Genomic DNA, 57671 nt, shown 5'->3' with positions numbered 1-57671 from the left:
AAAAATTAAGGCATCTGTCCCAGAATTAACACCAACTGCATAACGAACGCCACACAATTGAGCAAACTGACGCTCAAACTCTGCAACTTGCTCGCCTAAAATAAAGTTGCCATCATCAAGGACTTCACCCATTGCTGCTAGTAACTCAGACTTTATGGCAGCGTGTTGACTTTTAAGATTAACGAAGGGTATTTGATTAATGGTTAATAGTTGTGACATTTTTAATATCCCAATATATTGATAACGACTTCACGGATGTAACCAGACTGACGATGTTCCCAGATATAAATATCTTGTAAACGTCCTAGCTGCAAAAGACCTTGAGCAATCGGAACTTGTTCAGAGGTATGGGTAAGGGCAGAGCGAATATGTGCCGGCATATCATCTAAACCTTGTCCGGCTAAAAGATATTGACCATTTTCGGGAACTAACTTCGCAAAAAAGGTTTCCACGTCGGGTTTGGCATCTTCTTCTTGAATCAATAAACTGGCGGAAGTATGACGGATAAAAAGGTTACAAATTCCTGCTGTAATTTCCGATTCTGTAATGACTGCTTGGACTTGGGGCGTAATTTGACATAGGGATTTACCAGTAGTTTGTACCTTGATTGATTGTTGATAAAGTCTTATAGATGAGTTGGTCATTTTTATTCCTTTCCTAAATGCTCAAACCACGATTTTGTCTCTTGCTGAATTGTTTCTGGTGTCCAAACTGGAGCATCTCGCCAAAGTTCAATATTGGCTAACATTTCACTTACACCTTCACTTAAAGGTACTTGAGGTTGCCATTTTAAAAGAGTCGTAGCTTTGGCAATATCAGCCCAAGTACAATCAGGTTCTCCTGGGCGTTTGGGAATGTGAGTAATTTCTCCTGCTAATAATTTCACCAGTGTTAAAACGCTTTCAGATTTACCAGAACCAATATTAATAATTTCCCCGGTAATATCCGATTCAGCAGCTTTGATAAAGGCTGCTACTACATCACTAACGAAGGTAAAATCTCTCGTTTGCATTCCATCTCCAACAACAGTAAAAGGGGTTTTCGCTAGTTTTTGAGCTAAAAATACGCCAAATACTGCACCATAAGCTCCTGTGGTTCTGGATCTTGGTCCATACACATTAAACAATCGTAAAGAAAGGGCTGGAAGTTGATAAACTTGCGCCCAGTGCATGACTAATTGTTCACCTAAATATTTTGTTAAGCCGTATGGATGTTTAGGATGACAAGGATAGGTTTCTGATGTGGGATATTGATTAGGAATACCATAGCAAGTGGAAGAAGCTGTGTAGATAAATTTTTGGATTTTAGCAGTACGACAAGCTTCTAAAAGGACGAATGTACTATGTAAATTGGCATGATAATATGCTCCTGGATTTTGGATTGAGGGAACTAAATCAGCTAATCCTGCTAAATGAAATACCCAGTCAATATCTGTTAATATGGATGGGGAAATATCAGCAACATCTTGCTCAATAAATGTAAATGTGGAATAGGTTTGAGCCACTTTTAAATTATCCGTTCTTCCTGTCACCAAATTATCTAAACCAACGACACTATGACCTGATTTCAGGAGGAGATCACACAAGTGGCTACCAATAAAACCAGCAGCACCAGTGACTAAGCAATGTTTAGGAGAATTTAATTTACTGTTCATACAAAATTAATAATCTGTTAGTCAAAATTTAAATTTTCATCAAGCTTTATGATCATCTAATTTACATTATCAAATTCTATTTTTTGTCATTTTATCAACCATTCTACTTAATTCTTCACAATTGACAATGATATCTTCATTCTTTACCTCACAAAACATACAAGCATAATCGAATCCTAATCCTTTAGCAACTGTATAATAGAAATGGCTAATTTTCTGACCAAAAAGTTCAATTAAATTTAAATTTTGGGAGAAAATAATATTTGTTACTCCACCACCATGAGGAGCAATAATAAATTTAGCTTGAGCAAACAATTTTACTTGGTCAGCAAAATCTAAATCTTCTAGAACATAAGGTACAAAATCCATTTTATCGAGAGTATTGCTTACTTCTTCTTCATTCAAAATGCGGCGAGCATTTGCTTTTTTACGAGAAATAAAAATATTGGGACTCAAAACCAGATTTGGATTTGCATAACTATCTACGTTACTGAGAATACGTTCTCTTACCCAATGACAAGCTTTGATAGAAATACGTCCTCCTTCACGTCTTTTAGAGCAAATAACTAATTCATTAACTTTAGCTCTATATCCATTCCATTGGATATAATTTTCTAGACCATAACCCATCAATTCTAAAGAGCGAATTTTCCAACTAGGAATATCTTTATCAATTATTAAGACTGGTTTTTTACCTGTTTTTTGAGAATAATATTCAAGGACTTCTAATCTAGTTAAAGCCTCATAAATCCAATGAGCGTATAAATGACTCCAATAATTAACAAATGAACAAGCTAAATCAAAATATTCTATTTTATCTATAGGGGCAATATATTGAGAATTGAAACCAGCCTTCATTGTAGAAATAGCAGTGTGTTCTAAAACATCTACTCTATCTAAAACTGTTTCTAAAATAATATTCTTATCCTCAGTAAAACCAATCCCATAAATTCCCAATAACTCCACGTTTTTAACAACCACAGCAAAAGGATTAGTAAATTCAAATTTACCTTCTTTTTCTCTAAATGCTGCGGGAATTTCTTGATAACTTATAGCTGGTTCAATTTGAATAATTTCATCATATTTTAACTGATAAAGATTATTCTCTGCTTGACATTGCTGGAGTAAATCTACTCTAGTAATTAAATTGCTGTGTAGATAGTTAAATAAAATTGAATAAATCAATTTGAGAATAGGTAATTGTTCATATTCCGCTTCTAACTTAGGAATATTATTCTCCATTTTATCTTTCTCCATCTCCTCAGTCATCGTGATGAGATTTTCGTCAATGTATCTCAATAAAATAGGATATATGAGTTTAAATATTAGCAATTCTTGAACATAACGCCCAACTTTATTCATCTGCTTGTAAATCTCTCTGTTTTGTATAGGACAGCAAAATAATTTGCTTGTTTTTTAGTAAAAGTTTAGTAAAATTTAATGAATATTTAATAAACATATTCTCAAATTCATTAAATAAAAAACTTTAGTGCTTCCAGATTATCCAACCGAGCAGAAACTTGTAATTCTTTAGGAATAAAAATTTCTGGACTGAGTAAATAAAATTTACCGATTCCTGCGGCTTTAGCAGCTTGCATATCCGATATTCTATCACCAATTAGGATTGAGCTTTGCAAGTCTATAGGATATTTCTGACAAGCTTGTTCAATCATTCCTGGTAACGGTTTACGACATCGGCAGTTTTGACGGTAATTAGATATAGTTGATTGGGGATGATGTGGGCAGTAAAACACATCCAGTATTGTTATATCTTGGTTATTAAATTGCTCATACATCCAGACAGTAAGACTTAAAAAATCTTGTTCAGAATAGTAACCACGAGCAATACCTGATTGATTTGTGATCACAATTAGCTTATAACCTAAATCTTGTAGTAGACGACAAGTAGCAAAAATGCCATCATTAAATTCAAACTGCTCACATCTAAAAACATAGTGATGATCAATATTAATTACTCCATCTCGATCAAGAAAAGCCACTTTAATCACTGGTAATTATTCTCCTTTAGATTCAGATCCCCGACTTCTGATATCATCTGATAATTTATGGTGATGATCACAGAAGAATTCGGGGATTTTTTTCTTATTTTAACATTTCCTCAACTTTGTTCATGATGCCAATAGTATCAATACCTTGATGGGGGAGTTGTTCCCAAATTCCGCTACAACCTTCTTGATGAGTTCCCATATAGGCATATTTGGGAGAAAACCCTCTTTCTAGTAACCATGAACCAAAACGGATACCTAAACCTGTACGCCGATTTAAGGATTCAACTACTAAAACAAAGGGTGTTGAACCAATTTTTGCCATGATTTCTTCATCTACTAGATTCAATGTGGATTTATTGATTAAACCGACATTAATTCCCTGTTTTTTCAGGCTTTCTACTACTTCTAAGGCGCGGTAAAGTACCTCTCCAAAGCTAACGATATAGCCGGCTGTTCCTTCTCGTATTACGTCATCTTTTCCAGGAATAAATGTATAACCATCTGCAAATAAAGGTTTACTATTTGTATCCAGAATATCGGGTACTGGGGAACGGCTAGAAAAGAGAAATCTTAACCCTGGTTGATCAAATACAGTTTCCACACAAGCTTTCATTTGATGTCCGTCGGCGGGATAATAGAGACGGGTTTGATAAGCGTCTTCTAAACCGTTATCGGCAAACATATTATTTAACCCAAAATGGCAGGTGTTATCTCCTAATTCATCTATCCCACTATGGGAAAATTGACAAAGAACGTTGGATTTATTAAGCCGTGCCATTGTAATTTCAGAAATACACATTTCTAAAAAGGCACTATAAGTGCTGAAAATGCCTTGTTTTCCTGCTTCCATGCCAAATCCTGCCGCCGCAGAGAAGTTTCCTCTTTCCATGATGCCGCCATGATAGAAAATCTCTGGATAGGCTTGACTAATTTTATTGATACCACAGGATTCTCCTAAATCACTGTCAATACACATTACCTTTTCTCGCCGTTCTGTGGGTGTCATTTGACTGAGAAGAGAGACAACGGTAGCATCAAAAATATGGCGTGTTTTGCTGCTAGAACCCGTAAAAGAGTAGGTATGTGTGAGGGGAATAACTTTTTTGAGGTAATTGACGGCTGATGTATGTCCGCGAGTTTCTAAATAGGCGATCGCTAACTCTGGTGATAGGGCATCATGTCCTAAAGGTGTGCCTTCTACTCCAACAATACCGGGAGTCATAGGACGTTTATTAATTACTGCTACTGGTCCATTAATAGTGACAGCTTGACAGAGACGAGTATATAAATCATCTAAATCTTCCCCTGCTCCAGTTAATACAGTTAATCCATGTCCAGCTAAAGTTTGACCGACGTTATAACCCTTGAGATAATCTGTTGGATATCCGCTACAGGTGGAATTGTTATCATCAATAATTAATTTGATATTGAGATTTTTAGCCACAGCTAAACGGGCGGCTTCGGCATTATTTCCTTCTTGCTGTGAACCATCTGAACCTAAACAGAATACTACTTGATGAGGATGTGCGATCGCTACTCCATTCACATAAGCCCAGAGGTGTCCTAATCTTCCCGAACTAAATTTTACACCAGGAGTGCGTCCTCGTTCTGGATGTGCAAGTAGTAATGAATAGGCTTCTCGATAATGCAGCAGATTTTCTGCATCAAGATCACCCTGTAAAGTTGCCATTAAATATTGTGTAGCAACGCGGTGTCCTGCTTCATCAAAGAAAATTGGCACAAATTTATCTGCTACTCCCCGAAAGAAAGCATCTAAAATCATCACTTCGGGAACTGTATCATAAGCTCCTCCTGTATGACCTCCCACACCTTTGGCTGCTGCTACAGCGGTAAAAAAAACAATAGTATCTCGACAAAATTGAATATTAGCTTTCAGAATTTCTCTTTGTTCATTAGTCAAAGTTGAATTAGTCGGGTCTAATTTTAACGGTTTGTAAGCATTGAGGTCAATAGGAAAACTAGAAGTTGTAACAGTCATTGATTTTTGTTCCTTATAGGATTTTAGATGCTGACTTTTGGATTTTAGATTATCCCAATCATTTTTCAAACATTGCTAAATTTTAATATTATTACTTCCTGCACCTCTGGGTAAAAAAAATGATATTTTTAATCGAATTTAACAGTTGAAAAAATCAAAAAAACGGCTCTCCTAGAGTAGTTACAGAAAATTAATACTTGATATCAGGTTAAGTCCTAACATGGTAGGGGATTCAAGAATCAGAAAGCATTTTTTTATTAAATCTTCGATTCTATTTGAGCGAAACCTAGTTATATCAGGTATTTTAGGTTTTTTAGTATTAACTTATCAAACTAAGTCTAGGATAGCCAAAAAAACTAGATAAATTTAATTATTTTTTAATCCTTGCCATAGACTTTAAGACCATCCCAAATACCCATTACTCCAGGATAAGGGCTATGATAAACATTCTCCATTATTTGAATTTTCTCAATTAATCTTGGTTCAGAGTTTCCGACAGCAATTCCCTTTAATCCTGTTTCAAATAAGGATAAATCATTGAGAGTATCTCCACAAGCAATTGTATTATTAGCATTAAAATTTATTTCGGACAAAAACTTAAGGAGAGTTGGCCCTTTAGAAACTCCTTTTGGCATGACATCAAAATAAAAATAGATATCATAAGATGAAATAATGCAATCAAATCCAGCATCAATTACTTTTTGAATGGTGCTAGGTTGTAATATTGCAGAATCATAATAGTACGATACGCGATAATCTGGATTAACAGACTGTAGTTTTAATCCTGGTTCATTTGCTAATAGGTTCTTAACTTGTTCGTTGGCATTATCCCATTGTTTAATTATCCAATCTTGCACAGCAGAAATTGGCTCGAAGGTTTTACCATTTACAATAGTTGTTCCTACATCACCAATGATGTAGTCAGGTTTAGGGATGTGGGGGTTTTCAACTAGGAAGTTGCTGATCCAGTCTAGTTCTCTGCCAGTGACATACACTAAAAGAATACGATCTCGCTGGTTGTGAATATATTGATAAAATTCAGAGCGTTCTTGATGAGTACCACCTAAAAAAGTACCATCTAGGTCAGTTGCTAACAGTAATGAGTGATTATAGTTCATCTTAAATAATTAACCTAAAATTAACCCACTGCGCGGTGTAAGTGTAAAATTGAGACTTGGTTGTGCTGCTTCATTATTCCAATTTACTGTACCAGAACCATAGGTCAATAATACTTGATGAGGTTGTGATCGCCATGATGTTTGAATACTAACTTCTGCTGTTTCATTACCCGCATTTACCGCAATTATCAATACTTCTTTTAGTAAGATTCGCGCAAAAATGTAAACTTGTCCTTGAGCAAATAAAGTTTGATACTCACCAATTTTTAATGCTGCATAATTATGACGCAGTTTAATTAATTGACGATGATACTCTAAAATGTCTTGATCCCACTGTTTTTTATCAGGAAAACCTTTACGACAGTCGGGATCATAACCACCAGTTAAACCGACTTCATCGCCGTAATATATGCAAGGTGCGCCAGGAAAAGTAAATAATAGTAACGTTGCTAAATATAAACTGGGGCGATCACCTCCAGCTACATCAATGAACCTAGCTGTATCATGATTATTAATACCATTAAGTTGAGTTAATTGAATTTCCCACGGATAAAGTTGCAGTAATTGATTAATTTCTTCCCCATATTTAGCCGCATCTGCTGGTGGTGGTGGTGCATATTCAGCAAAATGACCTTTTACCTGGCGATCGCCGACAATAAAGGCAGTGGTAGCATTAAGAAAGGGTAAACTTGACACGCCATCAAATTGTGTGCCATCTAACCACTCAGTTGCATTCATAGGAATTTCTCCCACAATATAGGCTTCAGGATTAATTGCTTTGATTCTTTCCCGAAATTCTTGCCAAAATCCAGGAGTTTTGATGTAATCTGCCGAATCTAAACGCCAACCATCTGCACCACGTTTAATCCAATATTCACCTATACGCATAATATATTCGCGCACTCCTGAATTATTAGTGTTAAATTCGGGTAAAGCACGAAGATCACACCATGAAGCATAATTAGCAGGACGAGAATTATCATAAGGTGAGATAGGCCAACCTGTAATTTTAAACCAATCTAACCAAGGAGAATTTTGTCCATTTTCGAGAATATCATTGAAAAAATAAAAGCCTCTACTAGCATGATTAAAAGTTCCATCTAAGATAAGTTTAATCTTACGATGATGAGCTTCTTTAAGGAGATTGGTAAATGCTTCTTCACCGCCTAATAAGGGATCAATTTGATAATAATCAAGAGTATGATAACGATGATTACTGGCAGATGTAAAAATAGGATTAAGGTAAATTGCATTAATACCTAAATCTTGTAAATAATCTAGTTTTTCAATTATTCCCCAAAGATTTCCGCCTTTATAACCATGAAATGTAGGAGTAGTATTCCAGTCTTCTAAGGGTATATTAAGTAACCACTTTTGTTCAGTGGGAATACTTCGAGAAAAGCGATCAGGAAATATTTGATAAAAAACGGCGTTTTTAACCCAATCAGGTGTATTAATCTTCGTATAGAAACTTGTCATGATCTCTGAAACATTAACCTCATCATTGTTGTTGATTATTCTTTACCGCGATACAACATCACCCAGATCTTCTGCCAACCTGAGCAGAACATTATAATACTTTTTAGAGTATGGTATGTGAATTATTGCAGGATATGTGCCAGTTAATTTGTTTAAGACAAATCCATTGTGTATCTCATACAGTTCTGGTAAAATTTCCCATTCCCCTGCTGTACACCAAAAAATATCACAGCAATAATCTAAGGTTACTGTTTCAGGATTTTCAAAACAGTATTTTCCATACAATCTTTGATCACTACCGTTTTCATGAAAATTCGGATAAGAAAGAATATTATCAATCATCTCACAGACATATTTTTTGTATCCCATGAAAGTCCCTGCGTTCAGATATTTATAATCATAGGGAACTTTAATGCTATCGTAAAAATCTTTGTATTCTTCGTACTGATGAGAGTACCATTTCTCTGCTGCAAATAATATCTTATAACCACCTTGAATAAATTTTTCATATATACTGTTAGCATTCTGTACATACAGAACATCAAAAGCATCAGTAACAAGAACTATTGTGTCATCTTTCACATCCTTTAGTTCATTCAAAATCAAAGGAAGTCTTAGAGAATTGGCTGACCATTCGAGACCTTCACCTAGCACCTTAACGTCTATATTTTGTTTTTTAGCAGATCTCAAAAAGAGTTGTACCTTAGAAAAAGACACAGAGTTACAACAAGTATAAAATGCGATATTTGGGCTTTTCTTCATTTTGTGACAACCTTACCTCTTACAAAAAAATATTGTGGTTTGCTGATTATAGCTTAGAGGGTGTTTGAAAAGTCTTAATTCATACTAATCCTGGCGACTAGAAGTCGCGGTTCATCTTGCACACAGACAAAACCCACGGAGGTGGGTTTGAAACCCTCGATTTTTCATTAGTCCACGCAGGTGGACTTTGCTTGTGTAGTAGTGAATTATATTCGCCCAAAACTTTTCAAACATCCTCTTACATTCCTCGTGTTTTACCAATGAAGAATGAGAATTTAATTATGGAGAAGAATATCGGTTAATCATTTCTCCTTTATTTTGTAACAATTTATCAATCAATTGTTCAAATAGTTTATCTGTCACCATGATGCCTTTATGAGATTGATTTCTAAAAGATAAACACAAGTTAGCCGCATAAATAGGAGATTTCAAGGCTTTTGTATATAACTCGATAATCTCAGTTTTATCTTCTACAATTGCGTGCATTAGAATAGGACTAAAAAGCCCCATATTTGGAAAAAGAGGTAATTCCATAATCTCATAAAGTCTGCTTAAAAATTTCGTACTAACTGCTAATCTGGATAACCTTCCGGTCTGATTTTTCAAGATTGATTTAGTCGCATATATATAAAAGTCCAAAAAACTATTTTTTTGAGTAAAATAAACTAAGGAATTAGTGACTTTTTCAGTACAAAATAAAGTTCCCTCACCCAAATTTTGATCATCTTCTGTATCCAACCAAACTTCACGACAAACTAAATATTCTTCTGTCGTTTCAATGTTTAAATTATCGGGATCAAAAACTACTACATCAGCATCCATCCAAATAGTTTGGTCATATCCTTGATTAAGAAACTTTTTAGCTATTTCTAGCCTAGCTAAATCAGCAATGATGTTAATTTTGCCTTGGGATTTATCTATATACCAATCGGGAACATAGTCAAAAAAGTTGTCTACTCTTTGGTAATCAAAGTCTTTTAATTCTGCCCAATTTTTGACTGTTTGCATACAAGTTTCCAGCCAATTTGGTGTTTCATTTCCCCGATAGGATTGATAAACAATGGTTTTCATATCAGTTATTCTCTGTAAAATCCAAAATATTTTAATCCTTCTAAAATGCCATTTGCAAAGTGACTTTTTGCCAGATAGCGATTCCCTGGTGGGGAATTTTCATGCCAATCTAATATTTTTGGTTCGGCATTACCAACGATAATAGCGGGACAAAGCATATTTTCAAACATAGATAGATCATTACCTGAATCTCCGCAAATAAGAGTTTGTTCATTAGTAAAACCTAACCGTTGTTGCAGAAAAAGAGCAGATGCAGCTTTATTTGCTAATGCTGGTAAGATATCTAAAAATGCACCCCCAAAGTTATCTATCATTTGTACTGCTAAACCATGATTTTGCCAAATAGCTTTTAATCGCGGAAGTGTTACTGATAATCCTTTAGTATTAGTATAATAACTTACCTTAAAGTCCGTTTGTTCTAAGGGAGGTTGGGGGACTAGGCAAGGAAATCGGCTGGTTATTTCTATTACTTGTTCTCTATCCCAACCCAGGGAGATTTTGTTTTTCCACTCAGAATCGGGGGTTTCACTGCCTGGGTAGTAAATTTCTGTACCCGTTGCCAGGACGAGTATATCAGGTTCTAAGAGTTCTTTTTGAGCGATCAGTTGTTGATAGAGCGGGAGAGATCGCCCTGTGGTGTAACAGATAACTGTACCGTCAATGCGGCGCTGTTTACTTAACCACTGATTTAATTTCTCTAAAGCTAGATCATCACCAACTAAAGTCTGATCTAAATCAGTCACAAATAAAAATTTTGCCACCTTTATTATTGTTAAGCTGTTGTGCATTTAGTTTGTATAATTCTAGCGGGCAAGATGCCCGCACTACAAAGTTCAAGTAAATTATGGTTATCAAATTTAGCTGCGTAACAGCTTATTAATATTTTAAACTGTACATTTAAGTAGGTGAACACAATAAAACCAAACTGTGTAAAGAGACGTAAAATCGCCCAAAACCTCTTTACTCTTGCGTTTTGCCTTGCTATAACGACAATTTTCAACGCCAACCTACTTATTTAAAATTTACTCGTTGATCATACAAAAATATTACTACTTTATTGCTTTCTTAATATTCTTTAAAGATTTTCTGAAAATAATGTTAATTGGCATTAATTGAGTAAGTCATAAAAATTTATTCTTTAGATATTCTTTATATTTTCTTTAGATTTCAAAAATAGAAAAAATAGTATACATGAACAATACCTTTTCCAAATTAGAAAAAGTCTTGATTCGTAGGTTGGGTTGTGGAGCGTTAGCATTGCGAAGCAATAGAATGAAACCCAACAAATCCGTTGAGTTGCGCTGTCGCTTAACCCAACCTTGTATCTTAGAGGTATGTTAGAAGAAGTGGTACACCGTCCCAACCTGGGTCAGAAAAGACCGCTTTGTAGCAAGGCTCAGGTATACATAAAACAATGACATTAATTACTTGATAGTGTTTATGAATAAAGTACAGCAGCGACTTCATCCATTTTCTAATGATTACTTCCAGCAACTATCTACCCTGGGTGAGAAATTTCAAGTCACAGATCATCAAGGTAAATCTTTTGCTAATTCAGAAGGAATTGATATGGCTGCGGCTTTAGTAGAAAAGCAAAATCAGCAGTGTCGAAAAGTGATATTTATCGGTAATGGAGGAAGTGCAGCCGTAGCTAGTCATCAGGCTATTGACTACTGGCGTAATGGTAATATTCCCGCGATTTGCTTTAACGATGGTGCTTTGGTGACCTGTATTAGTAATGACTTTGGCTACGAACAAGTTTTTAGCAAACCCATTTCTACATTTGCTCAGTCTGGAGATGTTTTGTTTGCAATTAGTAGTTCTGGACAATCACAAAATATTCTTGCTGGTGTTTACCAAGCACTAAAAATGAATTGTCATGTGATTACACTTTCAGCCTTTCAACCTAACAATCCCTTACGTCAACTTGGACATCTAAATTTTTATGTTCCCACGATGTCCTATGGTTTTGCAGAAATCATGCACTTATGTATTTGTCACTGCATTATTGATGGCTTGGTAGAAGGTGCTTTACCTAGTGCAAATGTGGATAACTATCTCAGTTTAAATGAACTAAAAGCATCCTAAAATATTCATCCCATTTATATATAGAAGAAATTCTATCTGTGGTAAACAACAAGATTTAATGATTGCATATTAAATATATGTGACAAGAACTAGAATTGTAGACCTCTTTCTTCAAAAATTGTCAGATATCTAAACCTAGAATCATCAAGTAAATAATGATGTTCTAGTTCTGAATTGTTCGATTTTTCTGTGAACTTTTGTACCAAGATTAGCAATGAAATAAAGATGCAATTAGAAATATATAGAGAAAAAATTATTGACTTTGAAACTTGTGCAGAAGTATTCACTGTCTACCATCAAAAAGGACGGAAAATCGTTCTCTGTAATGGGGTATTTGACTTACTACATCCCGGACACATTGCTCATTTACAAGCGGCTAAAGCAATGGGAGACTTATTAGTAATCTCCCTAACTGCTACTCCTTATATTAACCGAGGACCAGGAAGACCAATATTTTCTGATGAGTTGCGTGTTAATTCTATAGCTGCTTTAGCTTGTGTTGATTATGTAATTTTAACTCCCGCCGTCACAGCTTTGGAAGTAATTGAGAAAGTGCGTCCTCATATTTACTGCAAGGGAGATGAATATGCGGAAACAGAGAAAGATGTAACCCACAATATTGATAAAGAAATCGCTCAAGTAAGAGCTTACGGAGGTGACATTCGCTATACTCAAGAAATTACTTTTAGCTCTACACGACTGATTAATAATTATCTTGATGTTATCCCTCCAGAATTAAAACGTTATGCCAATGATTTTAGTCAACAATATGCTTTTGAGGATATTAGAAATGCGATAGAAGCAATGCAGGATCTCAATGTTTTGGTGTTGGGGGATATTATTATTGATGAGTTTGTTCACTGTACAGTTCAGGGATTAACCTCAAAAGGAAGAGCGCCATCAACCCGCTTTGTGAAAAAAGAACAACATTTGGGGGGAGTTTTTGCGATCGCTAACCATCTCAGTAGTTTTGCCAAATCTGTCACCCTAGCTAGTACCATTGGTGATGAACCAGATGTACATCATTTGATTGCTAATCATATTGATGGTACGCTGCATCTTAATTTACATTGTGTAGAAAACTATTCTACAGTAACAAAGTGTCGTTATATTGAACAACAAGGGAAAACCAAGGGTTATACCCAATTATTTGCGATTAATTCCATAGACGAAGAAGGACTAGGACCCCAAGAACGAGAAAAACTTTTAGATGCTTGGGAAAAACTGTTAAAAAACTGCGATTTAGTGGTTTTGGCGGATTATGGTCATGGATTAATTGATGCTGAGGCAATTGAATTAATTCAATCACAAGCACCATTTTTAGCCTTAAACTGTCAAACTAATAGTGCTAATTACGGTTATAACCTAATTAGTAAATATAAGCGAGCCGATACATTTTGTGTAGATGAACAGGAAATTCGTCTGGCATTTTCTAATCGTTATGTTAATCGAGAAGAGTTACTAAAACGGTTGCAATATCATTTAGGGGCGCAACAAGGTTGGTTAACTTTAGGATCTGCTGGTTCTTTGGGAATTAATACTCATGGAGAGATGGAAATTACTCCGGCTATGACACAACAAGTCAAAGATACCACCGGGGCTGGAGATGCCTTTTTTGCCCTAGCCAGTTTGAGTGCTAAGTTAGATTTGCCTGTGCAGTTAGGATCATTTTTAGGAAATTTGGCCGGAGCGATCGCTGCCAATGTTTTAGGAAATGAAAAGCCTGTAGACAAGGGACGCTTATTAAAGTTTGCTAAAACAATTTCCACATTTTAAAAGATAATTAAGGAGTAAATCAATGAATCCAATTCAACAAGTTTTAGTGACCGGCGGTGCTGGTTATGTAGGAGCTATTTTAGTTCCTAAACTTCTGCAAGCTGGATATGGAGTTAAGGTAATAGACTTGTATCTTTATGGCAAAGATGTATTAAATGCCGTTAAAGATCATCCTCATTTAGAAGAGATTGAAGGCGATATCCGCGATCGCCAACTTCTAGAAAAAATCATGCCAGGATGTGATGCTGTCATTCATTTAGCTTGTATTTCCAACGATCCCAGCTTTGAATTAGATCCAGACTTAGGCCGTTCGATTAATTACGATGCCTTTTTTGACTTAGTAGACGTTGCCAAAGATGCCGGAGTGAAGCGGTTTATTTATGCTTCTTCCTCCAGTGTTTACGGCATCAAAGAAATAGAAAATGTCACAGAAGACTTACCCTTAATGCCTTTAACAGACTATTCTCGTTATAAGGCTTTATGCGAAGAAGTCTTATTGAGTAAACGAGAACCAGGTTTTGTTACCTTAGTTTTGCGTCCTGCTACAGTCTGCGGTTATTCCCCCCGTCAGCGACTAGATTTAGTGGTGAATATTCTCACTAACCACGCAATTAATAATGGTAAAATTACAGTTTTTGGTGGTCAGCAAAAACGTCCCAATATCCATATTGAAGATATGACCGATCTGTATCTAAAATCTCTACAATGGTCAGATGAAGCGATTGACGGTAAAATATTTAACGCTGGCTATGAAAATCATACCTTGATGGAAATTGCCGAGATGACCCGTCAAGTAGTGGGAGAATCTGTAGAAATTATGACTACACCCACCGACGATCTGCGTTCATACCATATTTCTTCAGAAAAAATTAAGCAAGAACTGGGATTTGTCCCTGCACATACTATAAAGGAAGCGATCGAAGATTTAGCAGCAGCATTTAAAGCTAATCAAATTCCCGATTCTCTCACAGATACTCGTTACTATAACGTGAAAGTAATGAAAGAAATTAATTTCCGGTAAAACTTACCCCAAACAATCATCTGTAGGGAGGGTTTTAAACGGAACAGGCGAGCCTCATCAACTGCATTCCTAGTCAGAGACTAGGAACTAGATGTGGTAGGGATTTGAGCTTAAGTTGGCACCAATGAGCGCTGCTAAAACCCTACACATCTATATTTTTCGTAATCTTGTAAAAGTCCACCATCTTCTTTAGGGAACACCAAAAAATAAATTACCCAATTTTGTGGGATGGGCATCCTGCCCGTCCTTGATGATTAGCGGGCAATTCGTCCCGCACCACAAGAAATTTTTGGGTATTTTTTTAATTGGAAGTCCCTTAATCAGCTTCAGTAAACATCGCAATCAAGCGATTCGCTGGTTTAGCCATTGCCACATACAAACTTTTTGGTAAAGACCATTGATTACCGGGCTTATTGGGGTCAAGATAAAACTTGCATAAACCTTCAATAAATTGTTTCATTTTGGAGATTTCATAACCCCATGCTTTTAATGATGGTAAAACTTCCGTTTCTACTATTGTTAATAATTCATCTCGTTTGCTAGTTACTCTCATGGCATTAAAAATAGTCCATGCCATTTCTAATGCTTCCAGAGTACCATCATTACCTCCTTGATAAAACCATTCAATATCAAAATCAATCATTCGCACATTTCCCTGGGTATCAATCATTTCATTCCCAGTCCAGCGATCAGCATAAATAATTCCCTGTCTGTGAGCTAAATTCATTTCTTGTAGAACCTTCGGCAAAAACTTGACTTCTCCAGTTTCTAGAAATTCCAACAAAGTTTTCCCTGTTACATATTCAATCAGCATCCAATCTTGATCTGCATGGATTAATTTAGGAACTGGTAAGCCGACAGCTAATGCCCGTTTGATAAAATCAACTTCATCTCCAATATTTCTGAGTTTAAAAGAACCGCCATTTTGGATAAAGCCAGTGGCTTCATACATATACTGCATATAAGCATCACCAGCTTCAGTGGAAATATCCCGTCTGGCACGAAAAACGCAGCGATCTGTGGCTGTTGTAATCAATAAGATATGATTAAATAATCCTTCTGATTGGGGTTTTTCTATTGTTGCTGTTTTACCTCCAGGTAAATAAGCTAAAGCACTTTCCAATCCCTGAGCGATATTTGTTGGTAGTGTATTCTTTAAATTTTCTGCAATTGAATTTTTCATTAGCTTTAACCAATACTTAATTTTAAACTAATTGCTAAGAAATCAAAAAACTCAGCCAGAATTTGATCATAGTGAGAGGCAAATTCAAGCTGATTAATTTCCTCTCGACTAAAATAGGCTAATTTTTGTCCTTCGTGTAGGGTTATTTGAGAAATATCTAAATCCAGCCGAGTCCAAAAAATGTGTTCATCACACTCTTCCCAAAAATAAGACTTGAAAAAATTAACTTCATCGAGTTTTAGTTCCAATTCTTCAACTAATTCTCTACGAATAGCTGCTTCTGGAGATTCATTTTTCTCTATATATCCTCCCAGGAATGCCCAAGTATTAGGAAAAGGAATAGAGCTTTTATTATCTCGAAGTACAAGTAAAACCCACATTCCGCAGATACTAAAGCAAATTTAGGAATTAAAAATTTAGAGAAAGTAAAGCCTGAAAAGATTGCCGAGCAAAGATTTCAGGCTTTTATTTGTTAAAATAGTGTAATCAAATAGAGAGGGGGGAAACCATGAAAGAGTCAAAAAAAGCCATGGAAATCCTAAATATAGACCATTTAGGAATAGTAGCGGGAATAATAGACGAGATGGAATTAGTAGAAGAAGTGAATAAAATAGTTGGAATAAAAACAAAAGAAACCCTCAACCCAGGACAAGTAATAAAAGCAATGATCTTAAATGGATTGGGCTTTTTAAGCGCCCCATTATATCTATTTGAGGAATTTTTTGTAGGAAAACCAACAGAACATTTAATAGGAGAAGGAGTATTACCATCACATTTAAACGATGACAAACTAGGAAGAGAACTAGACAAATATCATCAAATAGGAACAACAAAAATATTTACAGCAGTAGCCATAAAAGCAGCCCATAAATTCAAAGTAGAAATGGATAGTATTCATTTAGATGGGACTTCAATGAGTGTAGAAGGAGAGTACAAAAAAGAAAGCGAAGAAAGAGATGAAACAAAGCAAGAAACAGGAGAGAATAAAATAGAAAGAGAACCAGAGATGAAAGGAATAGAAATAGTTCATGGATACTCAAGAGATAAAAGACCAGACCTCAAACAATTTATCATAGACATGATAGTAACAGGAGATGGAGATATCCCATTATATTTAAAAGTAGACTCAGGAAACGTAGATGATAAAAGTGTATTCGTAGAAAGATTAAAAGAATTTAAAAAACAATGGACATTTGAGGGCATAAGTGTAGCAGATAGTGCCTTATATACAGCAGAAAACTTAGCAGCAATGAGAGAATTGAAATGGATAACAAGAGTACCACTAAGTATCAAGGAAGCAAAAAATAAAATCGTAGATATAAAAGAATCAGAATGGAAAGATAGTCAAATATCAGGCTATAAAATAGCAGCCAAAGAATCAGAATATGCAGACATAAAACAAAGATGGATAATCGTCGAAAGTGAATTAAGAAAAAAATCAAGTATCCAACAGGTAGAAAAACAAGTCAAAAAACAAGAATCAAAAGCAAAAGCCGCACTCAGTCAACTATCCAGGCAAGAATTTGCTTGTCAAGCAGACGCAAAAGTAGCAATAGAAAAGCTATCAAAATCCTGGAAATATCACCAAATAAAAGAAATTGAGTATTTAAAAAAATCTGAATATAAAACAGCAGGTAGACCAAGTAAATTGACCGAACCAAGTCAAATAAAATATCAAGTTAAAAGTCAAATAGAAACGAGAGAAGAAGTAATAGAAACTGAAAAAATTAAAGCAGGGAGATTTATATTAGCAACAAATATCTTAGATAAAAATGAATTGAGTGATGAGCAAGTATTAGAAGAATATAAATCCCAACAATCTAACGAAAGAGGATTTAGATTTTTGAAAGACCCCTTGTTTTTTACATCCAGCGTATTTGTCAAAACTCCTGAAAGAGTAGAAGCAATAGCAATGATTATGGGATTGTGTTTGTTAGTCTATAATCTTGCACAAAGAAAGTTAAGGCAAGAATTAGCTAAATTCGATGACGGGATTAGAAATCAAGTCAATAAAATCACAAATAAACCGACAATGAGGTGGGTATTTCAGATGTTTCAAGCTGTACATTTGGTAGTCATAAATGGACAAAAACAAATGAGCAATTTTACAGAGGAACGTGAAAAGATTGTCAGGTATTTAGGAAAGAGTTGTAGTAAATATTATCTAATTATTTGATGTGGTTTATTTGAACAAAAAGATGTAGATAGTTCAAGGGTAAAATTAGTAAATAGAAATTTTTAGCGAGGATGTAAATATTCTTAGCTGTAATTGTCATGTTTATTTTACCCGAAATTACTAATTCAATATAGAGAGAGAATATATTTTAAAACCTCGTAAAATGAAGTTACTTAATATGTTCTATTTTTTGGCAAATAAAGTTAAACTCAACCAGAAAATTAGGTAGATAAAATTTTCCTGGCTGAAATTTTTCAAAAATCCCAATAATCTAGGTCACATCTGCGGAATGTGGGGTAAAACTTGCTGCTGACTGTTGAGAATAATTATGTCAGCCCCTGGTGCTTCTCTCATTTCAAATTTCATTTTTAATAGTTGTCAAAAAAATTGCATTAACCCCAGTATCACTACTCAAAGATTTTGGTAAATAAACTAACATTGTCACCATTTTGGCAAACATAAATAATATAATGGATAGCCATAAAAGATAGTTGTTGTGAAAATACCAAGCTGCTATAACTGATGGGATAAATCCCAAACTAGCAGAGATCAAACTGACATTACGAACAATTTTCCCTTCGGCTAATCCTAAGAAATATCCTTCCAGCATTGAGGCAACAGAATTGAATATAAGTATGAAGCATAAACACCAAATATAGGTATCAATATGTTCAGTAATTTCCCTATGGTTGGTTAATATGCCAAAGACAGCCTGGGGAAAGAAAACACAAATTGTAGCTACAGTGAGTCCTATCAACAAGCTGCTGGCAACTGAAACTTTCAGCAAGGGTAACAATTTCTCTTTTGAATCTTTACCTTTCAAGTTTCCGCTTAAGGTTTCGGTAGCAAATCCCATTCCGTTAGTTAAGTAAACATTTAGATGTGTTATCTGTCCTAATAAAGAATTTTGGGTAAAGAGTATCGTTCCCATCATGGCACTTAGATTACTAAAAATAGTAAAGACAGACATCTCAGTTATAGTTCTAATCAAGATATCTCTATTGAGAGCCAACATAGTTTTCAACTCTGAAAAATCCATGATTTGTGGGCTAACTGCGCGGATTTCTTGCCACTGAACTTTCCGACTAGCTAAAAGGATGCCGATAAACAACATTAAGTATTGGCTAGATGCTTGAGATACTCCAGCCCCTACACTATTCCAACCCCATTGAATAATAAATAAGTAGTCTAAAATTATCTTGGCTGCATTGCCAATAACTGAAAGTACCACAACCTTACTATTCTCCTCTCGTCCCAGTAACCAACCAATGAGAACGAAGTTCAGTAAAACAGCAGGCGCTCCCCAAATGCGAGCATTGAAATAGTCAATGCCGGCAGCTTTAACATCAATATCAGCACTCAAGAGCGAAAAACCTACCTCTCGCAAAGGATACTGCAAAATTAACAGTACGATACCTAATCCCAAGGCGATTAAGCCATTGCGTAGTCCCACTAGCAGTGCAGCCTCTTGGTCATCTGCCCCCACAGCTTGAGCGGTTAACCCAGTGGTTCCCATACGTAAGAACTCAAGAATCAAATAGACGAGGTTAAACAAGATATTAGCTATGCAAACCCCTGCTAAGGCATCAATTTCTTGCAGATGACCCAAAAAAGCTACACTGATTAAACCCGCTAGAGGAATCATCAGGTTTGAAAGAATATTGGCGATCGCAAGACGGTAGAAACGAGGGAGAAAGTCATACTGTTCTGTTCGTGTTAAGTTCATGAGTTAATTCAGTATTTAGCTTACTGGTTGGATTTTAGACCGAGTTGAGTCGAGATATAGACGAATTTGTTACCCGCTTGAGTTCCTCGATTCTTAAGTCCTCATCAGCAGTAGAATTGTCAACAAAGGTATTTTCTTGCCCATAATTAACACTTCGGAGTGCAGGTTCTGGTATTTCAGTATCCGGTATTAAATTATCAACAAAGCCACTTATCCACCCATTATTACTACCTTGAAGCAGTGGTTTTCCTGAAACTGGATCTATCTGTGTGCCATTCCCAACAAACGCGCTCTGTAACGCGTTGTTAACAACTTCCTCTGCTGGTTCTGGTGTTACCATAGCTGGGGTGCCATCCTCAACAGAATCTATTTGCCCCCCGTTATTGCCATTTGGGGTTGATGTTTTTGGTAAAACAGGGGATTGTTAATCGCCAAAAGCCTGAAACGACGGATTTTCGTTCATGCACATCATGGTTAATTTGTACAGTGCGTAAGTACTAGTAACAATCTTTTTCCGTTCTATAAAACTTACCCAAAATTACCAAAATCTAGACACATCTGGACAGCGATAATTTTGGTGTTTACTTTCTGCTTCATCGTGGTCTTAGAATGACTTCTAAGAGGTTTTTCCACTCGACAGACAATCTCGGTAGAACTTACCGTTTCTGACCGTAGTTCCTAAAAGGAACCGCTACGCTACAGGGATAAAAATATCCGCAAACCATCGGTCAATGTTCCGCGCTGCATTTAAGTCCCTATCGGCTTTATAGCCACAATCAGGACAAACATAAACGCGGTTTTTTAATGGCATTTTATGACGATGATTCCCACAGTTAGAGCATATTTGAGAACTGGGGAAGAACCTATCCACAAGGATTAATTCACTCCCGAACTTCTCGGTTTTATACTCTAACTGTCGTTTGAACTCATACATCCCACAATCGGCGATAGCACCCGCTAATTTGTGGTTCTTCAAAAATGCCTTAACGTGCAAATCCTCTAGGTAGAGTCGAGGAGGGATATTATTCCCTGCCCCTCTCTGTTAAATCTGGGCGTGCAACTTTCACTGCACCCAGCTTCCGATGTTCTTAGCTTTCGCTTTTGCTGATATGAATATAATCGTGGCAGCTTTCATGAATTGCTAGAAGGTTTTTAGGTTTACCATTCTTATGGTTTCCATCTATATGATGTAAATGTACCTTCTCATCACTGAGCATTTTTAAACCACAATGACCACATTTATGGCTTTGCCGTTTGAGGGCTTTAGAGGTATGGTTGTCATAGAGCTTGCTGTTACGCTCGCTCCAATAACTCAAATCTCCGTCATAGGGTGATTTCTCACCTTTAACGTTGATGTATTTGTTTTCGGAGTAAGGAACTGATGGAAACGCTTTATCTAGTAATTCCTTGCTAGTGTAGCGATTCTGTTTGGTTTCCTTGTTGAATACCCTGTAAGCTCTGTGTTGAATGTGGAATAACGAGTTGCGTGACCCTTTCATCTTACAAAAGCGGTGGTAGTTCCTCCAACCTCTAACTACAGGGGCTAATTTCTCAGCCTTAGTGATAGCACCATAATTCGAGTTGTTGACGATGTGTTTTACTTTCTTGCGAAAAGCTTTGAAGTTATCCACTGATGGAACGCATTTAAACTTCCCGTTTTTCTGGACTTTAAAGTGCCAGCCGAGGAAATCAAACCCACCTGTCGCGGCGGTTAGCTTGGTCTTTTTCTCACTGACTTTCATTCCCCGCTCTGCTAAGAACTGACTGATTTTGTCAAGTATAACGGTAGCATCGTCTTGAGGTCTAAGTATTATCACCATGTCATCCGCATATCGGACTGATGGTTCTATTACGTTGTTTCCGGCATCTTTATATCTGTGGATACTTTCGATGCCGTTTAAGGCGATGTTAGCTAATAGTGGACTTACTACCCCGCCTTGAGGTGTTCCCTGTTCTGGGAATTGAGGGTTAACTCCGGCTTTGAGACAGCGGAATATTCCCTGTCTTATGCTATAAGGAGCGATGAGTCTATCCATGATGGCGGTGTGGTTTATCCTGTCGAAGCATTTTTCGATATCGAGTTCTATAACTCGTTTATCTATTCCTTTTCGTGTAGAGCATAGGTTGTTGTACAGGTATTTCTGTGCGTCATGCGCTGAACGACCCGTCCTAAACCCATAGCTCCTGGCGTGGAAAGTTGCAACGCGCAAGCTGGTTCTAATGCGTATTTGACAAGGCATTGGTAAGCTCTGTCTGCAATAGTGGGGATTTTCAGCATCCTCATAGTACCGTCCTTTTTGGGGATTGGTATTTCTCTTAGTTCCTGGTGTTTCCAGTTGCTAACAGATGCTTTTAGCAGTTCATTAAGCTCGAAGCGTTCCTTAAAGGTAAGGGACTTTTTGCCATCAATTCCTGCGGTCTTTTTCCCAGCGTTTAGCTGTGATACTTGACGAATAGCCAGTAATCTTGCTGCGGTTGATTTCAGAATCAGCTTCTGTAGTGACTGCGCTTTCCGCTTATCTCCAACTTGAACCGCTTTATACACGCGTCTTTGTAGGCGGAATAGGTTACGGCGGAATTTCTTCCAGGGCAACGTCTTCCAAGATTCACTAGAGTTTTCTCTGTGTCCAATCATGCTCTGCTCCAATTTGTGTATTCTGAACACCTCAGACCAATTACGGTCTGTCCTACCCGAATTGAAGGGATTCCGCTGCTCGTCCAGCCTACTTATGGGGTTCGACCGCCCCTAGACCTTCAATCCGTTTTTATTCGTTCCCTCGGTTGATTAATAGTTCCGTTAGGTGTAGCCATTTCAACCACTGGATTCCCTGGACTCTGACCGCTATTTAAAAAAGATGCGGCGGGATTTCGCTCCAGTGAAGTCAGGTTTTTGAGTTGTGTCCTGCTTGCGTGTAGGTTGCTTTTCTAGGCTCTGTTTCACCGTGGGAACTCCCCATTAACGCCAAGTGTCACCCCACAACGGATGTCTGATTGCGTCCTGTTCCTAGCTTCGACCTCCCGAAATCGAGTCGGGTCATCGTAGGCAGATAGGGAGTCATACCTGAGTCTGGTAGATGGGACTTTCACCCATATCAGACCGAGAGTTCAACCTTTCTCCTTAATTGGGTTAGGTTGGTTAGTTTATGTACGGACTGATTACCGTGATTCAACTAACAACGAATCGCACTCTTTATCACGCTGTGGTTTTTAGCTAGATAGTAGGTTAATTTGTGTATGGAATCCTGGCGAATATTAGAAACTTTGGCGTGTAATTTAGCCAATTTTCTTACAGCTTTCTGGCGATTATTAGACCCCTTCACCTTTCGGCTAACGCTACGCTGTAAGCGTTTCATGCGTTTACTCATGCGGCGGTAGGCTTTAGGATTCTCGAATACTTCACCATTACTGCAAACGGCTAACTCTTTTATTCCAATGTCAACGCCGATGGTCGGTCTATCTGCAAGTATGGGAGGTTTTTCAATCTCGTACTTGACAGAAATAAACCATTTATCAGCTTGTCGGGAAATCACACAGTTATGAGTTGCGGTAATAGGTAAAGGTATGGCTAATCGCACCCAACCGATTGACGGTAATTTAATTTTTTTACCATCATTTTTAATTGCTGGTTTTGCCTTAGTTCCTGACTCCAAATAGAAAGAATCACGCTGTCCTTTTTTCTTGAATCGGGGTTGTTTCGATGTCTTTCTGAAGCATCGGTCCCATGCTTGGCGTAAGTCAGTTAACGCCTTTTGTGGGACATTTTTGTTAACTTCGTAATACCAAGCGTGTTCAGATTTGACCTCAACTATTAACTTTTTATGCAGGTCAATCGCTGATGGAAGTTTAAGTTTTTCGCCTTCTTTGCGAGTAGCTAAAATATCTATAACTTGAGCATTTGCCCAGTTATAGGCGTGTCTAGCTACTCCAGAAGCCTTGCGAAAAGCTGTAATCTGTCGGTTATTTGGAATTAGTGCAGTTTTGAATGATAAAAGCATTGATTCGACCTTTCAATGTTATATTATAGTAAGTATACCAACGATTAAGGTTAATGTCAATGAGATTTGAGAAAAATAATAAACTTGGTGCTAAAAAAATCCTCAAAGCTGAGTTAGACGCTCAACCAATTTGTTTTAAAGGTCGGAAAGGGCAAAGGGAGAAAATTAAAACCGTCCCTGACTGGCCGCAACGGTTAAGGGATTTTGTTGATCAACTTATTGAAGACTTAGACAAACAGTAAGATAAGGATAGTTATGGGTAGAAATTATCTAGCTGTTTCTACCCCCATAAATCTGGTTTTCCATAAATCTGGTTAGTTGGGTTTCTGGTTTCATATCTAGCATACTGGAAATTGGTGTAGGAAAATCTATTTGGTATAAAGCTAGTTCCCATTCAAACTAACTTTTTGAGCATTCAAACTAAATAGACTGTTGAGGAACTGTAAGATCCACCAATTTGATAAGTAATTGGACAAAAATATTTACAGTCATTGCGAGCGAAGGGAAGCAATCACAACCCTTGCGGTTGCTTCATTTCACTTCGTTCCATATGGCTAACGCCACGCAACGCTTACGCAATGACATCGTGTAATTAATTCTGTCTCACTACTTAGCCTCTACAATTTCCATAGGTAACAATTCCTCTACTGGTTTATTTTGGCTTGCTGCATAGCCAACAATCCCCTTGAGGGCATAAACCGATAAAATAGCAGTTCCCTTTAATTGCTCACTGTTCCATTGGTAAGTATTAATGGTATCAAGGGCATTTTGAATATCCATAAAATTCTGTTTAATTAATAATTTGAATAGGGGAATTATCCCTCTATATTCTAGCTTGCCTTGGGGTACAGTCGAGTTAAAACCATTGGTCATTAGTCATTAGTCATTAGTCATTAGTCATTAGTTATTAAATTATTTCCCCCTGACCTCTGCCTATTCCCTATTCCCTATTCCCTAACATTTGTTTGATTATAGAAGTTACGCATTGACAGAATAACAAAATAGTGAATTGATAAGTATAGGTCGTCTACTTACTAGGTATTGGACACTCAATCATTTTTGCTACACTCAACCATAATCCACTATAAATTCCAATCACGACGATAATTAAAGAAACTTAGTAGCAATTCTGAAAAAGTATGGTTCTGATTAATTCTCTGTCTATGCCATTCTCGCGCTATTTCCATAAGAATTTCGGAAAAGCTGGGATAAATAGGTGATAATTTAGCCAAATACTGAATTTTCATATTTTGTGAGATTGCTAAACTAATTAAATTAATTAATTCTTCTGCTGCTATTCCCAATATAGAACATCCCAAAATTTTTCCATTTTCCAAAACTACTAATTTACAAACACCTGTAATTTCTCCTTGTATTTGTGCCGCCGTGGCTGTTTTAAAATATTGCTTAAAAACTAAAACTTGCTTCTGAGAATATTGGTTTTTAGCTTGTTTTTCTGTTAAACCAACTTGTGCTACCCTGGGCTGAGAATATATTCCCCAAGGAACAAATTCATAATTAACTTTTAGTTTGGGAAAGAATAGGGCATTTTTTACAGCAATATTAGCTTCATAATTACCAATATTCTGAATATCATAACCACCTAGCACATCACCACAAGCATAAATCCGATGATTTGTAGTTTGTAATTTTTCATTGACAACCAAGCGGTATTGATGCCATTTTACTCCCACCGCTGGTAAATTCAAATACTCTAAATTTGGCTGTTGTCCAGCACAAATGAAAATTTCATCGGTTTCAATGGCTTGATTTCCAACTTGTACCCATTTCTTATGATCTATTTGTCGGACTTGGGTAACTTGAGTTTGTGTTAAAATCCGCACACCATCAATTTCTAATTGTGCTGTTAGTAATTTGGCTATTTCTGCATCAAGACTAGGCAAAATACTAGAATATTTGACTATTAATGTGACTTGACAACCAAATCTGGCTAAAACTTGGGCTATTTCTATACTTTGAGGAATACCACCAATTATCACCCAATTTTCGGGTAATGTGGTTTTTTCTAAAGATTGCCAAATATTAGCTAAAGTTAGATATTTAATAGTATCTAATCCTGAAATATCAGGAATTAATGGACGAGAATCATTAGCGAGTAAGTAGGTGCGACTATATAAGCGTCTTTCATTAACCGTAAAACTTAATTGAGGAGAAGATTGAAATTGACCATTACCAACAATAATATCAACTCCTTGGGCAGCTAAATTCGCCAAAGAATGTATTTGATTAATATTTTTGGCAACAGCATTTGCATAAAACAATCCTTTTTTCCAGTTCAGAAATTCCAGATTTAAGTGAATATTTTTTTCGTAAGTTCCTAGATTTACTAAATTATAATATTTCTGGGTAGTTTGACTAATTTCGCTAAGTATGTATTGATAATTTAAATTATAGTTATGAGTAAAATCTGCGCTGACAATCAAGGCAACTTTAGCGTGTAGCTGAGTAGCACTTAAAGCAGCTTGGTATCCAGCAATACTGCCACCAATAACAACGATGTCGTAATCAATATTTGTCATTTGTCATTAGGTAATTTTATTCTTCCTTCTCCCTTCTCCCTTCTCCCTTCTTCCTCCTGATAGCGCAGCGTTAGCCATACTCCTGAATGGGCGCAGGGACTGCGCCCCTACCGCCTGAACTCCTGCTATTGATTTTGAATTGTTTCAAGTGCTGTTAATAGGCATTGATTATCAGCTTTTGTACGGACTGCGACACGGAAAAAGCGATCGCCTAATTCTTTAAAACTTAAGCAATCACGAATTAAAATCTGGTGTTGCCGAAGCAAATGTTGTTGTAACTGGGAAGTAGATCGTTGAGATTCTACCAATAGGTAGTTAACAGAGCCTTCTATGGGTGTTAAACCAGGAATTGAGGCTAGACCTTGAAATAGTTGATTTCTCGCCCCTGGCAGCCATTTCCAGGTGAGATTTTGAAATTCTGTATCTTGGAGGGCGGCGATCGCTGCGGCGGCTGCTAAAGTATTCACAGGCCAAGGATCTCGCCATGATTTCCACTTAGCTAAACGTTGAGGGTGAGCGATCGCATATCCTAATCTTAGCCCTGGTAAACTGTAAAATTTGGTGAGCGATCGTAAAATCACCAAATTCTCGTATTCCTGCACCAACCCAATTAAACTTTGTTCCTCTTCCGGCGGCAAAAAATCCATAAACGCTTCATCTACCACCACCAAGGCAAACCTTTCCAAATACGGTAAAACAGATTCCCGTGAGAATAACTTTCCCGTTGGATTATGGGGATTATTCAGCAATAACCCAAAACCTGAAGTCTTCAGCCCGAAATCTGGCAATAGAGAAATATTCCCTTTCCCCGTTGCCAAATCCACAGGAAACTCCAGAACTTTAGCATTATCAACCGCAAGAGTGCGGTAATAGTCGCCAAAAGCTGGAGTTAGTACAACCGTTGCTGCTAATTGTGCTAATTCTCTACCCACCAAAGTTAATAGTTCTGCTGAACCATTACCCGGCAAAATCCACTCAGTAGGTAATTCATGAAAATGACTCAGAGCAAGTCGTAATTCACCATACTCTGGGTCAGGATAATTCCTCAAACTACCTAGTTGAGACACAATCGCCGTAATCACACTATTTGGTGGTCCCAACGGGCTGATACTGGCAGAGAAATCCACAATAGCATCAGGGGAACAGCCAGCCAGTGCTGCTGCCCAAGCCAAATTTCCCCCGTGTGCTTGTTGTGGCATCAAAAATGTTTTTCCTATAACTGAACTTACTCTTTTGGCTCTTTTGGGGGTGCTACTCTTTCTCTAAACAGTTTTCCAGCAGAGAAAGCGGGAACTCTGGTAGCGGGAATTTCCATTTTTTCATTCGTTTTGGGGTTACGTCCTTCACGGGCCTTGCGTTCCCGTGATTCAAACGAACCAAATCCCACCAATGTTACTTTATCACCGGAAGAAACCGCTTCCACAATAGTTTCGATGGCAGCACTCAAAACTTGGTCAGCCTGTTTCTTGGTAACGTTAGCCTTTTCAGCTACTGCATCAACTAATTCGCCTTTGTTCATGTTAAACTCCTAAAGTTTTATCAGAGATTATTTCTCAAGATGCACCATTAAAGCATCTTTACCTAAATCTCTGTTTGTAGAAATACAAAAATCGTTCCCTGAGAGTATTTACACTCAAAACCGCTGCAAATACGATTGACTTGACTTTTCAATGAATCATTCTAAGGTGTTGTAGCCCGAAGTGGATAGATGAAACTATTAATTTATATAGATTTCAGGATTTTTTTTCTTTTTTACCTCTTTCTTGTAATTAAAATACCCTATTTTTTAGAAATAAATACTTAGTTGTCATTGGTCATTGGTCATTTGTCATTTCCCCCTGCTCCCTGCCCCCTGCTCCCTGCTCCCTGCCCCCTGCCCCCTGCCCCCTGCCCCCTGCCCCCTGCTCCCTGCCCCCTGCTCCCTGCTCCCTGCCCCCTGCCCCCTGCTCCCTGCCCCCTGCCCCCTGCCCCCTGCCCCCTGCTCCCTGCCCCCTGCCCCTTACCTCTGGCTTTCAGAACTCTGCGGAGTCGGTCAGGACTCAAGTAAACTTGTCGCTCAGATGCTAGTTTTTTGGCTAGTTGTTTGGAGTTATAAGTCTGAGGTTCTTCAAATAGACAGTTTTCTAGATACTCTAAATCATTTTCCGAATAGCGGGGTTTTCCGCCTCGACCTGGAGCATCCCATAATCCGGCTAAACCCATCTTTCGCCACCGATGCAGGGTCTGACGGACTGTAGAAACTGCCCAGTTTAAGCCTTGAGCAATTTGTTCGTTATTTAATCCACGAGCATTCAACAGTAGAACTTGAGCGCGGTCTTTTGTCCGTTGAGGAACATCCTTAGCCTTTCTCAACTCTTCTAAAGTTAACTTTTCTTCATCACTTAAAAAAATTTTCAGTCGGCATCCCATAATCCTTTTGATCTGATTAATGTATTTGGTATATTGATGTGTACTTTGGGAGAGTATATTTGTCAATGCTACCTATGCTAACACATTATTTCTATGTTTTGTCAAGACTTTATGGGCTTTGGTGTAATTGTAAATATTCTTTAATTTCGTTGAGCATTTTAGTATACAATAATAATTCAGGAGTCAAGAGTAAAAATGGCTTGCTATTTTGAAAATACCTAAGCCAATGACTAATGACTAATAACTAATGACTAATTCTTCAGTTGATTGAATAATGTGCATTCCAGCTTCGGCAAATCTAGCAAATGCCTTATTAGCCTGTTCCGTATAGTCAACTACACCAGGAACGACAACAGGAGAAGTGCAATCTTCTAAAAGATAAATTTTCTTTGTGAGGGTGGGATCTACCTGTTTAAGTTCTGTTAATAAATCGTCAATTGTCCAAGCAACACAATGACTTTTAGCTTGTCCCGCAATAATCACCGCATCATATTCTAAAAGTTGTTTAATTAAATTTGTGTTTTTTTGTCCAATTGGCTGATTATCAAATCCTGTTAAAACTTCAGGGCGTAAAATAGAATAATTTTCTGTTAGCGGATTTTCCCCTTTTAATTCAAATTGGGTTTGACTTTGACGGGCGATACTATGGAAAAATATTGCTTCTTCTACTGATGCAACCAAAGCATGACCAATTCCACCTAACATAGAATGATAAGGCCACACCGTTAACGGGTATTTTCCATCTTGGCTGAGTTGTTGAACATAATGAAAAGCCTGTTTTGCTAACAAGTCATAATCACCATTATTGAGACTATTAGCAACCGCTGGATTAACTTGCCAAATACCATTTTTAATATCTGTGGGTGTAATGTTGGTTGCGGCAGGTATTGGGTGTTCTCCTTGGGAATTTACCCAGAATATAGGATGAAAGATTTGCATGGCTGTGTGAGTATCTAGTGTGGGAATAATTTTGGTAATTATTCCCAAGTTGCGATAAATAAATTCGCACAGTCTTTGATTATCTTCAACTGCACCAATTCCAGTTTTTCCGCCTACAAATAATTCAAAATCGGGAATGCAAAAGGTATTTTGGACATCTATTAATAATAGACAAATACGGTTTTTATCTAAAGCTGCTGATGGAATGTTTTGTTGTTTGGCATAAGTTTCAGCTTCAGCAGCACGTTGTTGATAAGGTACACGCCAAACTTCACCGACTTTTGCAGGGTTAAAGTAGGAGGGAATTGGTAATTGGGGTATATTCTGGGCATTCATCATGAAAATACGCTTGAGTTTTACGGATGATTTCTAATCCTTGTCTAATTTATAACCATCTGGAAAAGGAAGGACAGGTAGGCGATCGCCTCGTAATAATTCTTCACTTGCTTCACCCAGGCTGATTAATGCCTCGCTTGTAGCTTTCTGAGCTATAACTAATATCAGCATAGACACTGTACCAACTTGTAAAAGACAAGACGGAGAAACTATGAATGCAATCAAATTTAATCCAGATTGGGAAAATAACTGTTGGTTTACGGATGGCATTGTAATTCTTAGTAATTAGTACACAAGTAAAATAGGCAAAAAAGTCAATTTTTAGTTCAGGAGCGAGAATTTATCAAAGTGCAACAACATCAGAGCTATGCCTACGGTATATTACATCAATGTTAACAACAGAAATATCCAGCAATCTAAGCTTAGACTTAGGCTTACTGGGTAGACGGTGTTGTGCGACCGTAGCGAGAATTAAACTTTGGGCATTACCTAAGTTTACTCTGTCCCCAGAATCTCAGCGGCTTTAGCCCTGAGAGTGTCAACATATCTTGGTGGGTGGTGTTGGGTTTCATTTCATTCAAGCCAACCTACGAAGGTTGCAGAGTCAGTATATCTTACTTTAAAATAGAAACTACTTACAATTGCCACAAATTATGATCAACCCCCAAATTTTAGAAGCTATTAAACAAATGCCTAATGTCGAAAGACTAGAGATAATAGAATTTGCCTTAAAACTCATGGGTGAAGAAATGCAAAATCCTCAAAAACTGGGCTTAACTGCTGCTGCGGAAATGATGCGTTCTTATTATGAAACAGAAAGCAGTTTAACAGAATTTGTTGATACTTGTAATGAAGATTTTTATGAGTACCAAGATTATGCGTAGAGGTGAAATCTGGCTGTATAATGCTGATCCCACAGTAGGGGATGAAATTAGCAAAACCCGACCTTGTATCATTGTTAATAATGATGATATAGGTACTTTACGCTTAAAGATTATTGTACCTATTACCGGATGGAACGAAGTTTTTGCACAAGTACTCTAGTAAAGCTTTTTTCACAGTTCAATTTGCCTTTGCAAGTCTAGTAATCTTTGTTCTTCAATCTCATGTTCGAGGTTTTGTAAAAGTATAGTTTCTTCAGCATTCGCAATACCAGCAAACTGCATAAAATCTATATTCTTTGGATGCAGTAGTTGTTGACGCTGTGCTAATTTTTGGAAAATCATTTGAGCAATTTCATTCTGTTCATCTTCAGGTAGCCGTGAGACGACAACATAAGCTTGTTGTAAGAGATTAGTCATAGATTTTTTGTCGCCATTATCAAAAATTTTGGTAAATTGATAAAACTAAACTCATTTTATAATAGATATATTTATGACACTAACCATCAATTTACCACCAGAATTAGAACAGTATTTAATACAGCAAGCACAACAACAAGGTCTTTCTGTGGAAACTTATGCACTGCAACTTATTCAAAAATCTATTTTCCCATTAGAGAAAAATTCAGCTTTTGAAGAAACACCCACAGAAATTGTCATTGAAGGTATTCGTCAGGGAATAAAAGAAGCATTAAGTGGACAAACTATACCCCTTTCACAAATGTGGGAAGGGATAGATGGAGAATAATAATGAACCACTACCCATTGAAATTGCTCTTACTGCTCGTTTTCAAAGGGATTTGCAAAAACTGGCTAAACGATACAAAATTCAACTACTTGAGTAAATAGAAATTAATGAAAATGCTATTTTATCCTGGAAAGGCGTTATTTGGGGGACGCTACATTATAGAACGAGAACTAGGTCAAGGGGGAATAGGTATCACCTATTTGGCTAAAAACCAACGCGGTGAACTGCGGGTAATAAAAACCTTGAGACAAGAAATTTTAAACCGTCCAGATTTGATAGCTTATCAAGATAAATTAAAACAAGATTTCCGTGATGAAGGATTGAGACTAGCATTATGTCGTCATCCCCATATAGTTGAGGTAGAAAATGTCTTTGATGAAGCTAGTTTACCTTGTATAGTGATGGCGTATATTAACGGTGAAGATTTAGGAAAAAGGATAACTGAAAAAGGGGCGTTATCAGAAGCGGAAGCACTGCTATATATTCAACAAATTGGTGACGCATTAACCCTAGTTCATGACAAGGGTTTATTACATCGAGATTTGAAGCCCAATAATATTATGATTCGGGCTGGTAAACAAGAAGCGGTGTTAATTGATTTTGGTATTGCGAGACAATTTGTATCAGGTGAAGTTCAACAACATACACAGAATTTTACTCCAGGTTATGCACCTCCTGAACAGTATTTACCAGATGCAGAACGGGGAGAATATATTGATATTTATGCTTTAGCTGCTACATTATACGCTTTGTTGACTGGACAGTTACCAATGCCAGCACCGGCTAGATTGCAAAATTTCACCTTAAAACCAGTTAAAGATTTTAATTTTGGTATCAGTGACAGAGTGAATGATGCCATTATGAAGGGAATGGCGTTAAATTACAAATTTCGCCCTCAGTCAATCATACAATGGTTGAATTTGTTAGTGGATAATTCCCATGTTCCTAGTTCTCCACAATTAGAAGTTTATCAAGGTCACATTTCTATTATCGGACCAAGACCTTCTGGAAAGATTACTTATTTAGCAACTTTAGCTTATTTGAAGAATTTACTAAAAACCAACTTATTACATTCAATTGAATATTTGACTGACGAGAGTTACTGGTTATATCAACTAGCTGAAGGCGTTTTAGCTCAAGGAGAGATGTTGCTTCATAGCCTTAACATTTAGATCCTCTTGGACAATTGCCTCAGCGGTGTTAACAACTTTAATTTCTGTGTTTCCGTAAAGTAACAAGCCACTCAGACATTAAGGCTTGTTGCCCAATATTCGGTTGTAGCTTGAATCTCCAGCGTATTTGCACAGGTTTATTTTGTTGATGTGATTGACGATATAACTATTATATGGCAGTATTACAGTAATGTCAACCCAATATTGTATATGAAGAAAAAACCTCTAGCGGTGTACCTAGATGAAACTGAAAGAAAGAAACTTGAGGATATCGCCCAAGGTTGGGGAATGAGTCTTTCGTCAGCCTTAAAAAGATTAGTTAGAGAGAAATAAAATGTTGAAAAGATTTAATGACCCGCATCATGATCGAGAATATTGGCAGCGGTTAAAACCGCACGGGTAGGCTTTCCCCCGCGCTCTAAAGAGACGCGGCTCCCAGCCTTCCCGCGATCCCCTGGTGGGTGGTGTTGGGTTTCGTTCCTCAACCCAACCTTGTATCTTAGAGGTATGTTAGAAGAAGTGGTAGACCGTCCCAACCTGGGTCAGAAAAGACCGCTTTGTAGCAAGGATCACCACAACAATCTCCATGACAGAACTCGAACAGTCGCCTGGGGTAAAAACTATGAACAAAGACATAGATAATATAGCCCGTATCGTGCAAGGATGAGTGAAATCAAGGGGATGAATAAAAACAAAACAAATTAAAAAGAAGTAATTGAAATTGGAGAGTTAAAAATGGATTATATCTCCCAATGGGTAGGCATTGACGTAAGTAAAGCAACACTTGATGTTTATATCCGTCCAATGGGTAAAGCATTTCAATTTGCTAATACTGAAACAGAAATAGCTAATCTAGTTAAGCAACTTCAATCTAACGATTTAAACCTAATCGTACTGGAAGCAACAGGAGGACTAGAAACAGAATTAATCATTCAATTGCAAGCGGCTCTTTTACCAGTAGCATTAATCAATCCTCGTCAGGGAAGAGACTTTGCTAAAGCTACAGGTAAGTTAGCCAAAACCGATGCCATTGATGCACAGATTTTGGCGCATTTCGGTGAAGCAATGAAACCGGAGGTGTTAGCAATCGAAAGTGAAATGTCACGTCAATTAGGCGAATTAATTAGTCGCCGAAGACAATTAGTAGAAATGTCTACAGCGGAAAAGAATCGCCGTGACCGCGCTCGTGGTAAAGCTTTGACAGATATTGAATCCCATATTGATTATCTTGAGCAACATCTTCAACAACTCAATCAAGAAATTGAGACGTTGACCCAAAATAATCAACAATGGATTGATAAAGTCAATCTACTCAAAACTACTCCTGGCGTTGGTCAAGTAATTTCTACCACTTTAGTTTCTGACTTACCAGAATTAGGTCAATTAACTGCCAAACAAATCTCTCGCTTAGTTGGTGTTGCACCAATTAATCATGATAGTGGTCAGCACAAAGGTAAGCGCATGATTAATGGTGGTCGCGCCCATGTTCGTGCCATTCTTTATATGGGTGCTGTTGTTGCCATGCGTCATAATCCTGTTATCAAAACTTTTTATGAGCGCTTGGTTGAACGTGGTAAACCCAAAAAATTGGCCATTACTGCTTGCGTTCATAAAATGTTAGTTATTTTAAATGCGATGATTCGAGATCATCTTCCTTGGTCTATTTCTCAAGACTCACAACCAATTTCTGCATAAAGTTCTACTGTCGTTTTTATACCTCCAATCTAGTTTGGTAATTTATGGCAATCTATAATTTACCTGTTTTGTTCTGTTCTGTTTTTCTCCTCTATTTTCTGACTTTTTTCCTAGACTTTAAATTTTTCCTTAACGATCGCTTGACAATCAAGACAGTCGCTACATTTTCTTAACTGACAAGTATTGAATCGTAATCTATCGCTTAACAAGCCAGTGATGATTTGTTACAATAGCGATCGCTCAATTAGCACCTGTATAAATATGAATCTCCTCGCTGCTAGGTAAATCCATTAAGCTAAACATAAAATATACCTTGCGAATGTTGTTTTTAATCAGAAATTAATGAATTATAGAAATTGGTTATTCAATAGACATATCCAAAAAAGATGATAGAGACGTTACATGGAACGTCTCCGCAAGGGTTTCAAGTCAAGCATCTTTAATTTGCGGAGATGTCTAATCAGCCTATATTCTTAGTATAAAATTATGATCCAAGGATGGATACAAATAGCATTAACTCTACTCATAGTAGTAGGCATCACACCTATCTTGGGAAAATATATGGCGCGTATTTACCAAGAACAGAGAACAATTCTCGACCCCATATTTGACAAACTGGAGAGATTAATTTACCTGCTCATCGGTGTTCATAGTAAACCAGATATGACCGCTTGGCAATATGCAGCAGCCATATTTTACAGCAACTTAGTCATGGGATGTTTAATATTCTTCATCCTCATAAATCAAGCATGGCTACCTCTCAACCCCACGCAAATTGGTGGGATGACATGGGATACAGCTTTACATACAACCATATCCTTTCTCACCAACACAGATCAACAACATTATTCAGGAGAAACTTATCTCAGTTATGGTAGTCAAATTTGGGGAATTGGCTATTTAATGTTTACTTCCGCTGCCACAGGACTAACAGTAAGTATAGCATTTATTAGAGGATTAACAGGCAGACCATTAGGCAATTTTTATGTAGATTTAATTCGTTCGATTACGCGAATATTGTTACCCATGAGTATAGTAGGGGCAATATTCCTAATGATAGCGGGAGTACCAGAAACATTAGCAGGACCTGCGGTATTTCCTACCTTAGAAAATCCTAGCATTAGTCAAGCGATCGCTCGCGGACCAGTTGCCCATTTGGAAATTATCAAACAACTAGGAGAAAACGGCGGCGGATTTTTTACTATCAATTCTGCCCATCCTTATGAAAACCCCAACGGATTTTCTAACCTCATAGAAATCATCGCCATGTTGTTAATTCCCACATCCCTAATTTACACCTATGGAATATTTGCCAACAACAGCAAACAAGCCTGGTTAGTTTACAGCATGGTAGGCATAATTTTCATCATCTTTATTATCATTACCGCCATAGGAGAATATAACGGCAACCCAGCCATCAATACCATTTTAGGAAGTACACAACCCAACTTAGAAGGAAAAGAAATCAGATTTGGTTGGGCGCAATCAGCCTTATTTATAGTTGCGACAACCGCCACAATGTGTGGAGCAATTAATAGTTTAATTGATTCATTTATGCCCAACGGCGGTTTTGTTACCTTTGCCAATATGTTTCTCCAAATCATTTGGGGCGGACAAGGAATAGGAACAGCTTATTTATTTGCTTACCTCATATTAACCGTCTTTGCTACAGGCTTAATGGTAGGCAGAACACCGGAATTTTTAGGAAGAAAAATCGAAAAACGCGAAGTTGTCCTTGCCAGTTTTTTGATTCTTTTAGTACATCCCATCGCCATCATGATACCAGCCGGAATCACTCTAGCTTTTCCCGACCAACTAGCAGGAATCAGTAACCCCGGTTTTCATGGTTTTGCTCAAGTGCTGTATGAATATACCTCAGCCGCAGCTAACAACGGTTCTGGACTCGAAGGTTTAGGAGACTCCCAACCATCACCTTTGGCCATAGCTATGGGAGCAAAACCCACTATTACCGCTTTATGGTGGAACCTCAGCGCCAGTTTTAGTCTTCTCGCAGGGCGTTTTGTCCCCATTACAGGCTTATTGTTACTAGCAGATAATATGTCTCGTAAACCAAGTGTACCCTTGACTACAGGGACTTTACGCACTGATACGGGATTATTTACCAGTGTCACTGCTGGAATAATTTTGATCTTGGGTGCATTGACGTTTTTTCCGGTTTTGGCTTTTGGTCCTATCGGGGAAGCATTTTGGATAGCTAAAGGATTATAAGTTAAAGTCTCACGCAAAGGCGCAAAGGCGCAAAGATAGAAAGAATAAAGATATGACAAATAATCTTCGTCTTCCTCATGGAACTCGTGAATCCCGCAAGCATACACCGAAAGCAAATATGCGGGGATTGTATCAAAGAGCTATTCGTGAGTCATTCGTCAAGCTTGACCCCCGCATTTCTGTCAAAAACCCGGTGATGTTTATTGTTTGGGTGGGGACAATAGTGGTTTTTTTAGTCACTCTTGACCCTAATTTATTTGGCACTGTTAAGGCTGATATTAATCAACAACGACTGTTAAATGGGATAATTACTCTGATTTTATTTTCCACCGTTTTGTTTGCCAATTTTGCGGAATCTGTGGCGGAAGGAAGGGGTAAAGCCCAAGCTGATACTCTCAGAGCTACCCGTTCTGATACTATGGCTCGGAAAATTTTATCTAATGGGGTGATTGAAACTACTAACTCTACGGAATTACGTAAGGGGGATTTAGTGAAAGTCATTGCAGGTGATATGATTCCGGCTGATGGAGAAGTTACTCAAGGTATGGGTTCTGTTGATGAGTCAGCCATTACGGGAGAATCTGCCCCTGTACTTAAACAACCGGGGACGGATATTGCTAGTTCGGTTACAGGTGGTACACGCTTGCTGTCTGATGAATTGACTATTCGGATTACTGCTGATCCTGGTCAAGGTTTTATTGATAGAATGATTTCTCTGGTAGAAGGTGCGGAACGGAGTAAAACACCTAATGAAATTGCTTTAACTGTGCTGTTAGCAGTTCTTACCCAGGTGTTTTTAATTGTGGTTTCTACTCTTCCTCCTTTTACTGGTTATATCGCTAATTTTATTAGTGTGGTATTTGGGGAAGATGCAGGGAATAATTTACGCAATGGTGCCAGTATTGCCATTCTAATTTCTCTGTTAGTAGCTTTAATTCCTACAACTATTGGTGGTTTATTGAGTGCTATTGGTATAGCTGGAATGGATAGAGTCGCTCAATTTAATGTGATTGCTACTTCTGGGAGAGCAGTAGAAGTTTGTGGTGATATTAATACTTTAGTTTTAGATAAAACAGGAACTATTACTTTAGGCAATCGGATGGCTGATGAATTTATTCCTGTGAATAATTACTCTGTTGAAGATGTAGCCAGAATTGCCAGAATCGCAAGTCTATTTGATGAAACACCGGAAGGTAGATCAATTGTGAAGTTAGCAGAAAAATATCAGGTAGTTATAGATGTTGATGTTGATAATGCTGAAGGTGTAGAATTTTCAGCTAAAACCCGTATGAGTGGGATTAATTTAGCTGATGGTAGTGAAATTAGAAAAGGTGCGGTAGATGCAATTAAAGGTTTTGTCCGTTCTCGTGGTACTCAAGCTCCTCCAGAATTAGATGCGGCTTATGAACAGGTTTCTTTATTGGGAGGTACACCTTTAGCTGTTTGTTTAAATGACCAAATTTATGGGGTGATTTATCTCAAAGATATTGTTAAACCTGGTCTTAAAGAAAGATTTGATCAACTGCGAAGAATGGGGGTGAAAACTATTATGCTCACTGGTGATAATCGCATTACAGCTAGTGTTATTGCCAGGGAAGCAGGAGTTGATGATTTTATTGCTGAAGCTACTCCAGAAGATAAAATTAGTGTCATTCGGGCTGAACAATCTCAAGGTAAATTAGTGGCAATGACGGGAGATGGGACTAATGATGCACCAGCTTTAGCTCAAGCAAATGTGGGTGTAGCTATGAATTCGGGAACACAAGCGGCAAAGGAAGCTGCTAATATGGTGGATTTAGATTCTGATCCTACCAAATTAATTGATTTGGTGACTATTGGTAAACAGTTACTAATTACTCGTGGGGCATTAACTACATTTTCTATTGCTAATGACATTGCTAAATATTTCGCTATCATTCCCACTATTTTTGGCGCAGCAGGGATTGGTGCTTTAAATATTATGGGCTTAAAAAGCGCTCAATCAGCAATAGTTTCGGCTCTAATTTATAACGCTTTAATTATTCCAGCACTGATTCCTGTAGCACTCAAGGGCGTAAAGTTTCTACCTCTCACAGCAGATCAATTATTAAAACGCAATATCTTTATTTATGGTGTTGGGGGTATTATTGCGCCCTTTATTGCCATTAAATTAATTGATGTCATTCTGCCTTTAAATTAGATGACGACAGAGAGAAGTATAGTCAACATCAGAAATTATGCACAAACATCAACTCTCGATTTATTTATTTTTAGGAATATGCAGTAATTTAATTATTGCCCCAATGGTTTATGCGGCTACATCTGAACATTTTTCTCGTTCCCAAGCTTGGGCTTTAGGACTATTAGGAGTAGGAATTTTCAGTCTGTCTATTTATTTGTTTTTTGTAATGTTTCAACCGGAGAAATTTTAATGAGTTTTACTAGAGATGCTAACCAGGCTATTCGTGCTACTTTAATCACTTGGATAATTTGCGGCTTAATTTATCCATTGATAATGATTATTGTTGGTCAAATTGTATTTCCTGATCAAGCTAATGGGAGTTTAATTACTAATAGCCGAAAACAAGTTATTGGTTCTGATTTAATTGGGCAACCTTTCACTTCTGAACGCTATTTTAATGGTCGTCCCAGTACCACTAATTACAGTACAGCAGATCCAAGGAAGGATGAAAGTGGAGTTTTAAAGACAGGTATATCTGGTGCTAGTAATTTAGCTCCCAGCAATATAGCATTAATAGAACGGATTAAGGGAAATGATGGTTTTCAGGGTTTACAGACGGCAGGTATAAAACCTACTGCTGATTTGGTTTATACTTCTGGTTCTAGTCTTGATCCTCATATTAGTTTAGCAGGTGCTAAGGCGCAAATTGCCAGAGTTGCGAAAGCTAGGGGAGTTCAAGAACAAAAACTGGAAAGTTTAATTAATCAGAATATTGATAGACGTTTTCTTGGTATTTTTGGAGAACCTGGAGTCAATGTTTTAAAGTTAAATTTAGCTGTGGATGCTTTAAAATCTGGAGGTTAAATCAGACAAATAATGAAATCCTTTTCTCAAGTCCTCTCCAAATGAGTCATAAGTTCCCTGGTAAGATGTAAAAATCTTGTACCCTGGCAATACTAAAGCAATACCTATTCTGCTGTGAATCTTACCTGGATATTTATAAGGTTGATCATCAGGAACATCACCACCAATACGCATAAGTATTCCTGGTAGCCATAAGTATAATCCAGGAATTAATAAGTCCATGCTGTAAGCAATTTCTCTCATCGCTTCGTTTTCACTAAGAGCATTATTGCCAGAAAAGCTCAACTTGGTGTTTGTGATGTTCAACATTACGTTTTTAATCTCCAATAGAGATTTTGGGCGTTGCTGAATTAGGGTATGAAATTGAAAAATCAATGATTTCAAACTCTTAGAGACTTCCAAGAAATAAATTATCCTAAGAAACGAACCACAGAGGCACAGAGTACACAGAGAGAGAATTTCTGCATCAGTTTTGGGACATTTTTTTATTTGGAAGTCTCTTACTCTCTGCGCCTGGAGCGCCTCTGCGTGTTCGCGCAGCGTGCCGTAGGCATAACAAAATCATACTCTTAATCAGCAACGCCAGATTTTGCTAGCAGTTTCAATCCCTAGTAGAGATTATTGTAACAGGAATAGGAATCTCCACACACTACCTATAGCGGTTATTGTTCGGATGCAATCCAATTGAGGGCGGGGTTTCCCCGCCCCTACTAAATACTGGATTGCGTATCTACGTTTTCGCTGTGGTGTAAGGTATTTCTCAATCCTTGGCTATTACCTGTAATGAAGTCAAGTCATAATTTTGACATAAATTGATGAGTTTTTCTTGAATGCGCGATCGCACATCCTCCGGTGAAACTACAATACAATCGGAGGAATATTGCATGATTTCCCGGATAAACCAAAATGTATTAGATGTTTTTCTAATCACTCGCTTCACTTTTGATTTTTCTGGTATCCATTCAACTATTGTATCCTCTGGTTTAGTTTGATAGGCAAAAGCTAAGTTGTTTAGTAGGTGCATTTCTACATCTATTTGATCCAAATGCGATCGCCATTTACCAGCAATTTCCGTAATAGCTGCTTCGTTAATTCTGTCTAAACGAAAACACCAATTATGCTGTAGTGCTTCTATGTCATGGTTATCTAATGTTTCCTGACACCAGCAATCAAGATAGAGGCGTTTTTCATGGGGGGTAATCTTAGCATAGTGAACCGTATAATTTAATATTCTTTCTGTTGCATCTTGATAGGAAAGTTGAAACGGTTGTTGACGCAAAATATAGTGGTCAACTTGTAACCGCCAAGATGGAAGTGAATTGTTTAAAACCTTTTCAATTTCTTTTCGCATTGGTATGGACAATTCACTGCGTTCGAGTAACAAATTGGCGATAATCTGCGCTTGTTCCACTTGTCCAATGTCTGTTAATGCACCTATACAACGGTATAATGCGCGGATACGTGATTCCTGCCAGTCATGATTTTTACCAATGATTAATTCATGTTGAGCGATCGCTTTGATCAGTTTGGAGATATTGGGATCATCCCCCCACATCATCCCAAATTCGAGGGCGATCGCTTCTAGTTCGGCTTTGTCTCGTTCTGATACCGACAGGGTAATAGACTGACCTTTTCGACTCATTATAAGTGTCCGTATACTTTATACTTATTTTCTCTTGTCAACTTTTATTTTCGGTGTCATGATAGATTTTAACAAGGAGTTACGGACAATTTTTAAGTAAAAACCTAAATCAATCACTGTAGAATAGTAAAAAGAGGTAAATAGGAAGAAGTAATAATGAGTACAAATAATTTACTTTCTCGAATTTCCATTGATCCAAATATTTGTTTTGGTAAACCTTGTATTAAAGGCCATCGAATTTGGGTAGCTTTAATTCTGGACTTACTTGCAGGTGGAGAAACAATTGAGACAATTCTAGAAGAATATCCGAGTTTAGACAGAGATGATATTTTAGCTTGTATTGCTTATGGTGATAAAAATAAACATGATCAAACACCACTTGAGAAAGCAATTTTAACAAGACTGTTTCCATTTTTAAACGAAATGGGAGGAATATTTACTTTTACTAATACTCAATATTATGTACAGGTCAATGGAGAGGATTTTTTTATTGATTTGTTATTTTATCATCGTCAATTAAAGTGTTTAGTGGCTATAGATTTAAAAATTGGGAAATTTGTGCCTGATTTTCTGAATAAAATGCAGTTGTATTTACCTGCTTTAGATGATGTATCTCGACTACCAAATGAAAATTTATCAATTGGTATTCTTGTTTGTAAATGTCAAAATGAAACCATTGTTAAGTATGTAATACCAGAATCAAACAGAGGTAATTGTAAAGTTGTTTCGACTTTACCACAGGAGTTAAAAAATCACTTACCTGAACCAGAACAAGTTGCTAAACTGTTAGAAGAAATTGAGTAAAATAAATCTGAGATTAGGACTAAAATCAAATGCAAAACAATACTTCCTCAATTATAGAAATTCAACAATTATCGTCACAAATTCCTGAGAGAATACCTTACCTAAAAATGTTAGTTTTATTTGGTTCTAGATCAACTAGTAACACTAACGCTAATAGTGATTGGGATTTTGCGGTTTTATGCGATGAAGAAAAATATAACTTATATGTTCAAGATCACCCATTAGCTTTATTTGCAATACCTGGAATTTTGGGAGAAATATTTAAAATCAATTCTGATAACATTGATATTGTTGAACTTAATCACTGTTCTAAATTAATAGCTCATTTTGTAGCTCGTGATGGAAAGGTATTATATGAAAATCAAGCAGATGAATTTGAGAAATTTAAACAAAGAGTATTACTGAGTAACACAGAAATTAAAAAGATTGAAAAAACTAAATTAAAAAACATTGAGAATTTCCTACAAAGGTGGGGAGTATGACAAATATAGAACCTGTGATTATTGAAACTAGACTAGAGTTGATAGGTCGTTATCTTGATCACCTCAAAAAATTTGCAGGTCTTAGTTTAAATGATTACCTCAGTAGTTTTGAACAGCAATTAATTACAGAAAGACTATTGCAATTAATGACTCAAGCTGCAATAGACATCAATGATCATATATTGTCAAAACTCAATCCTGGAAAATCTTACACTAATTTTGAGGCTTTCATTGAATTGGGTAAATATCAAATTATTACTCCCGAACTAGCAAAACAGATTGCACCATCATCAGGTTTAAGAAATCGTTTGGTTCATGAATATGATGATATAGATCCGAATCAGGTTTTCATGGCAATTAGTTTTGCATTACAGCAATATCCGCTTTATGTTAGACAAATCAACTCTTATTTAATTACATTGGAAAAAGAAAATGATTAAACGCGGTCGGCTTTTAAATCGTCCTCCTAAATCCTTAGAGGAAATTTATTTCAGTGAAATTCGCCCCCAACTTTATGAAAACCATGCACATCATCATCAATATGGTGTGAGAACAGGTACAACTCTTGCAGAACATTTAGACTCTGCGTGTCAGTTTATTTTGACAGTTAGCCGCATAGCAGAAGTAGCAGAAGATAAACGACCTTTATTATTAGCTGCAACTGCTGTTCATGACCTCAATAAATTAGATCCTCAAGAACGAAAGGTCAAAACCTTAGCTAGAGATAAAGACTTTTTAAAAGAACAACTTGAAAAAGCTTGTGTTCTTAGCTTTGTAGTCACAGATAATGACTTAGAATTAGTCAGAAAGTTGATTGAACGTCATTCAGGTCACAGCGTCAGTGATGGTGCTAGATTTTTACCAGAAGACCCAAATATTGAACGTTGGGCTGCAATGTTAGTTGCTGCTGATTTGTTTGATTTAGGTATTCCTGATGCACAACGATTTCGCAAAATAGAAACAGAATTAACAGTCGCTTTTGGCAGAAAATGTCATCTTTTTCGAGTGCGTTTATCAGAAGATAAAGGTTATATTACATCTCTGTTACTGGGTGCTTGTGAAGAAGTTTTACAAAAATATGGCTTTCATCCCATCGCAATTTTTCCAGATAGTGAACTGTTTGAAGGGGCAAATTTACCAAATGTAGATTTAACTAAAGAAATTGCTGCTGTTTGGCAAAGTAAAATTGATCAAGTTTTTGGTAATAATATTGAGAAACTTGTCAGACCTACTAAAGATGGTATCAAAGTTACTCATCAGGCTATTCAACAAAATGTTGATGAAGTTTTGGTCAATGTCCAGGCTCTTTTAGAAAGGAAAAAAGCTGGTTATAAATCAGATAAAATTGCTAAAGATGTAAGCAAGTGGGGAGATAATGCAGGTGCAGATGCAATCAAAAAAGCTGCTGAATTAGGATTATTACCTGTAAGTAATGCAGAAGAATTTTCTATATCTGAAGGTTTGAAAGCAGCTTATCTGAGTTATAGAGAAGCTGGTTTAAATCCTAAAGAAGTTTGGGATAAAATCGCTCATCATACTGGAATTTCTGAACATCAACGTCTTGCACTTGAAGCATTTAATGGTCAGTATGGACGACCTTTATTTGCAGCAAAAGCCGCTATTAATGGCATTGAAGGTATTAACGAAGCTCTCAAAGAGTCTTTTCAATTAAGAAATAACAGTACAGAAACTTCTGAAGAAATAGAAGTATCTGAAGAAATGATTTTAGCAGTTCACAGAATGGTAAATTTACCTTTTGCTAATCAGCTAATTGGAATTAATGAATTAGATGCCTATGTAGAAGCTAATCCTAGACAAAGATGTTCTTTAGGTTCTACATCCAGTGAAATAGATGAATTAATTTCCGCAAATATGCCTCCTGGAACAAAAGTACAGGCTTTTTCTAATCGTTTACCAGGTGGTATTAGTGCCGAACCAAAAAGACAAGCAGATTCTATTGCTGCGTTAGCTTATCAACTAATGACAGTGGGTGCTAATTTTCCTAAAGTTAGCAAACAAGAACCTCTTTATTTACATTTAGCATTACCTAAAGGTTCTGCTCCCGAACTTTTAAAAATTTGGCGCGAATTTATAGAACAACTTTCACATACAAATGCTGAGGGTGGTCCTGTTACTGTTGATCAATTACAACTTTATCGAGATTACAAACTTGAATTTAAAGCTAATAAAGTAGTTGGTGCAGCATTACCTAAACGACCAGATTTTATTCATACATCTGTGATTAGTGCTTTAGTTTGGGGAGATGTTAATGCTTCTTTAGCTTTACTAAAATCACTGAGATTAGGATTAGAAATATCTTTATCTTTAGATATTGGGTTTCCTTTTACTTTAAGCAGCAATATGGAGGTAGATTTATTTGATGATGTGTATGGCAGAGTTGAAGGTATTCCTGCTGCACTGCAACCATTACTGGGAAATGGACAATATAAACGTTTTAAGAACAAAAAAACTCAGGAAGATAGGAATACTCTCAGTGCAGAAGAAATTCTTGAAAGATTACGTTGTCTTGGAGAATTAGCAATATCTGTTGCCAGTATTCAAAAATCTGATGATTGTTTATATGATTTGGCTCGTACTTGTGATAGACCAATTGAACTTTACTTTGTTTTGTTACGTTGGATTTTACGAGAACAAGATGAACCAAATTTTCGACTTATTTGGAGTCGAATTTCTACACCATTAAATACTTTAATGAAAAGCCTTATGTCTGACAACACACTATTAACTCAATATCTCAAAGAATCTGCAAAAATTGCATCTGAAGCGAAACTTTGGGGAAGTTCACGGGATAAACGTACATCCTTAGTAGAACCTTTTGCGAAATTTATAGCAGCAGTACGTTCTCATAAATCCTATATGGACTTAGATTTAATGTTTGCTGCTTTGGTACAGCAATATCATACTCGATTAGATAGAATTCGTGAACATGGAGTTAAGAAAACTAAGTATGAATACGTCAAACAATACTATGGGATTTTAAGAAGGATTTATGAAGAGGTTTACCAACAACGTCCAGAAAAACTTTTATCTGACCACAAAACTTTGGAAGCAGCTTATCTATTCTTTTTTGAAGAAGCTGATGCTGCACTAAGAAGCACGTCTGATAATAAATCTGTCGAAACAAATACAACTGTTTAATTAATTAGGAGTTTATCATGTCAATTCAAAAACTTTCCCCTGTTCTTGCAACCACCTATGAAAATTTCCCCAAAGGTCGGTTTATTACTTTAATTGTTTTGAGAACAACTCACTCAGAAACCATTTTTCGTACAGAAGGTTCTGGTGAATCAATGTGTAATGAATTTGTGCAAGCTGGTGTGAATAATGACAATATCATTCAACGGTTGGTGATGACAAAACGTAAACAAGTAGCACCAGAAAGACGTTATGGAAGAGAACATTTAAGAGCGCATGATCTTTTATTCACTAACATCAAAGATAACTCTATTTGTTCTTTAAATACTAATGCACCTTGTGAAATGTGTGTAGATTGTTTCCTTTATGGTTTCGCTGCTGGTGGAGGTGGCGCACAAAAAAGCCGTATTTGGACTGAAGATGCTTTTAGTATTTTATCTGCTACTGATGTGGTAGGAGATCGCACTATTAACGCCATCTACGAAAACGGCACAATGCGAGATGAAAAAGGTAATCCTTCCACCGCTTTAAATACCAGCGAATACATCAAACCAGGAGTTCATTTTTTAGATGTTGTCACACTCAAAGATGTAACTGCTGATGAACTGCGCTACATTATCGGAAATATTCTTTTTACCAGTCGTTATGGTGCTGTTTCCAGTCGTGTAGGAAGAATGGAAAATCAAATATTAGGTATTTTTGGCAGTATTACCGAATTACCTAGCTCCTTGGAACTTGTACAAGCTACCTATGATGTTTTAGGAGAACCTTTAGAACACCCTTTAAATATTAATAGAGTCATCACAGCAACCAAGCAAGTAATTACAAATTGGCAAGACAGAAGAGGGGTTTCTGTGCAACTATCTGATGAAGAATTAGGAAATTTAATTACTGATGTAGAAACCCACTGGTCAGAAGCAGGACGTGATACTTTTCTCAAACGTTTAAGTCAATCCTATGAACCTTTCCGTCAAGTTGCACCTGAAAAAAACAAAGGTAAAGGTAAAGGTAAAAACAAAAATACTCAAGTTGAAGTAGAGAGTTAAATTATGTCAACAATTCCTTTTTCACAGGCAAAACTTATTGAATTAAACTGTCTTGAACCAGTCTTTTTTGCCTCTAGGGAGTTGTCTGATACCTATTACACTGAGGGGTTACTTGGGAATTATGCTTTAACCTATGCTTTAGGTTGGGTAAATTCCCCCTATCGTCTCCAAGGTCAGGCTACAGGACGACCCACCTACAAAGAAGATTTTCAGGCAATAGCTCAATCCTGCTACATTTTACCAGCTTCACCAATAGGCAGAATTACATTTAGATTTGAAAGATTTAACGCTCTTTCTGATGCTTATTGGTACACCATGACTAATAATCGTGTAGCAACTGCCAGAGAAGATTTACCATTACAACGTCAAGGTACAAAACCTAGTTCATTTAGAGCAAGTAATTTTCCTCAAACTGGAAGATTACGCATGATTGAAAGGGGTAATAAATTCCAAACATTAGTATTTGGAAATCAACAATTACCAGATTATATTCGTGTGGGAAAATTCGCTAGTAAAGTTAAAGTGAATGTCTTAAAAGAGTTTCCTATAACTTTACTCCCAGAAGGCGAATATAAAAGTCAATTTTATCTAAATGTTGCTGATTTACCAAGACAAATAGAAGTATTTGCTTTTGATTTAATCTCTATACCTCCTGCACCGATATTAAAAAATCTTCATTTTCGAGGTGCAGCTTGGCAAATTGGCGAAATGATTGTACCCGCAGGTTTACATTATTGTGGTAGAGAAAACAGAAATGAGTAATCAAAAATTAGTTATCAGGTTAGAAAATCGGAGTATTTCAGCTTGTGCATCTCCAGATGAATTATCTTTCATGGGTGGTAAACCACTACAACATCAAATTGATGTATTTGAAAAATCAAAAGATGCCGATATTATTCTTAATTTAGCACCAACTGGAACGGGAAAAACTAAAGCCGGATTAACAGTTTTATTACATCAACCTACAAAAAGTGCTGTTTATATCGCTCCCACTAATGCTTTAATTGAACAACAAACAGAAGCAGCACAAAAATTTGTTAAAGATGCCAATTTACCTCATGTAGTTAAATCAGCTTCAGCTAAAGATATTAAAAGTTGGCCTAGTGATAAAGTTGGCAATCGTCCAGGAGAAAAGCTATATAATGTTTTGCGAAATCCGGCAACTGTTTTTAATGATGTCGGTGCTAATACACCGATTCTGCTAGTAACTAACCCTGATATTTTTTACTATGCAACTTTCTTTGCATACAACAGGTTAGATAAAGGTAATATTGCTAGTGGTTTTTACACTAAATTCTCTACAGTTATCTTTGATGAATTTCATCTTTATGATGCTAAACAGCTAGTGGGGATGTTATTTTATCTTGCCTATTCTCACGTTTTTAAATTTTTCCAATATGGACGGAAAGTAGTATTATTGACAGCAACACCTGAACCAGCTTGTGAATTAGCATTAGAAAATTTACAAAATGCAGGTGTAAGGATAGCAAAAATTGATGGAGAAGCAAATAATGGTCAGCTTCTACCATCACAAACAGCAGTTAATTTAGAATTACGACCTAAACCAGACAATAAAGAAGAATGGTTAACAGAACTAACAGCAGAAGTTATTAAACGTTTTAAAGAAAAACCAAATGAAAATGGTGCAGTAATTCTTGATTCTCTGGATAATATTAATCGTCTTAAAGAGGAGTTAGACAAGCAAGGTCTAAATAATTTTATAGGACGTATCACAGGACCCGCACCGAAAAAAGATAGGCATAGTGCTATGCAACGTCAAATCATTTTAGCAACTAGCACTGTAGATGTAGGATTTAACTTTGAAAGAACTCCTCAACCCACAAGACAAAATTTAGATTGGTTGATTTTTTCAGCACGCGAATCGCTCGGCATTTTGGCAGAGAATAGGTAGAGTAGGCCGTGTTTTAGGTAAATCTGAAACTAATATAGATTCAGAAGCTATTGCTTATTTACCTGCTGAAGCTTGGGAACAAGATATAACTTCTCTTGATACTACTGGTGGACGTGCAGCACTCAAAGAGATGTTAGATAAACTTCCTTGTTTAGATAAACCTTTCCTCAAAGCTTATTGGCATTCAGAAGCATCACTAGAAATAGCACGTCCTTTATTAGAACTGGAGGAATATTTTGACAAAATATCTGGTTCTGAATTAATTTCCAAACTGTTTGATACATTAAAAACAATTTTTGAAAGTAACCGGACTTGGGAAAAATGCCGCTACAGAATGAAAGTTTTACGAGGTGCAGAGGCTATTGCTGAAAAAACTATCCAAGAAATTAAAAAAGATTGGATAAGAATTAAAGGTCGTCAAGCTTTTATTAAAAGATTTATCGAAGTAACATCACCTGACGAATGGAATGATTTAAAAGCTGGATTTACAACGATAGAAAAATATGAGGATGAGTTTAGAAAGCGAGATGATATACTGGCTGATTTAAAAGAATTTGCTGAGATATTCAGTACCAGCTATGCACCTTTATTTAGTTTCCGCTATAGTTTATTTGATACTCTTCCTATAAGAGATCCGCATGGATTTATTTTAGATGAATCAGAAGAAACACAATTAGATCCTTTTCACTTATTGCGGTATTATGAATTTTTCCAAAATGGTGAATTTATAGAAATTCAAAGCCGCGCTAAAGAAATCTACAACATCAGTTTTAGAATGCGTTACCCTGATAGTAAACGAGAGTTTGCTAGTACGGAAATAAATAAATTAACAGCTTTTCCTAATTGTCAAGTTGTTCGCAAGATTGGAGATGCAATTAGACCAACACCTGCATTACAAATGTTATCAAAATATCTCTTACCAGGAGTAATCATTTGTCCAATAACTAATGCTGCTGTTATTTTTCAATTACGTAAACAAGGAATAATTTCCTATCCTATAACTATTGTTTGTAATGATGGAGAGAAAGAATATCAATTTTTAACAGGTTTATCAGGTATTTTAACAATTGCCATGAAATGTAAACAGTTACAACTTCCAGATGATGAAGTTTTGATTGCTTAATTTTATAACCATAACAAGATTCACACTGAGGAAACTTAGATAAATGACCATTCTTGATCCTACTCAGTCTTATACTTTTAGCAAATATTTTGAGATGCACATTTCTCCTCAAGATTTTGCTGAAGAATTTGGCTATACTTTCACTCGAAAACGTTTGAGTTTACCCCAATATCAAGAAAATCTAGACCGATTAACAGAACTGCAAGAAAGACTTGATGAAATTCTCCCATACTTTGATTTAGCAAATGAAACAAGTCGCAGAGAAGTATTAATTTCTCCCATAATTTTAGACTTAGTTCACTACACTAAATCTGAGGTGAGAATTGAATATCAAATTAAAGTCAGTGAACAACTACAAGGTTACTTTGATTATCTAATTAAAAATCGCAATAATCTCCTAGTAATTGAAGCAAAAAAAGAGGATTTAGATTATGGAATGACACAACTTTTTGCAGAACTAATTGCCCTAGATAAATGGCAAGAAAATCCACAACAAACTCACCTTATCGGTTCAGTTACTACTGGCAAAATATGGGAATTTGCTCAACTTGATCGCCCTAATAAACATCTCATTCAAGGACTTGACAGTTATCGCGTTCCTGATGACTTAGACCCATTGATGCGGATTCTAGTTCAATCTCTCATTTAGTGGTAAATATGCCACCAGTTAGCCTCATTCAAAACGTGCAAATACAAGGGGAATATTACTATTTTGATGATGTCAAAAATATAAAACTCCCCAAACAAATGCAATACCGCTTTCGGAATTAATTACTTACCAAAACCTTTACTGCTCTTCTTTGTTTTAGGGGGCGTGAAGGCATTAATTCAGTCAAAAGGCTACCACGATTTTGTAACATTAACTTGCGATTTCTCACCCTTTGATATGTTTCTATTTCTTCTGCATGGGGATGATCTGGATCTATTTTTAGATGGGTAATAGACACTACATATTGTGCTTTGTCTTCATCTTCGGGATTATCGTTTTTGCTGACTAATCGGCACATAATCCCGCCTTCATCCCCAGAATAAGCTACCCAATCAACTTCAAATTCTTTATCTGGATTTATTATGTCTCCTCTTGTCTTCAGCATTTTTAATAACTCTTTTGCTGCCTTGACTTTAATTGGTAAACTGGCTTCTAACTTTTTAGTGAGTGCCGTTGCTTCACGAGAATTATCAACTGTCATTTGTCTTACTCTTTATTCAATGTTAATTACTTTATACGTTCTATAGTCTGAATCTTTCTAGTTTTATTGTGCCACACTGCAAAAATCATGCCCCATAGCCTCATCCTCAACATCATCCCCCAATCTCCAATTTACCCCAATTTCCTCACAGGTAGACATTACCACGCCTTATTTCTTAACCTAGTGAGTTCTGTTGATAGAAAATTAGGAGACTACTTACACGAATCAAACGCCGATAAAGCCTTTACGCTCTCACCATTGCAGATACAAAACAAACATAAAACCCAATCTTATAGTTTGCAATATGCCCATCAAAATCCTATTCCTGCTGGTACTTCTTGTTGGTGGCGTATTTCTTTATTAAATGACAATTTATTTAGTCAACTGACACCTTTATGGTTAAATATAAACCCCAAACAACCTTGGCATTTAGGTTCAGCTAACCTATATATTACTAGCATTCAGGGTACACCCCAATCTAATCAACCTTGGGCAAATGCTTGTAGTTATTCCCAACTTTATCAACAAGCAAGCGAAACAGAACGCAATCTTAATTTCATTTTTTCTACACCTGTAGCTTTTCGTCAAGGTGCATTTGATAATGTTTTACCAACAAAAGAATCTGTATTCAATAGTCTACTAAATCGGTGGCATAAATATAGCGATATTGAATTAACCAATATTTCTTTTGAATCAATTTATGCCAGTGCTTTTAATATCAAGACTGAAGTTATTAGCAACTATGACAATAAATTTATTGGTTGTTTAGGTGAAATCAGTTATCGCATTCTTGGCAATGTAGAAACAACGACAATTAAACAAATTAACGCCTTAGCTGACTTTGCTTTATATGCTGGTATTGGCAGAAAAACAACAATGGGAATGGGAATGGTGAGGAGAAGGTGACAGGTGACAGGGAACAGGTGACAGGGAAGAGGAAAGAAGGTAAGAGGGAGAGTTAATAGGTTAGAGGCAAAAGTAAATAAGGGAAGAGGAGTTATTTATGAAGATTGAATCACATCGAGATTTAATTGTGTGGCAAAAATCAATGAATATGGTAGTGAATATCTATAGCAATCCTAAATGAAATGTGTTCGCGAAGCGTGCCGTAGGTATCATATCTCTTATTTTCCTACCTCTGTGTCCTCTGTGCCTCTGTGGTTCGTTAAAAAAACTAGTTCATAACTCAAATAGGAGTCCTATATCAATTAGCATCTGCATTTCCAAATACAGAAATTTATCGTCTTACTTCACAAATTACTCGCGCTGCTGCATCTGTTCCAGCTAATATTGCCGAAGGTCATGCACGAGGAACAACTAAAAACGATTTTGCACATTTTTTATCTATAGCTAAGGGTTCATTAATGGAAACAGAAACTTTTTTAATCCTTGCTGTTAGATTAAATTATCTAACTTCAGAACAAGCAAATCGCACATTATCGCTGATTATAGAAATTAGTAAAATGCTCACTTCTCTTCGTTTGAAAATCTTAAATAAGTAGTGAGACAGAATTAATTACACAATGTCATTGCGTAAGCGTTGCGTGGCGTTAGCCATATGGAACGAAGTGAAATGAAGCAATTCCAAGGGTTGTGATTGCTTCCCTTCGCTCGCAATGACTGTAAATATTTTTATCCAATTACTTACACCATAACTAACTTTCTTCCCACTATCAACTTTTATCACTTTTAATTAATTATGTTTCAAAACGAACTAACTAACTCTCTTCCTACTGTCACCTGTCACCTGTCACCTGTCACCTCTGATGATGATTACGTTAATATTGCCTCATTAAATCAATATTCCTATTGTCCCCATCGTTGTTGGTTGATTCATTGTGCAGGTGAATTCATTGATAATCAATATACTATTGAAGGTACAAGTTTACATGAACGAGTTCACACAGTTGGAGAACAAAATCGTGAGGAAACTTGGCAGATACGCGCCATTTATTTGAAATCCGAGCAATATCAACTTATCGGTAAATCTGATTTAATTGAATTTGAAAATGGCGGATTTTACCCTATTGAATACAAAAGAGGACGCAGGGGAGAATGGGATAATGATGAATTGCAAGTTTGCGCTCAAGCTTTGTGTTTGGAGGAAATGACAGGAAAAAATATCAATACTGGCTATATCTATTATGCTCAAACTCATCAACGGAAATTAGTAGAAATTACCCCAGAATTACGAAGTAGTACGATCGCTACTATTGAAGCTATCCAAACGTTACTGTTTACAGGTGCTATGCCAAAAGCTGTAAAAACAAAACGCTGTGATGGTTGTAGTCTTTATTCTCGATGTTTGCCACAACTTGCTGATAAAGTTGGGCGTTATCAAGAAGCAAATTGAGAAATTTATACTTGATGCAAAAACCTTTCTCAAACTCTTTTTACTGTTACCTGTCACCTGTCTACTGTCACCTATTTTGAGGATTTAATTATGGGTACTCTTTACATCGTACAAGATGATGCTTTTATCGGTAAGGTTGATGAACGGATTAATGTGAAATATGAAAAGAAAATTCTTCAAGATGTTCCGTTTATTCATCTTGAGGGTGTAGTTGTTTTAGGACGAGCAACTATTTCACCGGCTGTTGTGGATGAATTGATGCAGCGTCATATCCCTCTATCTTTTATCAATAAAATTGGTCATTATTTGGGACGGTTAGAACCAGAAATGACTGGTAATATTTTCATTCGCAAAGCACAATGGCAAGCAGCAGGAGAAACCCCCCAATCTATTCATCTGGTGCAAGGGTTTGTTAGGGGAAAATTAAAAAATTATCGTCAAACTTTGATGCGTTATCAGCGTGAATTTAATGATATTGATCTATCTAAAAGTATTCCTCGCATTGAACAGGTAATTGCTGCAATTAATTCAACTGAAAGTATCAATTCCTTGCGTGGTTTAGAAGGTTCTGGTAGTGCTGCTTATTTTGGTTGTTTTGATAGTCTAATTCGTAATTCTCAATTTTCTTTTACTAAGCGTGTCCGTCGTCCACCTACAGATCCAGTAAATTCATTGTTAAGTTTTGGTTATTCTTTATTGCGTCATGATCTGCAAAGTGCTGTGAATATTGTCGGTTTTGATCCATATTTAGGATACCTACATTTCGATCGCTATAATCGTCCTTCTTTAGCTTTAGATTTAATGGAAGAGTTTCGCCCTTTAGTGGTAGATGCGGTGGTTTTATCTATTTTGAATAAGCAATTATTAACTCCAGCCGATTTTGTAACTGAACCGTTAAGTGGTGCTGTTTCTCTCACTCCAGAAGGACGTAAGACTTTTTTAACTTTGTACGAAAAGAAAAAAATATCGGAGTTTAAACATCCAGTAATGGGGCGTAAATGTAGTTATCGAGAGGCTTTTGAATTGCAAGCAAGATTACTGGCTAAGTATTTAATGGGAACAATTGATAAATATCCCCCTTTGTTTTTGAAGTAGCTATTTAGGTGACAGGTTACAGGTGACAGGTGACAGAAAAGAGTTTTTACCAATTACCTATTACCTATTACCAATTACCAATTACCTATTACCAATTACCTATTACCAATTACCTATTACCTATTACCTATTACCTATTACCTATTACCCATTACCAGTTTATGAATGTTGTTGTTTCTTACGATATTTCTGAGGATAAACGCCGTACTAAAATCCATAGTATCCTCAAATCCTATGGACAATGGGTGCAGTATAGTATTTTTGAATGTCAGTTAACTGATACTCAATATGCTAAGTTGAGATCGCGTCTTCATAAACTCATTAAACCTGAAACCGATAGTATTCGCTTTTACTTCCTTTGTGCTTGCTGTTTTGGTAAGGTGGAAAGAATCGGTGGTGAACAGCCCCGTGATGAGACGATTTTCTTCGCTTAATGCGCGGGGGGGTGGGTGTAAAAAGTTCAATTTCTCAAAAAATGCCTGAAATCATGTCTACACAAGCTTTTCATGCAGTTCATGGAGTTCACCCATCCGCGCACCTTGCACAGCAGGAGTTTCAGCTATTTTACTCCTTGACACTTTTCTTGAAATGGATTATCATAAAGGCATCCGCGCAACTGAACCTTGAAAACTACATATATATAGGCTTTCAGCACCCCGCTATTGCAATTTCATTTACTCCCTATTAGGGATTGAAACCTGTCCTCGAATACCTTCATTCCAGAAGATTTCCATTGCAATTTCATTTACTCCCTATTAGGGATTGAAACCTTCTCCAGTCCTGGAGATAATTTGCTTATTGCCACATTGCAATTTCATTTACTCCCTATTAGGGATTGAAACGTGGGAGCGATCGCCGGCAGGCTGATGGGCAAACTCAATTGCAATTTCATTTACTCCCTATTAGGGATTGAAACTTTTGACTGCACAAGCATAACGGATTTCCTCTTCTGATTGCAATTTCATTTACTCCCTATTAGGGATTGAAACGTTTACCGGTGGGATTAGGTGAGGAAACATTACTATTGCAATTTCATTTACTCCCTATTAGGGATTGAAACGCTGCGATCGCTAGTCCTGACTTTGGACTATTTAAATATTGCAATTTCATTTACTCCCTATTAGGGATTGAAACGCCGCAACATTTCATCGGGGTGAGAACGATTAAATTGCAATTTCATTTACTCCCTATTAGGGATTGAAACTAGCTGATTGCAAACATCTTCCTTTAATTTTATGAAATTGCAATTTCATTTACTCCCTATTAGGGATTGAAACAACATAGACACAATCAAATAAATTACGAGTGCAAGATTGCAATTTCATTTACTCCCTATTAGGGATTGAAACGGATTAGGTGTAGCTATTCGCGTGGGATTGATTCCATTGCAATTTCATTTACTCCCTATTAGGGATTGAAACTGGTATGTCTATAGGTTGAACTATAGATGTTGTTATTGCAATTTCATTTACTCCCTATTAGGGATTGAAACATTTGAAGAATACTTCTCGGACAATACTATATAGGATTGCAATTTCATTTACTCCCTATTAGGGATTGAAACTCTTCTGTGGTTGTCTCTTCTGTAGTAGATATCGTATTGCAATTTCATTTACTCCCTATTAGGGATTGAAACAATGTTGACGATGCCAGTTTAACAGACTTAAATAAGCACATTGCAATTTCATTTACTCCCTATTAGGGATTGAAACGCGAAAGAGATTATTTGAGGAAATGCCAAATCACATATTGCAATTTCATTTACTCCCTATTAGGGATTGAAACTTTATACTTTACCAACCTGAGCGACTGGTATACCCATTGCAATTTCATTTACTCCCTATTAGGGATTGAAACATTACCGCACCGCCGGAAACTAACGCCCAAGGTTCATTGCAATTTCATTTACTCCCTATTAGGGATTGAAACGACAGTAGCAAAGATATTCCAGCGCTGAAATACAAGATTGCAATTTCATTTACTCCCTATTAGGGATTGAAACGCTCTTTAGCCAAGGAAATAGAATGCAGTGATTAATTGCAATTTCATTTACTCCCTATTAGGGATTGAAACGGGGATTGTCCTTAGCCTTCAGAAAATCCACAGCCATTGCAATTTCATTTACTCCCTATTAGGGATTGAAACGAATTAGTGGAGGTTCAGCATCATTGGTAAGGCTGATTGCAATTTCATTTACTCCCTATTAGGGATTGAAACATCTAACATTAAAACAGAAGTCGAAGTCAAAAAGGTTATTGCAATTTCATTTACTCCCTATTAGGGATTGAAACCCAAACCAGGCGATCGCATTTTGGGGAATAGCCACAATTGCAATTTCATTTACTCCCTATTAGGGATTGAAACCGTAAGGTGATCAAGAACAACTCCCGACTTCTGGATATTGCAATTTCATTTACTCCCTATTAGGGATTGAAACAATAGATCCCATCGGAAAAAGGATGTTCGTTTCGTATTGCAATTTCATTTACTCCCTATTAGGGATTGAAACCAAGAGTTCCCTACGCTAACAGACAAAACGTAGAATTGCAATTTCATTTACTCCCTATTAGGGATTGAAACGCTAAATCCAGCGCCCGATTTGTTGGCAAGTATAATATTGCAATTTCATTTACTCCCTATTAGGGATTGAAACAGAAAGATATAAATTCAAAAGGTCGAGAACAGGGTAAAATTGCAATTTCATTTACTCCCTATTAGGGATTGAAACATAATTAGGAATTATTGGAAGATACCGTATAGCATATTGCAATTTCATTTACTCCCTATTAGGGATTGAAACAGAAATGAAAAAAGCATCTAAACCCTTGACATCATTG

The 57671-nt window shown here is 36.8% G+C and carries 56 protein-coding genes, 4 pseudogenes and 1 CRISPR repeat array (2 of these 61 running past the window's edge); of the genes and pseudogenes, 31 read left to right on the top strand and 29 right to left on the bottom strand.

Annotated elements, in window-relative coordinates:
• From NG743_RS22555 to NG743_RS22505, 11 genes are all read right to left on the bottom strand, one after another.
• A protein-coding gene (locus tag NG743_RS22555; RefSeq protein ID WP_015078120.1) for a DegT/DnrJ/EryC1/StrS family aminotransferase crosses the window boundary here: on the bottom strand, positions 1 to 219 show its 5' portion. Its footprint begins 903 nt before the window's first position; only the first 219 of its 1122 coding nucleotides appear in the window; it begins with the start codon at positions 217 to 219; its stop codon lies off the left edge, out of view.
• Between the two features lie 2 nt (positions 220 to 221).
• Positions 222 to 644, bottom strand: a complete 423-nt coding sequence (locus tag NG743_RS22550) for a secondary thiamine-phosphate synthase enzyme YjbQ (protein ID WP_027401726.1) — start codon at positions 642 to 644, stop codon at positions 222 to 224.
• Positions 645 to 646: 2 nt separating this feature from the next.
• The gene (locus NG743_RS22545; RefSeq protein WP_096667116.1) at positions 647 to 1654 is read right to left on the bottom strand and encodes an SDR family oxidoreductase; all 1008 of its coding nucleotides are present in this window, start codon (positions 1652 to 1654) and stop codon (positions 647 to 649) included.
• Positions 1655 to 1723: 69 nt separating this feature from the next.
• Positions 1724 to 3016: a glycosyltransferase family 61 protein gene (locus NG743_RS22540; RefSeq protein ID WP_257120935.1), complete on the bottom strand. Its 1293-nt coding sequence runs from the start codon at positions 3014 to 3016 to the stop codon at positions 1724 to 1726.
• 110 nt (positions 3017 to 3126) lie between these two features.
• Positions 3127 to 3654 carry a D-glycero-beta-D-manno-heptose 1,7-bisphosphate 7-phosphatase gene (gene gmhB, locus NG743_RS22535; RefSeq protein ID WP_172891174.1) on the bottom strand — a complete coding sequence of 176 codons (528 nt, stop codon included), beginning with the start codon at positions 3652 to 3654 and terminating at the stop codon, positions 3127 to 3129.
• A gap of 103 nt (positions 3655 to 3757) precedes the next feature.
• Positions 3758 to 5662 (bottom strand): thiamine pyrophosphate-binding protein, encoded by a 1905-nt coding sequence (locus NG743_RS22530; RefSeq protein WP_027401729.1) that lies wholly within the window; start codon positions 5660 to 5662, stop codon positions 3758 to 3760.
• Positions 5663 to 6039: 377 nt separating this feature from the next.
• On the bottom strand, positions 6040 to 6780 hold the full coding sequence (locus tag NG743_RS22525; protein WP_257120934.1) for an HAD-IIB family hydrolase: 741 nt from the start codon (positions 6778 to 6780) through the stop codon (positions 6040 to 6042).
• A gap of 9 nt (positions 6781 to 6789) precedes the next feature.
• Positions 6790 to 8259, bottom strand: a complete 1470-nt coding sequence (locus tag NG743_RS22520; RefSeq protein WP_257120933.1) for a glycoside hydrolase family 13 protein — start codon at positions 8257 to 8259, stop codon at positions 6790 to 6792.
• A 42-nt stretch (positions 8260 to 8301) separates the two neighbouring features.
• Positions 8302 to 9021 carry a glycosyltransferase domain-containing protein gene (locus tag NG743_RS22515; RefSeq protein ID WP_257120932.1) on the bottom strand — a complete coding sequence of 240 codons (720 nt, stop codon included), beginning with the start codon at positions 9019 to 9021 and terminating at the stop codon, positions 8302 to 8304.
• 279 nt (positions 9022 to 9300) lie between these two features.
• Positions 9301 to 10092, bottom strand: a complete 792-nt coding sequence (locus tag NG743_RS22510; protein WP_051424265.1) for a hypothetical protein — start codon at positions 10090 to 10092, stop codon at positions 9301 to 9303.
• Between the two features lie 5 nt (positions 10093 to 10097).
• A complete protein-coding gene (locus tag NG743_RS22505; protein WP_257120931.1) occupies positions 10098 to 10853 on the bottom strand; it encodes a sucrose-phosphate phosphatase in 756 nt (251 codons plus the stop codon).
• Positions 10854 to 11532: 679 nt separating this feature from the next.
• Here NG743_RS22505 and NG743_RS22500 point away from each other — a divergent pair.
• The 3 genes from NG743_RS22500 (at position 11533) to NG743_RS22490 (ending at position 14977) form a co-directional block, all read left to right on the top strand.
• Positions 11533 to 12180, top strand: coding sequence for an SIS domain-containing protein (locus tag NG743_RS22500; protein ID WP_027401734.1), 648 nt, complete (start codon positions 11533 to 11535; stop codon positions 12178 to 12180).
• 225 nt (positions 12181 to 12405) lie between these two features.
• Positions 12406 to 13956: a PfkB family carbohydrate kinase gene (locus NG743_RS22495; RefSeq protein ID WP_257120930.1), complete on the top strand. Its 1551-nt coding sequence runs from the start codon at positions 12406 to 12408 to the stop codon at positions 13954 to 13956.
• Between the two features lie 22 nt (positions 13957 to 13978).
• Positions 13979 to 14977, top strand: coding sequence for an NAD-dependent epimerase/dehydratase family protein (locus NG743_RS22490; RefSeq protein ID WP_027401736.1), 999 nt, complete (start codon positions 13979 to 13981; stop codon positions 14975 to 14977).
• 316 nt (positions 14978 to 15293) lie between these two features.
• On the opposite strand, the gene NG743_RS22485 is transcribed toward NG743_RS22490, so the two are convergent.
• Together NG743_RS22485 and NG743_RS22480 are read right to left on the bottom strand one after the other, a co-directional pair.
• Positions 15294 to 16160 carry a BUD32 family EKC/KEOPS complex subunit gene (locus tag NG743_RS22485; RefSeq protein ID WP_015078136.1) on the bottom strand — a complete coding sequence of 289 codons (867 nt, stop codon included), beginning with the start codon at positions 16158 to 16160 and terminating at the stop codon, positions 15294 to 15296.
• Between the two features lie 5 nt (positions 16161 to 16165).
• Positions 16166 to 16540, bottom strand: coding sequence for an NUDIX hydrolase (locus NG743_RS22480; RefSeq protein ID WP_257120929.1), 375 nt, complete (start codon positions 16538 to 16540; stop codon positions 16166 to 16168).
• 128 nt (positions 16541 to 16668) lie between these two features.
• On the opposite strand from NG743_RS22480, the gene NG743_RS22475 reads away from it, so the two are divergent.
• Positions 16669 to 18336 carry an IS1634 family transposase gene (locus tag NG743_RS22475; protein ID WP_257120501.1) on the top strand — a complete coding sequence of 556 codons (1668 nt, stop codon included), beginning with the start codon at positions 16669 to 16671 and terminating at the stop codon, positions 18334 to 18336.
• Between the two features lie 355 nt (positions 18337 to 18691).
• Here NG743_RS22475 and gntT read toward each other — a convergent pair whose 3' ends face one another.
• The 5 genes and pseudogenes from gntT to NG743_RS22450 all read right to left on the bottom strand — a co-directional run bounded on the left by gntT (position 18692) and on the right by NG743_RS22450 (position 24057).
• Positions 18692 to 20062 carry a guanitoxin biosynthesis MATE family efflux transporter GntT gene (gene gntT, locus NG743_RS22470; RefSeq protein ID WP_027401738.1) on the bottom strand — a complete coding sequence of 457 codons (1371 nt, stop codon included), beginning with the start codon at positions 20060 to 20062 and terminating at the stop codon, positions 18692 to 18694.
• 34 nt (positions 20063 to 20096) lie between these two features.
• Positions 20097 to 20402 (bottom strand): hypothetical protein, encoded by a 306-nt coding sequence (locus NG743_RS22465; protein ID WP_027401739.1) that lies wholly within the window; start codon positions 20400 to 20402, stop codon positions 20097 to 20099.
• Positions 20403 to 20753: 351 nt separating this feature from the next.
• Positions 20754 to 21038, bottom strand: coding sequence for an RNA-guided endonuclease InsQ/TnpB family protein (locus NG743_RS22460; RefSeq protein WP_233455509.1), 285 nt, complete (start codon positions 21036 to 21038; stop codon positions 20754 to 20756).
• A 112-nt stretch (positions 21039 to 21150) separates the two neighbouring features.
• Positions 21151 to 22697: pseudogene (locus tag NG743_RS22455) on the bottom strand (group II intron reverse transcriptase/maturase).
• A 535-nt stretch (positions 22698 to 23232) separates the two neighbouring features.
• A complete protein-coding gene (locus NG743_RS22450; RefSeq protein WP_257120928.1) occupies positions 23233 to 24057 on the bottom strand; it encodes an RNA-guided endonuclease InsQ/TnpB family protein in 825 nt (274 codons plus the stop codon).
• A gap of 53 nt (positions 24058 to 24110) precedes the next feature.
• Between NG743_RS22450 and NG743_RS22445 the strand changes: the two genes are divergently transcribed.
• Positions 24111 to 24299, top strand: coding sequence for a hypothetical protein (locus tag NG743_RS22445; protein WP_306459806.1), 189 nt, complete (start codon positions 24111 to 24113; stop codon positions 24297 to 24299).
• Between the two features lie 364 nt (positions 24300 to 24663).
• On the opposite strand, the gene NG743_RS22440 is transcribed toward NG743_RS22445, so the two are convergent.
• From NG743_RS22440 to NG743_RS22415, 7 genes are all read right to left on the bottom strand, one after another.
• Complete coding sequence (locus tag NG743_RS22440; RefSeq protein WP_027401741.1) at positions 24664 to 24930, bottom strand: hypothetical protein; 267 nt, start codon at positions 24928 to 24930, stop codon at positions 24664 to 24666.
• Between the two features lie 209 nt (positions 24931 to 25139).
• Positions 25140 to 26597, bottom strand: a complete 1458-nt coding sequence (locus tag NG743_RS22435) for a dihydrolipoyl dehydrogenase family protein (protein ID WP_257120927.1) — start codon at positions 26595 to 26597, stop codon at positions 25140 to 25142.
• Positions 26598 to 26722: 125 nt separating this feature from the next.
• Complete coding sequence (cobD, locus tag NG743_RS22430) at positions 26723 to 27796, bottom strand: threonine-phosphate decarboxylase CobD (protein ID WP_027401743.1); 1074 nt, start codon at positions 27794 to 27796, stop codon at positions 26723 to 26725.
• A 26-nt stretch (positions 27797 to 27822) separates the two neighbouring features.
• Positions 27823 to 28116: a non-specific DNA-binding protein Hbs gene (hbs, locus tag NG743_RS22425; RefSeq protein ID WP_027401744.1), complete on the bottom strand. Its 294-nt coding sequence runs from the start codon at positions 28114 to 28116 to the stop codon at positions 27823 to 27825.
• A gap of 302 nt (positions 28117 to 28418) precedes the next feature.
• On the bottom strand, positions 28419 to 29006 hold the full coding sequence (locus NG743_RS27000; protein WP_371316454.1) for a helix-turn-helix domain-containing protein: 588 nt from the start codon (positions 29004 to 29006) through the stop codon (positions 28419 to 28421).
• 237 nt (positions 29007 to 29243) lie between these two features.
• Positions 29244 to 30281, bottom strand: coding sequence for a cysteine hydrolase family protein (locus tag NG743_RS22420; RefSeq protein WP_027401745.1), 1038 nt, complete (start codon positions 30279 to 30281; stop codon positions 29244 to 29246).
• A gap of 33 nt (positions 30282 to 30314) precedes the next feature.
• Positions 30315 to 30551, bottom strand: a complete 237-nt coding sequence (locus NG743_RS22415; RefSeq protein WP_027401746.1) for a hypothetical protein — start codon at positions 30549 to 30551, stop codon at positions 30315 to 30317.
• A gap of 383 nt (positions 30552 to 30934) precedes the next feature.
• Between NG743_RS22415 and NG743_RS22410 the strand changes: the two genes are divergently transcribed.
• Together NG743_RS22410 and NG743_RS22405 are read left to right on the top strand one after the other, a co-directional pair.
• Positions 30935 to 31165, top strand: a complete 231-nt coding sequence (locus tag NG743_RS22410) for a hypothetical protein (RefSeq protein ID WP_027401747.1) — start codon at positions 30935 to 30937, stop codon at positions 31163 to 31165.
• A complete protein-coding gene (locus NG743_RS22405) occupies positions 31131 to 31325 on the top strand; it encodes a type II toxin-antitoxin system PemK/MazF family toxin (protein WP_306459811.1) in 195 nt (64 codons plus the stop codon). The genes NG743_RS22410 and NG743_RS22405 overlap by 35 nt, the downstream gene beginning before the upstream one ends.
• Before the next feature lie 11 nt (positions 31326 to 31336).
• On the opposite strand, the gene NG743_RS22400 is transcribed toward NG743_RS22405, so the two are convergent.
• Positions 31337 to 31582 carry a hypothetical protein gene (locus tag NG743_RS22400; protein WP_027401748.1) on the bottom strand — a complete coding sequence of 82 codons (246 nt, stop codon included), beginning with the start codon at positions 31580 to 31582 and terminating at the stop codon, positions 31337 to 31339.
• A 73-nt stretch (positions 31583 to 31655) separates the two neighbouring features.
• Here NG743_RS22400 and NG743_RS22395 point away from each other — a divergent pair, with 73 nt between their 5' ends.
• From NG743_RS22395 to kdpC, 8 genes and pseudogenes are all read left to right on the top strand, one after another.
• Positions 31656 to 31910, top strand: a complete 255-nt coding sequence (locus NG743_RS22395; RefSeq protein ID WP_027401749.1) for a hypothetical protein — start codon at positions 31656 to 31658, stop codon at positions 31908 to 31910.
• A 113-nt stretch (positions 31911 to 32023) separates the two neighbouring features.
• A pseudogene (locus tag NG743_RS22390) lies at positions 32024 to 32837 on the top strand (serine/threonine protein kinase); the annotation flags it as partial.
• Between the two features lie 455 nt (positions 32838 to 33292).
• Positions 33293 to 33415, top strand: coding sequence for a histone H1 (locus NG743_RS22385; protein WP_027400631.1), 123 nt, complete (start codon positions 33293 to 33295; stop codon positions 33413 to 33415).
• 402 nt (positions 33416 to 33817) lie between these two features.
• Positions 33818 to 34777 (top strand): IS110 family RNA-guided transposase, encoded by a 960-nt coding sequence (locus NG743_RS22380; protein WP_193965010.1) that lies wholly within the window; start codon positions 33818 to 33820, stop codon positions 34775 to 34777.
• Between the two features lie 486 nt (positions 34778 to 35263).
• Complete coding sequence (gene kdpA, locus NG743_RS22375; RefSeq protein ID WP_027401750.1) at positions 35264 to 37006, top strand: potassium-transporting ATPase subunit KdpA; 1743 nt, start codon at positions 35264 to 35266, stop codon at positions 37004 to 37006.
• Between the two features lie 52 nt (positions 37007 to 37058).
• Positions 37059 to 39185 (top strand): potassium-transporting ATPase subunit KdpB, encoded by a 2127-nt coding sequence (gene kdpB / locus NG743_RS22370; RefSeq protein WP_257120926.1) that lies wholly within the window; start codon positions 37059 to 37061, stop codon positions 39183 to 39185.
• A 37-nt stretch (positions 39186 to 39222) separates the two neighbouring features.
• On the top strand, positions 39223 to 39417 hold the full coding sequence (locus NG743_RS22365; RefSeq protein ID WP_257120925.1) for a potassium-transporting ATPase subunit F: 195 nt from the start codon (positions 39223 to 39225) through the stop codon (positions 39415 to 39417).
• Positions 39417 to 40031, top strand: coding sequence for a K(+)-transporting ATPase subunit C (kdpC, locus tag NG743_RS22360; protein ID WP_257120924.1), 615 nt, complete (start codon positions 39417 to 39419; stop codon positions 40029 to 40031). The genes NG743_RS22365 and kdpC overlap by 1 nt, the downstream gene beginning before the upstream one ends.
• On the opposite strand, the gene NG743_RS22355 is transcribed toward kdpC, so the two are convergent.
• Together NG743_RS22355 and NG743_RS22350 are read right to left on the bottom strand one after the other, a co-directional pair.
• Positions 40014 to 40340: a hypothetical protein gene (locus NG743_RS22355; RefSeq protein ID WP_051424266.1), complete on the bottom strand. Its 327-nt coding sequence runs from the start codon at positions 40338 to 40340 to the stop codon at positions 40014 to 40016. The genes kdpC and NG743_RS22355 overlap by 18 nt on opposite strands.
• Positions 40341 to 40791: 451 nt before the next feature.
• Positions 40792 to 41673 (bottom strand): helix-turn-helix transcriptional regulator, encoded by an 882-nt coding sequence (locus tag NG743_RS22350; protein ID WP_257120923.1) that lies wholly within the window; start codon positions 41671 to 41673, stop codon positions 40792 to 40794.
• Positions 41674 to 41829: 156 nt separating this feature from the next.
• Between NG743_RS22350 and NG743_RS22345 the strand changes: the two are divergent.
• From NG743_RS22345 to NG743_RS22295, 11 genes and pseudogenes are all read left to right on the top strand, one after another.
• Positions 41830 to 42042: pseudogene (locus NG743_RS22345) on the top strand (DUF433 domain-containing protein); the annotation flags it as partial.
• A 21-nt stretch (positions 42043 to 42063) separates the two neighbouring features.
• Entirely contained in the window at positions 42064 to 42477 is a 414-nt protein-coding gene (locus NG743_RS22340) for a PDDEXK nuclease domain-containing protein (protein ID WP_371316544.1), read from the top strand.
• 29 nt (positions 42478 to 42506) lie between these two features.
• Positions 42507 to 42959 carry a type VII toxin-antitoxin system MntA family adenylyltransferase antitoxin gene (gene mntA, locus NG743_RS22335; protein ID WP_027401755.1) on the top strand — a complete coding sequence of 151 codons (453 nt, stop codon included), beginning with the start codon at positions 42507 to 42509 and terminating at the stop codon, positions 42957 to 42959.
• Positions 42956 to 43399, top strand: a complete 444-nt coding sequence (hepT, locus tag NG743_RS22330) for a type VII toxin-antitoxin system HepT family RNase toxin (RefSeq protein WP_257120922.1) — start codon at positions 42956 to 42958, stop codon at positions 43397 to 43399. Before mntA ends, hepT begins: the two co-directional genes overlap by 4 nt.
• Positions 43392 to 46118 (top strand): CRISPR-associated protein Csc3, encoded by a 2727-nt coding sequence (locus NG743_RS22325; RefSeq protein ID WP_257120921.1) that lies wholly within the window; start codon positions 43392 to 43394, stop codon positions 46116 to 46118. Before hepT ends, NG743_RS22325 begins: the two co-directional genes overlap by 8 nt.
• A 17-nt stretch (positions 46119 to 46135) precedes the next feature.
• On the top strand, positions 46136 to 47161 hold the full coding sequence (gene cas7d, locus NG743_RS22320; protein ID WP_257120920.1) for a type I-D CRISPR-associated protein Cas7/Csc2: 1026 nt from the start codon (positions 46136 to 46138) through the stop codon (positions 47159 to 47161).
• Positions 47162 to 47164: 3 nt separating this feature from the next.
• A complete protein-coding gene (gene cas5d, locus NG743_RS22315) occupies positions 47165 to 47923 on the top strand; it encodes a type I-D CRISPR-associated protein Cas5/Csc1 (RefSeq protein WP_257120919.1) in 759 nt (252 codons plus the stop codon).
• Positions 47916 to 49073 (top strand): type I-D CRISPR-associated helicase Cas3', encoded by a 1158-nt coding sequence (gene cas3 / locus NG743_RS22310; protein ID WP_257120918.1) that lies wholly within the window; start codon positions 47916 to 47918, stop codon positions 49071 to 49073. Before cas5d ends, cas3 begins: the two co-directional genes overlap by 8 nt.
• Positions 49074 to 49203: 130 nt before the next feature.
• A complete protein-coding gene (locus tag NG743_RS22305; RefSeq protein ID WP_257120917.1) occupies positions 49204 to 50196 on the top strand; it encodes a hypothetical protein in 993 nt (330 codons plus the stop codon).
• A 43-nt stretch (positions 50197 to 50239) separates the two neighbouring features.
• Positions 50240 to 50845 carry a type I restriction enzyme HsdR N-terminal domain-containing protein gene (locus tag NG743_RS22300; RefSeq protein ID WP_257120916.1) on the top strand — a complete coding sequence of 202 codons (606 nt, stop codon included), beginning with the start codon at positions 50240 to 50242 and terminating at the stop codon, positions 50843 to 50845.
• Positions 50803 to 50967, top strand: a pseudogene (locus NG743_RS22295) (type I-D CRISPR-associated protein Cas5/Csc1); the annotation flags it as partial. The gene NG743_RS22300 and the pseudogene NG743_RS22295, both read left to right, overlap by 43 nt.
• On the opposite strand, the gene NG743_RS22290 reads toward NG743_RS22295, so the two are convergent.
• Positions 50964 to 51386: a hypothetical protein gene (locus tag NG743_RS22290; RefSeq protein WP_257120915.1), complete on the bottom strand. Its 423-nt coding sequence runs from the start codon at positions 51384 to 51386 to the stop codon at positions 50964 to 50966. The pseudogene NG743_RS22295 and the gene NG743_RS22290 overlap by 4 nt on opposite strands.
• An 87-nt stretch (positions 51387 to 51473) precedes the next feature.
• On the opposite strand from NG743_RS22290, the gene cas6 reads away from it, so the two are divergent.
• The 5 genes from cas6 (at position 51474) to cas2 (ending at position 55268) form a co-directional block, all read left to right on the top strand.
• Complete coding sequence (cas6, locus tag NG743_RS22285; protein WP_168464917.1) at positions 51474 to 52292, top strand: CRISPR-associated endoribonuclease Cas6; 819 nt, start codon at positions 51474 to 51476, stop codon at positions 52290 to 52292.
• A gap of 275 nt (positions 52293 to 52567) precedes the next feature.
• Positions 52568 to 52888, top strand: coding sequence for a four helix bundle protein (locus NG743_RS22280; RefSeq protein WP_306459858.1), 321 nt, complete (start codon positions 52568 to 52570; stop codon positions 52886 to 52888).
• Positions 52889 to 53085: 197 nt separating this feature from the next.
• On the top strand, positions 53086 to 53739 hold the full coding sequence (cas4, locus tag NG743_RS22275) for a CRISPR-associated protein Cas4 (protein WP_257120914.1): 654 nt from the start codon (positions 53086 to 53088) through the stop codon (positions 53737 to 53739).
• 90 nt (positions 53740 to 53829) lie between these two features.
• The gene (gene cas1d / locus NG743_RS22270; protein ID WP_257120913.1) at positions 53830 to 54834 is read left to right on the top strand and encodes a type I-D CRISPR-associated endonuclease Cas1d; all 1005 of its coding nucleotides are present in this window, start codon (positions 53830 to 53832) and stop codon (positions 54832 to 54834) included.
• Between the two features lie 161 nt (positions 54835 to 54995).
• Positions 54996 to 55268: a CRISPR-associated endonuclease Cas2 gene (cas2, locus tag NG743_RS22265; protein WP_193891641.1), complete on the top strand. Its 273-nt coding sequence runs from the start codon at positions 54996 to 54998 to the stop codon at positions 55266 to 55268.
• Positions 55269 to 55495: 227 nt separating this feature from the next.
• Positions 55496 to 57671: direct repeats of the CRISPR family, unit length 37 nt; unit sequence ATTGCAATTTCATTTACTCCCTATTAGGGATTGAAAC; it runs 2197 nt beyond the window's last position.

This window comes from Dolichospermum heterosporum TAC447 (assembly GCF_024584745.1).
In the GTDB taxonomy this organism is placed as follows: Bacteria; Cyanobacteriota; Cyanobacteriia; order Cyanobacteriales; family Nostocaceae; genus Dolichospermum; species Dolichospermum heterosporum.
This window is presented reverse-complemented; position numbering and strand designations above follow the sequence as displayed.

What these genes read in the sequence shown, in the direction of transcription:
- NG743_RS22550 (WP_027401726.1), bottom strand. Translation starts at nt 644, where the DNA reads ATGACCAACTCATCTATAAGACTTTATCAACAATCAATCAAGGTACAA.
- NG743_RS22545 (WP_096667116.1), bottom strand. Translation starts at nt 1,654, where the DNA reads ATGAACAGTAAATTAAATTCTCCTAAACATTGCTTAGTCACTGGTGCT.
- NG743_RS22540 (WP_257120935.1), bottom strand. Translation starts at nt 3,016, where the DNA reads ATGAATAAAGTTGGGCGTTATGTTCAAGAATTGCTAATATTTAAACTC.
- NG743_RS22530 (WP_027401729.1), bottom strand. Translation starts at nt 5,662, where the DNA reads ATGACTGTTACAACTTCTAGTTTTCCTATTGACCTCAATGCTTACAAA.
- NG743_RS22525 (WP_257120934.1), bottom strand. Translation starts at nt 6,780, where the DNA reads ATGAACTATAATCACTCATTACTGTTAGCAACTGACCTAGATGGTACT.
- NG743_RS22520 (WP_257120933.1), bottom strand. Translation starts at nt 8,259, where the DNA reads ATGACAAGTTTCTATACGAAGATTAATACACCTGATTGGGTTAAAAAC.
- NG743_RS22515 (WP_257120932.1), bottom strand. Translation starts at nt 9,021, where the DNA reads ATGAAGAAAAGCCCAAATATCGCATTTTATACTTGTTGTAACTCTGTG.
- NG743_RS22510 (WP_051424265.1), bottom strand. Translation starts at nt 10,092, where the DNA reads ATGAAAACCATTGTTTATCAATCCTATCGGGGAAATGAAACACCAAAT.
- NG743_RS22500 (WP_027401734.1), top strand. Translation starts at nt 11,533, where the DNA reads ATGAATAAAGTACAGCAGCGACTTCATCCATTTTCTAATGATTACTTC.
- NG743_RS22495 (WP_257120930.1), top strand. Translation starts at nt 12,406, where the DNA reads ATGCAATTAGAAATATATAGAGAAAAAATTATTGACTTTGAAACTTGT.
- NG743_RS22490 (WP_027401736.1), top strand. Translation starts at nt 13,979, where the DNA reads ATGAATCCAATTCAACAAGTTTTAGTGACCGGCGGTGCTGGTTATGTA.
- NG743_RS22485 (WP_015078136.1), bottom strand. Translation starts at nt 16,160, where the DNA reads ATGAAAAATTCAATTGCAGAAAATTTAAAGAATACACTACCAACAAAT.
- NG743_RS22480 (WP_257120929.1), bottom strand. Translation starts at nt 16,540, where the DNA reads ATGTGGGTTTTACTTGTACTTCGAGATAATAAAAGCTCTATTCCTTTT.
- NG743_RS22475 (WP_257120501.1), top strand. Translation starts at nt 16,669, where the DNA reads ATGAAAGAGTCAAAAAAAGCCATGGAAATCCTAAATATAGACCATTTA.
- gntT (WP_027401738.1), bottom strand. Translation starts at nt 20,062, where the DNA reads ATGAACTTAACACGAACAGAACAGTATGACTTTCTCCCTCGTTTCTAC.
- NG743_RS22465 (WP_027401739.1), bottom strand. Translation starts at nt 20,402, where the DNA reads ATGGTAACACCAGAACCAGCAGAGGAAGTTGTTAACAACGCGTTACAG.
- NG743_RS22450 (WP_257120928.1), bottom strand. Translation starts at nt 24,057, where the DNA reads ATGCTTTTATCATTCAAAACTGCACTAATTCCAAATAACCGACAGATT.
- NG743_RS22445 (WP_306459806.1), top strand. Translation starts at nt 24,111, where the DNA reads ATGTCAATGAGATTTGAGAAAAATAATAAACTTGGTGCTAAAAAAATC.
- NG743_RS22440 (WP_027401741.1), bottom strand. Translation starts at nt 24,930, where the DNA reads ATGACCAATGGTTTTAACTCGACTGTACCCCAAGGCAAGCTAGAATAT.
- NG743_RS22435 (WP_257120927.1), bottom strand. Translation starts at nt 26,597, where the DNA reads ATGACAAATATTGATTACGACATCGTTGTTATTGGTGGCAGTATTGCT.
- cobD (WP_027401743.1), bottom strand. Translation starts at nt 27,796, where the DNA reads ATGCCACAACAAGCACACGGGGGAAATTTGGCTTGGGCAGCAGCACTG.
- hbs (WP_027401744.1), bottom strand. Translation starts at nt 28,116, where the DNA reads ATGAACAAAGGCGAATTAGTTGATGCAGTAGCTGAAAAGGCTAACGTT.
- NG743_RS27000 (WP_371316454.1), bottom strand. Translation starts at nt 29,006, where the DNA reads ATGGGATGCCGACTGAAAATTTTTTTAAGTGATGAAGAAAAGTTAACT.
- NG743_RS22420 (WP_027401745.1), bottom strand. Translation starts at nt 30,281, where the DNA reads ATGAATGCCCAGAATATACCCCAATTACCAATTCCCTCCTACTTTAAC.
- NG743_RS22415 (WP_027401746.1), bottom strand. Translation starts at nt 30,551, where the DNA reads ATGCCATCCGTAAACCAACAGTTATTTTCCCAATCTGGATTAAATTTG.
- NG743_RS22410 (WP_027401747.1), top strand. Translation starts at nt 30,935, where the DNA reads ATGATCAACCCCCAAATTTTAGAAGCTATTAAACAAATGCCTAATGTC.
- NG743_RS22405 (WP_306459811.1), top strand. Translation starts at nt 31,131, where the DNA reads ATGAAGATTTTTATGAGTACCAAGATTATGCGTAGAGGTGAAATCTGG.
- NG743_RS22400 (WP_027401748.1), bottom strand. Translation starts at nt 31,582, where the DNA reads ATGACTAATCTCTTACAACAAGCTTATGTTGTCGTCTCACGGCTACCT.
- NG743_RS22395 (WP_027401749.1), top strand. Translation starts at nt 31,656, where the DNA reads ATGACACTAACCATCAATTTACCACCAGAATTAGAACAGTATTTAATA.
- NG743_RS22385 (WP_027400631.1), top strand. Translation starts at nt 33,293, where the DNA reads ATGAAGAAAAAACCTCTAGCGGTGTACCTAGATGAAACTGAAAGAAAG.
- NG743_RS22380 (WP_193965010.1), top strand. Translation starts at nt 33,818, where the DNA reads ATGGATTATATCTCCCAATGGGTAGGCATTGACGTAAGTAAAGCAACA.
- kdpA (WP_027401750.1), top strand. Translation starts at nt 35,264, where the DNA reads ATGATCCAAGGATGGATACAAATAGCATTAACTCTACTCATAGTAGTA.
- kdpB (WP_257120926.1), top strand. Translation starts at nt 37,059, where the DNA reads ATGACAAATAATCTTCGTCTTCCTCATGGAACTCGTGAATCCCGCAAG.
- NG743_RS22365 (WP_257120925.1), top strand. Translation starts at nt 39,223, where the DNA reads ATGCACAAACATCAACTCTCGATTTATTTATTTTTAGGAATATGCAGT.
- kdpC (WP_257120924.1), top strand. Translation starts at nt 39,417, where the DNA reads ATGAGTTTTACTAGAGATGCTAACCAGGCTATTCGTGCTACTTTAATC.
- NG743_RS22355 (WP_051424266.1), bottom strand. Translation starts at nt 40,340, where the DNA reads ATGTTGAACATCACAAACACCAAGTTGAGCTTTTCTGGCAATAATGCT.
- NG743_RS22350 (WP_257120923.1), bottom strand. Translation starts at nt 41,673, where the DNA reads ATGAGTCGAAAAGGTCAGTCTATTACCCTGTCGGTATCAGAACGAGAC.
- mntA (WP_027401755.1), top strand. Translation starts at nt 42,507, where the DNA reads ATGCAAAACAATACTTCCTCAATTATAGAAATTCAACAATTATCGTCA.
- hepT (WP_257120922.1), top strand. Translation starts at nt 42,956, where the DNA reads ATGACAAATATAGAACCTGTGATTATTGAAACTAGACTAGAGTTGATA.
- NG743_RS22325 (WP_257120921.1), top strand. Translation starts at nt 43,392, where the DNA reads ATGATTAAACGCGGTCGGCTTTTAAATCGTCCTCCTAAATCCTTAGAG.
- cas7d (WP_257120920.1), top strand. Translation starts at nt 46,136, where the DNA reads ATGTCAATTCAAAAACTTTCCCCTGTTCTTGCAACCACCTATGAAAAT.
- cas5d (WP_257120919.1), top strand. Translation starts at nt 47,165, where the DNA reads ATGTCAACAATTCCTTTTTCACAGGCAAAACTTATTGAATTAAACTGT.
- cas3 (WP_257120918.1), top strand. Translation starts at nt 47,916, where the DNA reads ATGAGTAATCAAAAATTAGTTATCAGGTTAGAAAATCGGAGTATTTCA.
- NG743_RS22305 (WP_257120917.1), top strand. Translation starts at nt 49,204, where the DNA reads ATGTTAGATAAACTTCCTTGTTTAGATAAACCTTTCCTCAAAGCTTAT.
- NG743_RS22300 (WP_257120916.1), top strand. Translation starts at nt 50,240, where the DNA reads ATGACCATTCTTGATCCTACTCAGTCTTATACTTTTAGCAAATATTTT.
- NG743_RS22290 (WP_257120915.1), bottom strand. Translation starts at nt 51,386, where the DNA reads ATGACAGTTGATAATTCTCGTGAAGCAACGGCACTCACTAAAAAGTTA.
- cas6 (WP_168464917.1), top strand. Translation starts at nt 51,474, where the DNA reads ATGCCCCATAGCCTCATCCTCAACATCATCCCCCAATCTCCAATTTAC.
- cas4 (WP_257120914.1), top strand. Translation starts at nt 53,086, where the DNA reads ATGTTTCAAAACGAACTAACTAACTCTCTTCCTACTGTCACCTGTCAC.
- cas1d (WP_257120913.1), top strand. Translation starts at nt 53,830, where the DNA reads ATGGGTACTCTTTACATCGTACAAGATGATGCTTTTATCGGTAAGGTT.
- cas2 (WP_193891641.1), top strand. Translation starts at nt 54,996, where the DNA reads ATGAATGTTGTTGTTTCTTACGATATTTCTGAGGATAAACGCCGTACT.